Below are 57671 nucleotides of genomic sequence, written 5' to 3' on the forward strand. Positions count from 1 at the left end.
CGGAGTTGTCGACTGAGTCGTAGTGCTGGTCGAGGACTCCGTTGTCAGTGGGGCGCCGGTCGTGGTTGTCACGTCAGTCGTAGTGGGAGCCGTCGTCGACGTTCCTGTCGGTGCACTTGTCGTGGTGGTCTCGGCAGCCGTCGTGGTTGTCGGTGCTACTCCGCGAGCAAGCGGTTCCGTTTCGACGAAAGCCGCTGCCGTATTCCCTGAGTTCCCGCTGCCGCAGACGACGTCATTCGTTGTGGCCTGCCTCAAATTATAGCCACCCCACTCAGTGCCGATTTCGCCGGTGACGCGGTTTACGCTGTAGATTCTCGCCGTGTAATTCCAGTTCGTGTGAATGCCGAGTTCGCCAGCACCTAATTCCACCAGCTGTGATGCACCGATCGCAGCATTGACTCCCGGATCGACGTTCTTTGTATACCGAAGCTCGCTGTTGTCCCTGTAGACCAGCACCCTGTATGTGAATGGAGAGCCCATATGCGGCCAAGTTATCTTGGTCCACCGGAATCCTGCCGATCCGCTGTTGCCGCAACTGATCGACCCAGGCTTGGGGAGGACATTTGAGCTGACCTGCAAAGCACCACTGGTTGCAGTTGAGTTATCCGTGAAAGCCGCTGCGGTGCCACCCACCTGCGTAACACCGATCAGTGCAAATGCTGAAACACCGAGAACCGTAAGCTTTCGGAGCGAGAACGCCGAGCTGTGCCCGCCTGTCCCGCTGCTCGAAGAAACCATCGGAAACTCCATTGTTGCAGCGGCTTCCGTGTCTACGCTGCCGATTCCTCCGCTCGGACCGTCATCCGAATCCTTACGGCGAGAGTTCGGCCGGAACGCAATGATCACCAGTCCGCCGACCAGTGCCCCACCGAGGAAGATCGCTAGTGGGCTGGAAAGCCAGGCAATCGCATAGCCCAAACCGCTTACGCTGAAGAAGATCCGGTCGGCCTCTGTGATGAAGTAGGGCTCCGCGTCAGGCTTGGCGTTTGCGTCGCCTTTGAGAGTCACCGTGACAGAGTTGCCGGCCTGCTGGTCAAGTTCGTACACGCGGTGTGTGATCCGCGTACCCTGGCCGTTAACGACGCTTACGACGTCGCCCACTGCGAGATCAGTGGCGGGCACGGTGTGGGCCAATGCCATTGAGCCAGTGGCGATTTCGGGAGACATCGAACCCGAACGGAAGACGAGCGGCTTGATGCCGAACAGCATCGAGGCCGCGGCGGCGAGAACGCAGATGAGTCCAGCCACCGCCCCTACTGTCAGCGCGAGTTCGCGACCGGCACGTGCCGATCTCGAACTGCCGGGAGTTGTGTGATCAGACATGGTCACCTCAGGCCGTCGTCGCCGCGAACTGGAACGAAACATTCATCGACTTGTTCTGTTGTGCCGAAAGCACTCCCGTATCGAGCGCAACCTTGAAGCACAGAGTCTCAGAACCTGAATTCGCAGCCATCTGGCGTCCCGTGGTGATGATCGGAGTCGCGGCAGTCGTCGACAAGCCGACCGGACCGGCGATAACGGTGGTGCAACTCTGATCGAGAACAGTCACCTTCATGAAGGGGGCGAGCGCGGCCTCGCCTGTTGCGGTTGCTGCCATGGTGTATTTGAACTGTGCCGCGCCAGTGTTCTGCACTGGAAGAGTTGCCGTGACACTGTCGCCGGGCATCATGCCCGTCTTGGTCAACGCGGTGAAGCCGTAAGCAGTCGGATCTCCCGGGTCACCGTTGAGCTTCATCTCGATCGAACCGGTGCTGAATACGCCGGAAGTCGCTGTAGCGTTGTCAGTCCACGCAGCAAGAGTGCCAACGGCACCGAGGCCCAGAACAATTCCCACCGACATGATCGCGCGTGCGCGGCCGCTGGTTGCGCCCCCGACCAGACGTGTACCGAGCGAGGCGGGCGCCTGCTGCTCCTCGTGCTTAGACATGGCTGTGCCTTTCTTGCTGCTCAACTCGAGGCGCCGACGCACTCGGTTCGGAAGGTTGGGAGTCTGCAGACGCAGAACGTCGCCGGGTACGGTCACGGACCGATCCGACGAACATGAACACGGCATAGATCGACAATGCGCCGACGACAACCGTCAGCATCACCGAGCGCATCTGTCCCGTGATGGCGTTGTACACGTATCCGATATACGGCACGCTGTACCACACCTTGCCGCGAATCTGCTCCGGTACAACGGGATTCTGATCTGCTATCGGATTTGCATCGCCTTGCGTGACGAAGGTGAGATCACCGGCGGAGTTGAGTCGCACCATGATGATGCGGTGCGTAACCACGTCGGGCTTCCCGGACTCGATCTGATAGGTGATCGCATCGCCTGCCTGCAATCGGTCAGCGTCCTGCGGTTTCACCACGATGAGGGTGCCGGGTGGATAGGTGGGTTGCATCGAACCGGTCAACACAGTGAAGGGCGTCGACCCCGTCAAACGTGGAACAACGACCGTCGACAACAGAATCGCCAGAACACCCAGCAGCAGAGCCCACGAGACAATATTGCGGATCCACCACCAGGCGCCGGTTCTCTGATCAGAACCCTTCACTGTGTGCGTCATACCGACTCCGCTTCGAACGAGAAATGCACGCTCGTGGAAACACCCGATGCGACGTCAGGACCGACAGTGCCACGCAGGCACAAGATTTCGGTACTGCCAGCAGCAACCGTGCGCCATCCCGAAGCTGTCGGTACCTGAGCGCCGACCATGGGACCGTCGTAGATCGCGGTGCCGGCAGCTGCGCCCTGGGCAGGGCAACCGGCTTCGGTAGTCACTGGCGTTACTACCAACGCGAGCGGAACATCAGCGGAAGACTGCGTGACGTTCTGGATCCGGTAATTGAGTGGAACGCTACCGGAGTTGTGAACTGTCAACGGAGCCTGTGCATATGCGTTGGGGAACATACCGGTGGCGCCCAGAGCAGTGAAGTCGTAACTGCTCTGGCCGCTCCCGGCACTGCCCACCGTCAGGTCGAGGATCCCGGACTGGATCGTGCCACCGGACAGTGTTTCAGCGGCCGTCCACCGCGCGCTGGTCTGTTGCACCGATACGAAGATCAGTCCGATGACCAGCGCGGCGGCAGTTGCCCACCAACGGTAGTGCTTACGCAAGCCTTAGACCTGTTCAAGCTTGACGTTGAAGTTCGCCAAGCTTGCCGTCTGGTCCTGGCTGGCGTTGTTGGCTGTGTTGTCAGGCAACACTGTGCCCTTAGGGAAGTCGAAGGTCACCACAACGTCAACTGTCGTGCCGTCGTTGGCTTCAGTCAGCTGAGTGAGCGGCTGCCCCGCGAGGGTGGTTGAGGTCGTGGTTGTCAGGGCAGTAGCCAACGAGCCGGTAATCGTGGTCGTGTCGGCAATCACTTGAGCCTTGAGATTCTTACCGTCGATACCGACCTTTACCTTGCCTGTGTAGGTGATCTTGTCACCGGGAGAAACGCGATAGCTCGCGATGTCGACATTGGTTTCCGTTGTTGCCCCATTGGTGACGGTCCAACTCGGCAGAGCAGAGGGATCGGCGCTGAGAGTCAGATGACCTGCGGTGATCGTTCCGCCGGTCATCGGTGCGTTTGCGTTCCACGCCGCCATGGTTCCCGCGCCACCGGCGAGGAGAAGTGCTGCTGCACCGGCCGCGACTGCGCCCTTGGTTGCCTTGTTCATGGAGAACACTCTTTTCGTCTGGTCCCCGTGGCGGGGAGCTTGCAGGGTGAGAAAGCTGGTCGGATCCAGTCATGTGCGCCCTGGTACGGGCAGAGGGTTTCGTTCATCCGTGGTCAGTGAGGGGTCGTAGCGGTAAGTGCAGAGCGAGAGCGTGTTGCGGAAAGATTGCGAGCCGTTCTCGCGAACGAGTCATTCCTCTCTCGTGCTGTCGACGTCCGCTTGCGTCGTTTAGATTTTTACCACACGTATCAGGAATTTTTGGCGAAAAGCTGGTCGAATGTCCAGAAGCTTGTTGAAACCTGAACTTGACTACAGAATCGCCTCTCACCTGGATCATTTAAAAGACGCAGCACTTTGTTGCAACCCGTTTGCTGAAGTAACCTTCGCCCGGATGGTCCATACAGTCGGAAATTCACCTGAAACAAGTTCTACAAACTTTTGGTTTGTTTTGGGGATCGTTCGATTGCCTCCGCTTTGAAAGCAGCGACAATCGAGCAACAAACTAAGGCGGAGGCCCTACACCTCGAAGACGGTCTCACCTCCGACAACCGTGCGCAGGACCGACAGTTCATTCAAGTCTGTCGATTCGCTGCGCAGCGGATCTCCGTCGAGCACAACAAAATCCGCCAAAAGTCCCACCGCTATCCGACCTTTGTCCGATGACTCACCGGTGAGACGAGCGGCTGCGCTTGTGTAGCCGGCCAGCGCCTCGGACGCGGAAACCCGTTGCTCCGCACCCAGAACATGACCTTCTCGCGTCACACGATGTACGGCGGTGTTCATCGTGAAGAGCGGGTTCACTGGAGTGACAGGGCAGTCGCAATGCAGCGCGTAGGCAAGCCCCGCCGCCACGACCGACGCCACGGGGCTGATCCGCTCGCCGCGACCCGGTCCGAGAAAACGATCGCGGTGCCGGTCACCCCAGTAGTAGACGTGGTTCACGAAGATCGACGCCACCACCCCGAGCTCGACCATCCGCGCGATCTGATCTTCCCGCAACGTCTGAACGTGCTCGAGTCGATGCGAAACTTCGATGTCCGGGTGCGCCGTCCGTGCCGCTGCAATTGCGTCCAATGCAAAATCGATGGCCTGATCACCGTTGGTATGAATCGCAACCTGTCGGCCGACAGCGTGATGTTCCTCGACGAGTGCCCCGAGCGCACCTGCCGGGATTGCCATTCCGCCGCAGTGGCATCCGCCCAGATCGTGGTACGGCGCGGTCAGCGCAGCGGTGTGCAACTGAATCGACCCGTCCGAAATGAGTTTGACGCCGCCCACACGAACTCGCTCGGTCGGATCGGCGAGTTCACCCAACTGATCGTGAACCCCGTGGCCGAGATAGAGGCGCGCACGCAGCCTCAAGTCACCATCGGCGTCGAGTTGCCGGTACGCCTCGTACATCTCGGCCGTGACGTACATGTCGTGGAAACTCGTCACGCCCACCGACGCCATGACTTCCTGCGCCCGCAGCATCGCGATCTTGGACGCATCCGGGTTCATATCCGGAACAAGTCCGTGCACCAGAGACATTGCCGGAACCTCGCACAGTTCACCGGTGGGTACACCGTCGCTGTCCCGAACGATGACACCACCTTCCGGATCGACCGTGGTGGCATCGATTCCGGCCTTCTCCAGTGCGACCGAGTTGACATAGATCCCGTGAGCAGACAAGTGCCGCACCAGAATCGGATGATCGGTGGAAGCCTTGTCCAGATCAACCGCGGTCAGGCCTCGATCTTCCGCCACGAGGCTGTCGTCGAAGCCCCACGCTTCGATGGGCTCGCCAACTGGTGTGATCGCGGCCCGCGCGGCCAACGCCGTGATCAACTTCTCGATGGTCGGGCACGTATTCGTCGTTGCGTCGACCCCACTGAGCATCAAACCCCACATCATCGGATGAAGGTGCGTCTCGATGAACCCCGGCACAACCACCGCTCCGGCGAGATCGACAACGGAGGTTTCGGAATCGGTCAGCGCCGAGATCTCGGCGTCAGTTCCGAGGGCGACAAATCTGCCGTCCTTGACTGCCACAGCGGTGGCGTTATCGCCGACCGCACCGTCCATGACCCTGATGTCGCCGTTGATGTAGATGTGGTCAGCCGCCGTGGTCATACGCTTGTCTCCATTCGTTTTCCGACAACAGTCGTCGAGGATTTCTTCGCGGGTATCCGCGTCGCCACAACCACTCCGGCCAAAATCATTCCGGCACCCGCAAGTTGGACGAGAGTTGGGGTCTGTGCAAGCAGCACTGCGCCGAACAACAGTGCTGACGCCGATTGCAACACGAGGCTGGCGGCGACTGCACTGGCAGGCAGACGCTGACTGGCGCTGGCTACCAGCAGCCACCCGATCACCTGAGATACCAACGCGAGCAGCACAAGCCAACCTTGAGCTACGAGTGACGGTGTCAGATCCAAAGTTCCACTCACGAGGCCGTATGCACCTGCCGTGAGGGCAGTGGCTCCCGTCGAGACGAACATCGGCAACGCCGTTCTGCCCGCCGCCCGAGTAGCCAGACCCATGAGGAAGATGTAGACCGCGTACGCGCCTGCGGCGATCACGGCAAACGACACTCCGACAGCAGGATTCGACCCGGTGAGCGTTGTGCTCGTCCCGGCTACCAGAGCAACTCCGACGAAGAGCAACGGAAGGCTGGCGACCAGTTCCCGGCCGATCCGTTGGCGCAGGACAACGTAGCCGAGGATTGCGACGAACAGCACCTGCAAATTCAGGATCACAGTCGAAAGACCTGCCCCGATCGAATGAATCGACTCGTGCCAGAGCACCAGATCGATTCCGAGGAACGCGCCGGCAAGTAGAGACTTCACGATCCAGGGCGCCGAGACCGAAGGCCGGGGTGACCGACGACGCTGAACGAGCACGAGCATGCCGAGAGGGATGAGCGCATAGAGGCACCGAAAGAATGCACCCGTCGACGGAGACACTCCTGAGAGTTCGTAGAGCACCGAGGTCAACCCGAGGATGCATGCACCGGTGACGACTACGCGCAGGTCACGACGGCGTAGTTGATCGCCGGACGGCTCGCGTGGCGATACTTCATCACTCATGGTGATAATGTATCACCGGCGCGAAGCCTGTCATACAGGGAAGATGCGTGCATGAGAACTCCGGTTACCCGTGAACGCGTGATCGCTGCCGCAGCCGATCTGGTCGACAGCAAAGGCGCCGACGCTCTGGTACTGAGTCAACTCGCCGAGACCCTCGACGTCCGGCAGTCAGCCCTGTACAAACACGTCGACGGGGTCGACGACGTCCACCATCAACTCAGCCTCCTCGCACGCAACCTTCTCGCCGAACAACTGCGTGCCGCCGCGGTCGGTCTCTCGCGCGACGACGCCGTCATGGCGCTCGCGGACGCATGGCGTGCGTTCGTCCGAGTACACCCCGGGCTCTACGCCATCACCGACCGCTACCCCACTGCTCCGCATCCCGATCTGGTCTCCGCCGTCGGCGAGGTGGTCGACGTCATCAACAAGGTGATCGCGGGATACGGTCTGAGCCCGGATGATTCGGAGCAGGCGGCGTGGTCTCTTCGCAGTGCGCTGCACGGCTTCTGCATCCTCGAATCGGTAGAGGGACAACCGGCCGGCACCGACCCGGATCGGGTGTATCGACGACTGGTCGAACTTCTCTGCGCCGGTATTGCTCGTATGTAGATACCGGCTCCTGTTATCGTCGGATGAAACAACACAGACCAAAAAGGATCAGACATGGTTGGTGAACTCGACATCTCCGGATAAAACCGGGCATGACGGCCACCGGCAGACGCCTCGGAGCGCTGCCGTCGTGGCCATGTTGTCGTTCACTTACCCGACTCTTCGCGGAGCAGCGTTGCCGCGCCCGCACAACACCTGAGGTCTATTCATGTCCGATACCTACATCGTTTGCTCGAATCTGTCTTTTGCCTGGCCGGACGACACTCCGGTCTTCGACGAATTGTCATTCACCGTGCCCGGCGGCCGAACCGGGCTGGTGGCCCAGAACGGCGTCGGGAAAAGCACTCTGCTCAGATTGATCGCCGGCCAGTTGCGGCCGCGCGCCGGCAGTGTGTCCGTCGACGGCGTTCTCGGATACCTTCCGCAGGACCTGCCACTGACGGGCGATCTGACCATTGCCGAGGTCTTGGGCATCGCCCCGACGCTCGCTGCGTTGGACGCAGTCGAATCCGGGGACACACGAGAAGAACACTTCACGACAATCGGGTCCGACTGGGATATCGAGGAACGAACGCGAGCCCAACTCGGTCGACTCGGTTTGGCCGACATGACGTTCGATCGTCGCCTCGACACTCTGAGCGGCGGGCAGGTCGTCTCGCTCGGACTGGCGGCGCAACTCCTGCGACGCCCCGATGTCCTTCTCCTCGACGAACCCACCAACAACCTCGACCTGGACGCGCGCCGCAGGCTTTACGACGTTCTCGACGACTGGAGTGGTTGTCTGTTGGTGGTCAGTCACGATCGAGGACTACTCGACCGCATGGACCGCATCGCCGAACTTCACAGCGGCGAGATCAGCTTCTACGGTGGCAATTTCACCGACTACGAAGCCGCGGCACGCTCGGCTCGCGAAGTGGCGGAGAAGAACATCCGCAACGCCGAGCAAGAGGTCAAGCGCGAGAAGCGCGAACTGCAGCAGGCCCGAGAACGTGCTTCGCGACGCGCAAGTAACGCTGCCCGCAATCTCGGGAACGCGGGCTTGCCCAAGATCTTTGCGGGGACCATGAAGCGCAATGCTCAGGAGTCGGCAGGCAAGGCCAACGAGACACACCTCGCCCGGGTCGACGCGGCAAAGGACCGACTCGACAAAGCGGGCCGCGCTCTTCGAGACGACCAGACGATTTCACTCGAATTGCCTGGCACACATGTACCCGCCGGCCGGACGGTGTTCCTCGGTGAGCGAATGCAATTCGCGTTCGGCGATCATGCGATCTTCGCCGACTCCGGAATCGACCTGGCCATTCGAGGACCGGAGCGTATCGCGTTGACCGGGCCGAACGGCGTCGGAAAGTCGACGTTGCTACGCATCGTCAACGGGGATGTGGCGCCGACTTCCGGTGAGATCACGCGAGCCGACGGTCGAGTGGCATACCTGTCGCAGAGGCTCGACCTACTCGACCCCGCACGCACCGTCGCAGAGAACTTTGCCTTGTCTGCTCCAGGCCTACCGGCACCGGAACGCATGAACATCCTGGCGCGCTTCCTCTTTCGGGGTGCGGGTGCTCATCTTCCCGTCGCTGCACTCTCGGGCGGTGAACGACTGCGGGCTACATTGGCGTGCGTTCTCTTCGCCGATCCGGCCCCGCAGCTGCTTCTTCTCGACGAGCCGACCAACAACCTCGACTTGGTGAGCGTTGCTCAACTCGAAAGTGCCCTGAATGCATATCAGGGGGCGTTCGTGGTGGTCAGCCACGACGAGAGATTCCTGGCCGAGGTCAAGGTCGAACGCTGGCTCAGGCTCTCGGACGGCCGTTTGACCGAGGTCGCCGCACCAGGCGCAGTGGGCTGACACGAGAAGTGAACAGGCGAAAGGCCTTCACACACGATGTGTGTGAAGGCCTTCGTCTGCACTACTGGTCAAGGCGTCCTGGTGTACACCGGATCGTCGAAGGATCGACGTTGCGTCACCCAGTCCGTGGACAGGATGTTCTCGATCACGTCTTCACGGGATTCGTCGAACACGACAATCCGATCGGCGATTCGCCATTCACCGTGGCGCCTTTCGAACCTGTCGACGTAACGGCATTTGATCGTCGCAAGCGTCTGCACCGTATCCGTACCGGAACGCTCTTGCCGCAGAAAGCACAAACAGTACGACTCGCACTGAGCGACATCGCCGTTGACGTCGATCAGTATGTTGGAAATGCAGTGAATCGACGAGTCGATCGTCTTGTGTCTGAGCTTCATGTCTTCGATCAGCCCGTCGACGGTTCCGATGTAACCGCCGTGGTTGTCTATCGCGTCGTCGAAGTAGCAGAGGGCCACGCTGTCGAAATCCTTCCGATCGACGGCCCGAGCGTAGCGATACAGAACTTCGGTGATTTCTTGCTTGTCAGCGAGGGACACGGTCAGGCTCCTGTTCTACCCGATGATCAATCAACCTGCAGTTCAACACCCTTGGTCTCCTTGATGAAGAAGACCGTGACGAGGGTGATCACCGCACAGAAGACGAAGTATCCAGCCGGAGCGAGAGAGTTACCGGTCAAGCTGATGAGATAGGTTGCGATGAAAGGCGCGGTGCCACCGAGGAACATGTTGGTGACGTTGTTACCCAATGCCAGACCGCTGTACCGCACAGATGCTTTCAGCATTTCGACATAGGTCACGTACGAAGCACCGTTGACAACGGAAACGCAGATGAAGAGCACTGACTGACCGACAACCGCCTGCCAGATGCCAGAACCGGCCATCATCATGAACATCGGGATTCCGAGAACCACTGCGGCGGCACTACCGGCGAACAGCACCGGCCGACGCCCGTACTTGTCTGCCATGTATCCCGAGATCGGCAACGTGATGACGCCGAGAACCAGTGCAAGAGAAGTGGAAAGGAAAGCAACGCGTGACGAATGACCGCCGGTGGTCTGCAGGTACGTCGCGGCATACACCGAGGCGATGTAGTAACCGCCGGTGATGAGTGCGCCCAGCAGGATGATCTTGACGACGCTGCCACCGGAGGTGCTGAGCAACTCACGGATGGGAAGCTTCTTGGTCTCACCCTTGTCCTGCAGTTCTTCGAACTGAGGAGTGTCTTCCATCTGGCTGCGGATCCAGATACCGATGCCACCGATCAGCAGGCTGAGCAGGAACGGGATACGCCAAGCCCATTCGAGGATCTGCTCTTGCGAGAACACCGACGTCAGGCCGAGGGCCATGAGCGAAGCTGCCAGCGAACCCAGGTAGGTGCCGGTATTGACCATCGAGGTCTGCGTCGCACGCCACCGTTTGGGAGCGGACTCGGAGACGAACGCGTTGGCGCCGCCGAGTTCACCGCCGGCCGCGAAGCCCTGCAGGCAACGAGCCAGAACCAGGATGGACGTCGCCCACACACCCAACGTGGCGTAAGTCGGCAGCAGGCCCATTCCGGCTGTCGCGAGAACCATCAGGAGGATGGTCCAGGACAGCGCGTTCTTGCGGCCGTACTTGTCGCCGATGTGGCCGAAGAAGATGCCGCCGGGCACGCGTAGGAAGAAGGCCACGGCGAATGCTGCAAAGGTACCGAGCAGTGCTGCGTTCGGGTCATGGGAAACGAAGAACAGCGCGGCGATCGTCGTGGCCATGTATCCGTAGATACCGAAGTCGTAGTACTCGACGACGGTACCGACGATGGCCGCGCGAATTACCTTCGTCGTCGACTGTCGTTCGGTTGCCACGCTGCTGCCCTCGGTGGATTCGGCTCTCGCCATGGTCTCATTCTCTGACATGTTGTTCCCTGCCTGGATTGGATACTGACTGGATTCGGTGCCGCGCAGACGTCGGACGTCAGGAGTGCGCGATGGAATGGACCGGTGCGCTCTCAGCGCTGGTCCTGGTGTAATTCGCCGCATTACGTCCCGCTACGCGGCCCATGGTCAAAGCGTTGGCAACCGCATTGCCGCCGCCCACGTATCTCAGTCCGAGGATTCCGGCGCCGGCCTCACCTGCGGCGTACAGACCCTCGATAGGTACTCCGGTGCTGCCGAGCACGGCCGCATCGGTGTTGATCTCCATTCCCGCATGCGTACAGACGAGCTCTGCCGGAAGGATTTTCGCGGCATAGAACGGAGCTGTCGCAATAGGATCCGGATTGCCGACGGCACCCTTGTTCCGCAACGTGCGATGGCGGAGGAAGTCGTCGTCGTGACCGCTGGGCAGTTGGTCGTTCCATCGACGCAGGGTTTGCGCCAACGTCGCAACCGGAACACCCGTAGCCACTGCGAGGTCTTCGATCGTGTCCGCACGAATCGTGCCACCGGCGGCAACTTCTTCCTCGATGCGTTCGGGATTCCAATCCGCATATCCTGGAGCCAGATTCACGCGAGCGTTCTCGTCGAAGATCATCCAACCGTATCCGCCCTGATGGTCGATGATGCCGGTCGAGACCGCGTACGAGCTGTCCTCGTCCATGAAACGACGGCCGTCCTGGTTGACGTAGATCCGCGACTTCGGCGGAAAGCCGGCCTGCCAGTGGTGGAATCGCTGGAAGTAGACGGTGGGCAGCATCAGACCCCAGCCGTCGCCCGCCAGGGAAGCACCGAGGTCTTCGGCAAAACGAAGATGGTCTCCGCGGCTCCCCTCGGCTGCGACGACGAACAAGGCTTCTCCGGCCTTGTTCGCGTCCGGGAAGTGGCGTTCCACCAAACCCGGATCTTGCGCGAATCCACCGGAGGCAACAACGACGGCGCCCGCAGGCACCTCGATGTCGTCGGCGACAACGCCGACAACCCGACTGTCTTCCTCGATCAGCTTCTGCACCCGTGTTCCGAAGATGACCTCGATCCCGTGCTTACGACGAGCCTTGTCCAGCACCTGAATCAGTCCGTATCCCTGGTCCTTGGGCACGTGGCCGCGCCAGACGTCCTCGACGCCGGCTTGGGCGAGTCCCGGCTGGTGAGCGTTACCCGAGATCGTCGCGGGAATCTCGACGCCGAGTCCGATGAGCCATTCCAGTGTCGGACCGGCGTTTTCGCAGAACGCACGAATCAATCCGGGTGAGAGCATCCACTGGTTGAGGTCCATGTAGTGCTGGAAGAACTTCTCTGCCGAGTCGTCGACGCCGAGGCCGGCCTGCACGCTCGTTCCGGCGGCCGTGAAGATGCCGGCCGACAGCGCGGTGGATCCACCGAGTTCGGTTTCGGATTCGAACAGCAGAACGGATGCGCCTTCTTCAGCTGCCGACACCGCAGCGGCGAGACCTGCTCCGCCGCCACCGATGACAACGACGTCCCAGTGCTCGGTCATGAAAGTTCTCCAGTCTCCGCGATGATGCGGTGGTAAAGACCGTTCGACACCAACCCGCCGTCGACAGTGAGTTCCGTACCGGTGGTGTAGGTCGAACTGTTCGAGAGCAGGAACAGCACTGCTTCGGTGATCTCGTCGAGAGTTCCCATGCGTCCGAAGGGAACCGACTTCAGTGACGCGGCGACGAAGTCGTTCGCGCCGCCGAGCAGCGCCGTACCGACCAGTCCCGGGTGCACCGAGTTGACGCGAATCCCCCACTGCGCGAAGTTACCTGCGGCCGACTTCGACAGACCGGTCAGACCCCACTTGCTCGACGAGTAAGCCGGAGAGAAGTATCCGATCTGACCGGCGATGGACGAGATGTTGACGATCGATCCGCCACCACTCTCGCGCATCAGCGGCGCCACCGCCTTCATACCGTAGAACGGGCCGAAGAGGTTGATCTTCATGGTCAGCTCCCAGATGTCGTTCGGGGTGTCCATGAATTCGAGCCGACGCGAGATGCCGGCGTTGTTGACCAGTCCGCCGAGTTCCCCACGGGTGGTGCGAATTTCGTCGACAACCCGGTCCCAGGCATCGACATCGGTGACGTCGAGAATATGAGCGGACGCCGATCCGCCTGCGGCGACGATGTCGTCGACCACGCCGGATGAATCCGAAACATCGGCAATGCAGACATGCGAACCGCGCGCGGCGAGAGTGCGCGCGTGATGCGCCCCCATCCCGGCAGCACCGCCGGTAACGAGAACGACGCCGGGATATGTCGTGGACTCAGACATGCCGCGAACCACCGTCCACCGCAATGCTGTGCCCGGTGACGTAACGCGCGCTGTCCGAGAGCAGGAACAGCAGCGGGCCGAAGACCTCTTCGGGCGAGCCCAGACGATGCAGTGGTACCGCGTCGAGTGCGTTCGCGAGCGCGATCGGATCTTCCTGGACCCACTTCGTCATCGCCGTGTCGATGTAGCCGGGTGCAATGGAGTTGACCCGAATACCCTTGTCGCCGAACTCCACTGCGAGAGACTCCGTGAGGTGCGCAACGGCAGCTTTCGACGTGCAGTATGCGCCTCTCCCCTTCCGCACACGCAGCGCAGACACCGAAGACATGTTGACGATGGCGCCGCCGGGACCGAGGTGACGTGCCGCCGCCTGAGCACCGTAGAGCACTCCTTCGACATTGACACTCAGCGTTGCGCCGATCTGCTCCGGGGTGATCTCCTCGGCCAGCGCGAACGGGAAGATACCCGCATTGTTGATCCAGAAATCGACCCGGCCGAACTCCTTCAACGCCAACTGCGCAAGCAATTCATGCTCGTCGGGCTTGGTGACGTCGACCCGAGCTCCGACGACGCGACCCGGCTTGTCCGCCAGTGCATTCGATTCGAGGTCCGTGTTGATTCGTGCGGCCGTGGCGAGCATCTGCTCTTCGTTGATGTCGGCGCCGACGACATGTACGCCGCGTGTTGCCAGTCCTTCGGCGAACGTCGCACCCATACCCTGAGCCGCGCCGGTCACCACTGCGACCTTGCCTGCCAACTCCGGGTACACCGCCGACATCTGCGTCACAACGGTACGGCCCGGGTTCGTCTGGTCAGAGCTTTCGGTCATGATGTACTTCTCCTACTGAATATTGTTGTGCAAGAAACATTTCGGTACTTCAAGCTTGTTCGGACGCTCGGGGCGCGTCGTCGCGGGAAACGGTGCGGCGGGCGATCTTCCACTCCTCACCGACCCGAACCACGCGATCTGTGACAGTTGTCATCCGCACCAGTTGCGAGTCTCCGCCGCGAGCGGTGGCAACGATCTGCAGGTACCCGTGCACTGTGAGAGCACTCTCCTCCACCGCCTCGACGACGAGGTTGGTCAGAACGTGGCGATGCACTTCGTCGGCGGCTTCCGCCGCCGCGAAGAAGCGAGCAGCAAAAGCCGCAAGGTCGTCGAAACCGACCACAGGTTCCGGATAACTGGGGGAATGAAACTCACCGCCATCGGTGAATGTCTGCGCCCAATCCTGCTGGCGCCCAGAGTCTATGCAATGACTCTGGTGGCCGTACAGCTGGTGAATTGCGGCAACATCCTCCGTTGCCACGACGCTGTAGTTGCTCATGAAGGTTCTCTCCGAACACGCTGTGCTGCATCCACCCGAAGGTTGTGCAGCTCCGTAAAGTGTGCGATAATCGCACACACTGTGCGATATGTTCAAAGCGTAGGTGGCATACCTCACAAACGTCAAGAAAGGGATTTGATGTCAGAGCTGAGCGAGGAACACCGACCGCGCAAAAGTGCAGTTCAAGTGGACTCCAGCATGTCGAAAACGCTGCACCACGGACTCGAGATCCTGGAACTCCTGACGTCCTATCCGCACGGCTTGTCGGTCACCGATATCGCCGACGGAGTGGGAGTCCACCGAACCGTCGCACATCGGTTGATCCGCACGCTCGAGGCTCATCACCTGTGCCGCAAGGACTCCTTCAAGCGCGTCACTCTCGGCGCCGGCCTGGTCACCCTCGCCGAACCGGTGGAACAGGATTTGCGCACTCTCGCTCGCCCGATACTTCAAGAACTTGCCGAGGCCACCGAGGCGACAGCGCACCTGGTGGTCCGCGAGAGCGATACCGAAGTGCGCGCGCTGATGGTGGTCGAACCGCGCAGCGCCAAGGTTCACGTCGCGTTTCATCCAGGGCAGGTCGATCCGATCGACCGCGGCTCCGCCGGGCTTTCCATCCTTGCCTCACTCCCGCCGACGAACGGGGAACGAGAGGAAGTGACGGCGGCACGCGCACGCGGCTACGCAGTGACCGTCGGCGAGGTCATCCCGTCCGTCCTGGGAATCTCAGCGGTGATCCCCGGCCGACGCCGCGACGCCATCTCCAGCCTCGGAATTTCCGTCTTCGACTCCGAGGACCAAGCAGCGCTGGGCGCCGAGGTCATGGCAGCGGCAAAAACCCTCGGCAGCATGTTGCGCTGATCCGAACACCAGTCGAGCCCCGGGAATACCCGGGGCTCGACTTTGTTGACTCCGAATGAGATAGTTGAACAATCAACTACCTGACATCAGCTTCACGGATACAAGGAGTACGACATGCCTGCTGTGACAGTCGAGAACATCTTGGCCCTGCCCCGTCTCGACGAGCCGGCAGAGTCAGCAGTCGACCGCCCCGTCAAGAGCATCACCACCGCACCGGTCGGATACGAAGGTGAAGGCTTTCCCGTTCACCGCGCCTTCGCCGGCATCGACCTCTCCGCCCTCGATCCCTTCATCCACATGGACCAGATGGGCGAGGTCAACTACGCACCCGGAGAACCCAAGGGCACACCGTGGCACCCGCACCGCGGCTTCGAAACCGTGACCTACATGATCGACGGCATCATGGAGCACCAGGACTCCAACGGTGGCGGTGGCATTATCGGCGGCGGCGACACCCAGTGGATGACCGCGGGTGGCGGCATCCTCCACATCGAAACTCCGCCGGAGCACCTCGTCCTCAGCGGCGGCCTTTTCCACGGCGTCCAACTGTGGGTCAACCTGCCTCGCGACAACAAGATGGCATCTCCGCGGTACCAGGACATCACCGGTAACAAGGTGGCCCTGCTTTCCTCGCCGGACGGCGGAGCCTTGGTACGCGTCATCGCCGGAGACATCGCCGGCCACGCCGGACCCGGATCGACGTACACACCCATCGCGCTCTCCCACACGACTGTGGCCCCGGGTGCGAGCCTGACGCTTCCGTGGAACCCCGAGTTCAACGCGATCGTCTACGTCCTCGCCGGCGAAGGCACGGTCGGGGCCGAGCGTCGGCCCATTCGTGTCGGACAGACAGCTGTCTTCGGACGCGGTGACTCCATCACCGTCGCCGCTTCCGATCGCCAGGATTCACGGACCGAATCTCTCGAGGTATTCATCCTCGGCGGCAAACCGATTCGTGAGCCCATCGCGATGGCCGGGCCGTTCGTCATGAACACCAAGTCCGAGGTCATGCAGGCCTTCGAGGACTTCCAGGCCGGACGCCTGGGATCCATCCCGGCGGCACACGAGACGCTGAGCTGACATGTCGTCGGTAGTCGTCCAGCGAGCTGACGAACGTGCGCATCTCAACTACGGCTGGCTCACGGCGCGTCACAGTTTCCCCTTCGCCGGAAACTTCGATCACGCCGCGTACGCGCACGGACTTCTGTTGGTGAACAACGACGACATCATCGAAGCCGACTACGGTTTCGACACTCATCAGCACCGCGACACCGAGATCGTGACGTGGGTGCTCAGCGGATCTCTGGTTCACCAGGATTCCGCTGGGCACTCCGGAGTCATCCATCGCGGACTCGCGCAGAGAATGAGCGCCGGTACCGGAATCCTGCACTCCGAGCGCAACGATCGCTTCCGGGCCGACGGCTCACGTGTCACCGAGCCCGTTCACCTCGTCCAGATGTGGATACCCCCGGACGAATCCGGAGTGACTCCGAGCTATCAGGAACTCGACATCAACTCCGAACTCGACGGCGGTGGCCTGATCACCCTGGCGTCGGGGATGCCCGCGCATCGCGACCACAGCGCGATCAGCTTGCACAACAAACATGCGGCACTGCATGTTGCTCGCCTCGAGACCGGTGGGTCGGTATCTCTCCCGGATGCGCCGTACGTGCACGGCTTCATCGCCGGTGGCACTGTCGACGTCGAGGGAGTCGGATTGCTCGGTCCGGGAGATTCGTTGCGACTCAAGGATACTGGCGGCCAACGAGTCGAGGGAATCGGCGATGCGGAGATACTCGTGTGGGAGATGCACGCGTCGACGAACTGACGACACCACCGAGTACGCCCAATGTTCGGACTACACAGCAGGTTCGTCGTAGGGTGGATGCCGGTAGTGGCGGATCCCGATTGTGGTGGATCCCGGTGGTACAGAAGGAGGAGCCATGGCATCTGGTCGAGCACAGGCCCCACGGACGACACCGCACATCGATGTGCACCGCTCCGGCGATCGCTTGAAATCCCGCGTCTCCTGGCTGGATTCGAAACATTCGTTCTCGTTCGGACAGCACTACGATCCGGACAACACTCATCACGGATTGCTGCTCGTCAACAACGACGACACCGTACTGGCGGGAACCGGTTTCGACACCCATCCGCACAAGGACATGGAAATCGTGACCTGGGTGCTTCGCGGTTCGCTCGTGCACCAGGATTCCATCGGCCACACCGGCGTCATCTATCCGGGACTCGCCCAGCGCATGAGCGCCGGTACCGGAATCATGCACAGTGAGAAGAACGATTCGTGGCGTATCGGCGGCGAACAGCATTCCGACCCCGTGCATTTCATCCAGATGTGGGTGGTACCGGACGAAGGTGGACTGACCCCCGGTTACGAACAGCTCGAGATCGACGACGAACTGCTGCGCGGCGGTCTGATCCCGGTTGCCTCCGGGATGGAGCGCTACAAGGATCATTCGGCGATTCGCATCAACAACAAGAACGCCGCCATGCATGTCGCACGCATTCTGCCGGGCACCTCCGTGAATCTTCCGGGCGCACGGTTCCTGCACGTCTTCGTCGCGCAGGGCACTGCCGAGATGGAGGGCGTCGGCACTCTGTACGAAGGCGATGCTGTCCGGTTGAGCGATTCGGGTGGCCAGCAGCTGACCTCCGACGCCGGGGCCGAAGTCCTCGTCTGGGAGATGCATTCACGTATCGGTGGTTGAGACCCGGTCTCGGCAGGACTCGGCGCGCTGGAGATACTCGACAGATGAGCATCGACAACTCCGCCGCGCCCGTCAAGAAGCTTGACCCACTCAACACATTGATGGGTGTGCGCGCCGTTTCGGTCGAGCCCGGGGACCTGGCCTTCGCGCAGGCCGTCGGCGAGCGATTCCACGATCACCGTGGCAAGACCGTGCTCGGTTCCATCGGAGTCATGATCGACGGTGCCATGGGTGGCGCGGTGTACTCGGGACTGACCTCGGGCCATCAGTCCGTGCTCGCGCAGGTCACGGTCAGTGCGGGCGCCGACATCCCCGACGTCGCGGACGTCGGTGCCACCGGAACACTCGTGCATCTCGACGACGGCGTCGGACTCGCATCCGGGCAACTTCGCGACGAGAACGGCACCCTTCTGGCAGTGATGGCCGGTCGCGCCATGGTGGTCTCGCGTCCCCCCGTCGTGGGAATCGACGACTACGTGGAGGGCGAGCCGCTGCCCGTCCCGACGCCGGAGAAGACAAGCAACCTGAGCGGGTTGTCCGGGTCCGACGTCGTCGAAGGAATCCGCGACGGCAAACTCGAACGCGGTCCACTCGCCGGACTCCTCGATCTTGCTGTCGTCGACGTGACCCCAGGTTCCGTCGTCGGTGAGTTCGCACCCGTGGCCTGGATGGCCAACCCGTTGGGCGCCGTTCAGGGCGGTGTCCTCATCTCGGCAGTCGACGCCATCACTGGCCTGTCTGCCCAGACCCTGACCCGCGTCGACCAGGACTATCGCGTCCTCGACCACAAGATCGACTTCCTGCGCTCACCCGACATCGGCGGGCCGGTCTTGCGCGCCGAGGCCTCCGTGATTCGTGCCGGGCGCAGGCTCGCGCTGATCGAAACTCGCATCGTCGACGCCGGCGGACAGGTCTATGTGCGGGCCACTTCGAGCATTCAGATGCTCTCCCAGCAAGTTCACAGCGGATAACCAGTTCCGCACCAGGTCGCCCGTCCACCATTGAGACAACAGCCCACACAATGGAGGTACAGCGGCGTGAACAAAGACATCGAAGCGAGCAGGCTGCGCGTGAGCCGTCGGCGGGCTCTCGCCCTCGGCGGAACCATCAGTCTCGGCGGGCTCATCGCAGCGTGCTCCGGCAACAGTGGCACCGCCACGACGACTTCGGCTGCGGCTGCGTCGACGACAACCACTTCCGGCACTTCCGCCGCGGCCACGTCCGGCGACGTGGTCACCGCACTTCTGGCCAAAGCACCGCAGTGTGTCATGAGCAAGGAAGAGACGCAGGGTCCCTACTGGTTCGACGTCGACTCCATTCGCGGCGACATCCGCGAGGACCGTCCGGGCACCACGCTGCAGGTTGCGATGCGCGTGCAGGACAACAGCCAGTGCAACGTCGACGGCAGCATCGGCGCGGTCAGTAACGCCGTCGTCGAGATCTGGCACTGCGACGCCGGCGGCGTGTACTCCGGCTTCGAATCCGGTTCGCTGAGCGCCAACGGCGGCGGCGGTGGCGGAACTCCCCCGGCCCGCGGGATGGGTGAACCTCCGTCAGGTGCACCCGGAGGCGGAATGGGCGAACCACCGTCAGGCGCCCCCGGCGGAATGGGCGGCGGCATGGGAGGGTCCGGTGAGACCTCCGACGGTTCGTACAGCGTCGGCGACACCGAAGCCACCACCACCGACGACGGCACCTACCTGCGCGGCGCCCAGACCACCGATGCAAACGGCATCGCGCAGTTCACCACGATCTTTCCCGGCTGGTACATGGGCCGCACCACCCACATCCACGTCAAGGTTCACATCGACAAGAAGACGGTCCTCACGACGCAGACCTTCTTCGACGAGACCCTTCTCGACGAGGTGTACTCGCAGTCCCCGTACAGCGAGCACACCGGTCGTGAGAACAACACGAACAACGCCAGTGACGGCATCTACGACGACACCGGCCTCATGACCGTCGAAAAGCAGTCGGACGGGTCCTACCTCGCCGTCATCAACCTGGGTATCGACGCCTGAGGTAGGAGCCCGGTCAGCTGCCGACGTATGCCGCGAGGTGCTTTCCGGTGAGGGTGGAGCCGTCGGCGACGAGCTCCTCGGGAGTGCCCTCGAAGACGATCCGACCGCCGTCGTGACCCGCACCAGGGCCGAGGTCGATGACCCAGTCTGCGTGTGCCATCACCGCTTGGTGGTGCTCGATCACGATGACTGACTTACCGGAATCGACCAGTCGATCGAGCAGGCCGAGCAACTGCTCGACGTCGGCCAGGTGCAGTCCGGTGGTCGGCTCGTCGAGGACGTACACGCCGCCCTTCTCACCCAGGTGGGTTGCCAGCTTGATGCGCTGACGCTCACCGCCCGACAGCGTCGTCAACGGCTGGCCGATCGTGAGGTATCCGAGCCCCACGTCGACCAGTCGGACGAGGATCTTGTGCGCAGCGAGGGTCTTGGCCTCACCGTCGCCGAAGAACTCCTCGGCCTCGGCCACCGACATCGTGAGAACCTCGTTGATGTCCTTGCCACCGAATTTGTATTCGAGTACCTCGGCTTGGAAGCGCTTGCCCTCGCACTCCTCGCAGAGAGTGGCAACGCCGGCCATCATCGCCAGGTCGCTGTAGATGACGCCGTTGCCGTTGCACGTCGGGCAGGCGCCCTCGGAGTTGGCACTGAACAGCGCCGGCTTCACGCCGTTGGCCTTCGCGAATGCCTTGCGGATCGGGTCGAGCAGCCCCGTGTACGTCGCCGGGTTGCTCCGACGCGAGCCGCGGATCGCACTCTGATCGACCGACACCACGTCTTCGCGTTTCGCGAGCGAGCCGTGGATCAGCGAACTCTTGCCCGACCCGGCGACACCGGTGACCACGACCAGGACGCCGAGCGGTACGTCGACGTCGACGTCCTGCAGGTTGTGCGCGTTCGCTCCACGAATCTCGATTGCCCCGGTGGACTCCCGCACGGTCTCCTTGATTGCGGCCCGGTCGTCGAAGTGACGGCCGGTGACGGTGTCGCTGGCACGCAAACCGTCGACGGTGCCCTCGAAGCAGACGTTTCCGCCGGCGCTACCCGCACCCGGACCGAGGTCGACGATGTGGTCGGCGATCACGATCGTCTCCGGCTTGTGCTCGACCACGAGCACGGTGTTGCCCTTGTCGCGCAGGCGCAGCAGTAGGTCGTTCATCCTCGCGATGTCGTGCGGATGCAGGCCGGTAGTGGGCTCGTCGAAAACATACGTGATGTCGGTGAGCGAGGAACCCAGGTGACGAATCATCTTGGTGCGCTGAGCTTCACCGCCGGAGAGGGTTCCCGACGGCCGGTCGAGACTGAGGTAGCCGAGTCCGATCTCCACGAACGAGTCGAGCGTTTCACCGAGCGCCGTGAGCAACGGCGCGACCGACGGTTCCTTCAGTCCGCTGACCCATTCCGCGAGATCGCTGATCTGCATCGAGCAGGCGTCGGCGATGTTGACGCCCTTGATCTTCGACGACCGCGCCCCCTCGCTCAGTCGCGTCCCGTCGCATTCGGGGCAGGTGGTGAACGTGATCGCCCGCTCGACGAAAGCCCGGATGTGGGGCTGCATCGCGTCGACGTCCTTGGCCAGGAACGACTTCTGAATCTGCGGAATCAGACCCGTGTACGTCAGGTTGATGCCTTCGACCTTGATCTTGGTCGGCTCTTTGTAGAGCAGATCGTTCAGTTCCTTCTTGGTGTACTTCTTGATCGGCTTGTCGGGATCGAAGAAGCCGCAGCCGCGATAGATCCGGCCGTACCAACCCTCCATGCTGTAACCGGGCACCGTGATCGCACTCTCGTTGAGCGACTTGGTGTCGTCGTACAACGCGGTCAGATCGAAATCGTTGACCGCCCCTCGTCCCTCACACCGCGGACACATGCCGCCGGTGATCTTGAAGCTCCGACGCTCTTTCGTCTGACGTCCGCCGCGTTCCATCGTGACCGCGCCTGCTCCGGAGATCGAGGCCACGTTGAACGAAAACGCCTGAGGCGAACCGATGTGAGGCTTTCCGAGACGGCTGAACAGGATGCGGAGCATCGCGTTGGCGTCGGTGGCGGTTCCGACGGTCGAGCGCGGGTCGACTCCCATCCGCTGCTGATCGACGATGATCGCGGTGGTCAGGCCGTCGAGAACATCGACGTCCGGCCGCGCGAGCGTCGGCATGAATCCTTGAACGAAAGCGCTGTAGGTCTCGTTGATCATCCGCTGCGATTCCGCGGCGATCGTACTGAACACCAGCGAACTCTTCCCCGAACCGGAGACGCCGGTGAATACCGTCAGCCTCCGCTTCGGGATCTCGACACTGATGTCTTCGAGGTTGTTCACCCGCGCGCCTTGCACGCGGATCAAATCGTGGCTGTCTGCGGTGTGCAAGGCAGTCATCGTGTCTCCATCTGTCAGTCGATCGCCGACGGTCTCAGCGCAGTTGACGGGCTCAGCGCAGTTCTTGAATACGGATCAGGTTTCCCGCTGGGTCCCGGACGGCGCAATCGCGAACGCCGTACGGCTGCTCGGTCGGTTCCTGGACGACGTCGATGTCGCCGGCCTGAAGCCGCTCGAACGTGTCGTCCAGATCTTTGGTGGCCAGGAGAAGTCCGCCGTAGGTGCCCTTGGCCATCATCTCGATGATGGTGCGGCGCTCCTCGTCGGTGATTCCGGGATCGACGGCCGGCGGATGCAGCACGATGGAGGTGCCGGGCTGGCCGGGCGGCCCCACCGTGATCCAACGCATCCCGTCGTAGCCGACGTCGTTGCGAACCTCGAAGCCGAGCGTGTCGCGATAGAAGTTCAGGGCGGCTTCAGGGTCGTCCTGCGGAAGGAAACTCGAGTGAATGGTGATGTCCATGGCGATCACGTTAATTGCGGCTGCGCGGTCTGCGCTTCTCGATTCCTGATCGGTCTGGTGACTTGTTTGGACACGCAGGACGGCATTCCTGCCGTCGACTGCTCGGCCTCGCGCCGATAGACACTGGGCGGAACCCCCACCAATTCGGTGAACTTGCTGCTGAAAGTGCCGAGAGAGCTGCAACCGACCTCGAAGCAGACGTCCGTGACACTGAGGTCTCCGCGCCGCAGTAACGCCATCGCTCGCTCGATTCGCCTGGTCATCAGGTAGGCGTACGGCGGTTCTCCGTATGCCTGACGGAATTGGCGACTGAGATGCCCCGCAGACATGTTCACTCCCCGCGCGAGCGCCTCCACGTCCAGAGGCCGCGCGTACTCTCGGTCGATACGGTCTCGCACACGTCGTAGTCGCGCGAGGTCCTGCAGGTGCGGATCTGCGGCAGGTCTGCTGGTCACGTATTCGATCGTGCCATGCCATACCGACGTTGCCCAGCACAAGAGATGAACTCGGCGTGGAGCGATCGCGCACACACCGAGCAGTTCGTCATGATCGTGTAAGGATGGAGAAATGACCACGGCTCATAGCTCAGGCATCGACCTCACCCACCTCGACGGCGACACACGGGCGCAGGACGATCTGTTCGTCCACGTCAACGGAAAATGGCTCGCCGAATACGAGATTCCGGCAGACCGCGCAGTCGACGGGGCCTTCCGGACGCTCTACGACAAGGCCGAAGAAGACGTACAGACCATCATCACCGAAGCCGCGGAGTCCAACTCGGCCGCCGGTACCGATGCACAGCGCATCGGCGACCTGTACTCGAGTTTCATGGACGCCGACGCCGTGGAGGCCGCAGGCCTCGGCCCCATCGACGACGAGCTCGACGCCGTCGCCGATGCGCCGGACCGGTCGTCGCTGGCCACCGTGATCGGACGCCACCAGCGCGTCGGCGTCGGCGGTGCCATCTCGCATTACGTCGACACCGATGCCAAGAACTCCGAGCGGTACCTGATCCACTTCAGCCAGTCGGGAATCAGCCTCCCCGACGAGTCGTACTACCGCGAGGACAACTACGCGGAGATCCGCGAGAAGTACGTCGCGCACATCGACAAGATGTTCACCCTCGCCGGCGTCGGCTACGACGCCCAGCGTGTGTTCGAGCTCGAGAAGAAGATCGCGGCCGGGCATTGGGACGTCGTCAAGCGTCGTGACGCAGATTTGAGTTACAACCTGGTGGGCTTCGAGGAACTGACCGAGCAGAACCCCGGTTTGGACTGGGCGGCATGGCTGTCCGGTCTCGGCGCCGATTCGGAGAAGTTCGCCGAGATCGTGGTCCGCCAGCCCGATTTCCTGCACACCTTCACCGCACTCTGGGCGTCGGAGTCACTGGACGATTGGAAGGCATGGGCGGCGTGGAAGGTGCTTCATGCCCGCTCCCCTTACCTGCATTCGGCCCTGGTCGACGAGACCTTCGCTTTCTACGGCACCACGCTCTCGGGAACCGAAGAGAACCGTGAGCGCTGGAAGCGCGGGGTAAGCCTGGTCCAGGATCTGCTCGGCGAGGCCGTCGGCAAGCTCTACGTCGATCGACACTTCCCCGCAGAGGCGAAGACCCGCATGCTGGAACTGGTCGCAAACCTGCAGGAGGCGTACCGCCGCAACATCTCCGACCTCGAGTGGATGAGCCCGCAGACTCGTGAGGCTGCATTGGCCAAGCTCGAGAAGTTCACCCCGAAGATCGGTTACCCCGACAAGTGGCGCGACTACGCCGGACTCGAGATCTCGGCAACCGACCTGGTGGGCAACTACCGTCGCGGATACGCCGCCGAGTACGACCGTGACCTGGCCAAGCTGGGCGGCCCCGTCGACCGTGACGAGTGGTTCATGACGCCGCAGACCGTCAACGCCTACTACAACCCGGGCATGAACGAAATCGTCTTCCCCGCAGCCATTCTCCAGCCGCCGTTCTTCGACGCGGCAGCCGACGACGCTGCCAACTACGGCGGCATCGGCGCCGTCATCGGCCACGAGATCGGTCACGGATTCGACGATCAGGGCGCCAAGTACGACGGCGACGGCAACATGGTCGACTGGTGGACCGACGAGGACCGCAGCGAATTCGGCAAGCGCACAAAGGCTCTCATCGAGCAGTACAACGAGTTCGAGCCCAAGGAACTGCCGGGCCACCACGTCAACGGCGAGTTCACGATCGGCGAGAACATCGGCGACCTCGGCGGGCTGTCGATCGCGATCGCGGCGTACAAGATCGCGACCGAAGGTACCGAACCTCCGGTCATCGACGGACTCACCGGCTTGCAGCGCGTGTTCTTCGGGTGGGCGCAGGTATGGCGCACGAAGGCCCGTGAGGCCGAAGCGCTTCGCCGTCTGGCCGTCGACCCGCACTCGCCGCCGGAGTTCCGGTGCAACGGCGTCGTCCGCAACCTCGACACGTTCCACGAGGAGTTCGACGTCAAGCCCGGGGACGCACTGTATTTGGAGCCGGAGAAGCGTGTGAAGATCTGGTAGCAGGGGCAAGCCCCTGTGCGCGCTCGAGGACCCCCTGGACTCCCTGAGCGCGCACGGGGCCGAAGGCCTACCGGGCGTACATGATCACCCCGACGCCGACCAGACAGATCAGCGCACCGGCGATGTCGAAACGATCCGGGCGGAATCCGTCCATCACCACCGCCCACAGCAGTGAACCTGCGACGAAGATCCCGCCGTACGCGGCGAGGATGCGCCCGAAGTTCGCATCGGGTTGCATGGTGGCGACCAGACCGTAGAGGCCGAGCGAGATGACGCCGAGCCCCACCCAGATCCATCCCTTGTGCTCGCGAATTCCCTGCCACACCAACCACGCGCCCCCGATTTCGAGCAGCGCGGCGAGTACGAACAGCAACAGCGAACGTGCGACGGTCATGCCGCACACAGTATCGCTACAGACGTACTCCGGTCTCCGCGGAAAAGAAGTACACCTCGCCGGCCTTGGGCAGCAGATGAAGCGACTCCCCCGGTGCCACCGACATCTTCCGGTCGACGCGAATGACGATTCGACCGGATCGGCTCTGCCACTGCGAATCCGGGGCACCCTTTGCATAGACGAACGATTCGGCTCCCAACTCTTCGAGCAGATCGGCATCCACGGCCAGCGAGCCCTTTCGCCACGCTCCCACCAGATCCCACGATTCCGGGCGCACTCCCACGACGACCCGCTCCCGCTCGGACGCCCCGGTGGGCAGCGGAATCCGCAGATCACCGAGCACTGCGACGGTTCCCTCGACCGGCGCTTCGATCAGGTTCATGCCGGGCGATCCGATGAAGGCGGCCACAAAGGTGTTGACGGGGTTGTCGTAGAGTTCGCGCGGCTTCGCCACCTGCTGCAAGCGACCGTCCAGCATCACCGCCACTCGGTCCCCCATCGTCATCGCCTCGACCTGATCGTGGGTGACGTAGACCGTCGTGGTGCCGAGTCGACGCTGTAGGGCGGCGATCTGCGACCGTGTGCTGACGCGCAGTTTGGCGTCCAGATTACTGAGTGGTTCGTCCATGCAGAACACCTTGGGATGGCGAACGATGGCTCTACCCATGGCAACTCGCTGACGTTGCCCGCCCGACAGCTTTGCCGGTTTCCGTCCGAGCAAGGGTTCGAGTTCGAGCATCCGCGCGGCCTCGAGTACCCGCTCCCGGCGCTCCGTCTTTCCCACTCCGGCATTCTGGAGCGCGAAGCCCATGTTCTGCTCGACGGTCATGTTCGGGTACAGCGCGTAACTCTGAAACACCATGGCGACGTCACGTGCTCGCGGAGCGAGGTGCGTGACGTCCGTGCCGCCGATCTCGATCCGACCGTCCGACGCGGACTCGAGACCGGCGAGCATTCGCAGGCTGGTGGACTTACCGCAACCGGAAGGTCCTACGAGTACCAGGAACTCACCGTCGGCGATGTCGAGGTCGAGACGGTCGACTGCCGGTCGATCAGTTCCTTCGTAGCGGTGCGTGACTCCCGCGAATTGCACGTTGGCCATGAGTGTTCTCTCCTACTACTTCGGCAGCTTGGGGGTGATCTGCCGGTCGATGATCTGCTGCAACTGCGTGGCAACGCCGGCGAATGTCGATGCGACGTCGGCCTTCTGGAGAGCGATCTGCTCGAGTCCGGTGCCGATGATCTGATCCCCACCCGGGACGAACACGCGTGCGTAGTCCTGCGAGCGCGTACGCGAGAGCTGATCCACAGCGGTACGGGAGTTGGGGTTCGCGTCGAGGAACGCCTTCATGCTCGGCTCCGAGGTTGCCGACTTGCGGACCGGCATGTAGCCGACGTTCTGCGAGAAGTACGCCGTGTTCTCACCATTGGTGATGAAGTCGATGAACTTGAGCGCGTTCTTCTTGCGCTGATCGGAGATCTTGGACGGGATGGCAAGCCCGGCACCGCCGGTGGGGCAACCGGGAGTTCCGTCCACTGCCGGGAGGAAAGCGGTGCCGAAGTCGAAGTTGGCAGTCTTCTTGATGCCGGACAGATCGCCCGTCGACGCGATGGTCGACGCCAGAATGCCGGTACCGAATTCGTTTGCGATGTCAGTGGAGACCGCGGCGTACTTCTTGTCGTGAATCATGCTGGAGAGGAACTGCCCTGCGGCAATGGTCTTCTCGTTGTCGAGCTGCAGATTCCACTGGTCGGAGTACGAGCCGCCGAACGTCCAGATTGGGCCTTCGTAGGTCCAGCCGAGGTAATCCTTCGCGTTGCCCCACCCGTGTGCCAACTTGCCGTTGCCCACGACCTTCTGCAGCTCGGGTCCCCACTCGTCGAACTCTTGCCATGTCGCCGGCCCACGGTCGGGAAGACCTGCCTGCGACCAGACCGCCTTGTTGTAGTAGAACAACGGCGTCGACCGCGCGTAGGGAAGCGCATAGTGCTTGCCCTGGAACAGGTAGTCGGCGAGCAGTGAATCGACGTAGTCGGCCGAGTCGACGCCCACCTCGGAGAAGAGTCCGTCAAGCGGCTCGATTGCCCCGGCCAGTGCATAGTTGAACCACCAGACGTCCGACAGCACAACCACATCGGGCACATCTCCACCGGATAGGGCAGCGTTGAACTTCTGTGCCACCTCTTCGTAGTTCTTGCCGCCGTCCACCAAGTTGACCTTCAGGTCCGGGTACTTGGTCTGGAAGCGGTTGATCAGTTCCTTCTCCACGTCGGTGGACTTACCCGGGTGGTTCGACCAGAAGGTGATGGTGTTGGAATCACCCGACGCACCGGATGTTCCCGCAGCATCAGCGCTCGACCCGCCGGATCCCGCGCACGCGGTCAGTGCGGCTCCGGCGGCAATTGCACCGCCGAGGCTCAAGAATCCGCGCCTGTTCATGTTTGCCATTACTGCTCCTCGAGAAAGAAATGTGACGGGAAAGCTGTCAGCCCTTGACCGCACCGGAGGTGAGGCCCTTGATCATGTGTCGTTGCAGCAGAAGGAAAATCACCAGGATCGGTAGCATCGTCAGCACCGTTCCTGCCATGACCGGACCCCAGTTGGTAAGTCCGTCGTTGTTCTGCAGTTGGGTCAATCCGATCGGCAGCGGCGCTACCGAGGAATCGTCGGACATGAGGAACGGCCACAGGTACTCGTTCCATTCGTTGACCACCGTGATGATGCCGAACGCCACCATCGTGGGTCCGGAAACGGGGAGCACCACGCGCCAGAGCAACCGCCAGTGGCCGGCTCCGTCCATCCGCGCCGCCTCGACGATCTCCGAAGGGATCGAGAGGAAGTGGTTGCGCATGAGGAACGTACCGAAGGCTACACCCGCGAGCGGAACTATGATGCCCTGGAACGTGTTACGCCAGCCCCACTCTGCCACGAGTGCGTAGTTCGAGATCACGGTGATCTGGTTCGGAACCATCAATGCGGCGATGATGCCGAGAAAGACGAAGTTCTTCCCCGGGAAGCGCAGGAACACCAACCCATAGGCGCTGAGAGTCCCCAGAACGAACTTCGCCGCCGACAGAATCGTCGTGATCACTATCGAGTTCCGCAAGAACATCCAGAACGGGACCGATGTGGTTGCTTCCGAATAGTTTTCGGGATGCAGCGACGACGGCCACCACGTTGCCGGTTGCGTGTAGATCTCCGGGCGCTCCTTGAACGAGGTCATCACAATCCAGTAGAGCGGCAGGACGATGATGACCAACGCGATCACCATTGCCGCATAGCCGAGGATCTTCACGCCGACCTCACGCCGGTCCACGTTCTTGCGGTCCGGGCCGGGCCGAACGACGGAAGTCGGAGCAGCGCTTTTCTTTTCCTCTACCGCTGTCATTTCTCTTCTCCCCGATCCATGGCACGAACCTGGTAGACGGTGATGATCAGCAGGATCAGGAACATGATGGTGGCAACCGTCGCACCGTAGCCCGCCCGGAAGTTTCGGAACGTCTCGTTGTACACCTGGTAGACCATCGTTGTCGTCCCTGTACCCAGCGGGCCACCTCGGGTCATGACGTTGATGATGTCGAAGACCTGGAGTGAGTTGAGCATGACGGTGATGGAGAGGAAGAACGTCGTCGGGCGCAACTGAGGTAGGAGCACCCGGCGGAACTTGGTCCACGGCTTGGCGCCGTCGATTTCGGCAGCTTCGTTCAGCTCCTGCCGAACTCCTTGCAGTGCAGCGAGATAGATGACAAACGTGTACCCGAGGTTCTTCCACATGTATGTCACCGTCACCATGAACAGCGCCCAGTGGGGATCCTGATAGAAGTCGGGCGATTGGAGTCCGACACGGTGCAGGAGATCCTGGATCAGGCCGAAGTTGGGGTCGAAGACGAACTGAAACGCGACACCGATCGCTGCACCGGAGATCACGAACGGCGCGAAGATGGCCGACCGGACCAGGTTTCGCCCGACGAGCTTGCGATCGAGCAGCATGGCCAACGCCAAACCGATGACCATCGAACCCACCACTGTGACCAATGTGAATACCACTGTGTTGGTGACGATCTGCCAGGTGTCGCTTCGTCCGAACCACTCGCGGTAATTGCTCAGCCCGATGAACGTCGCCTTCGGGTCCGCAATGTTCCAGTCGAAGAACGAAAGTCGGATGTTGTCCACCAGCGGGCGATAGGTGAACAAGATCAGCAACGCGAGATTGGGACCTACCAAGAGCGCGAACAGCGCGTAATCACGCCATGGTCTGCCCCACAGACCTGGCTTGCCTGATGTGGGCAGCGTTCTTTCCGGACTCGATCTCACTGAGGCAGTCTGACCGCCCGCAACGAATGAATGGTGAACGTACAAGACACTCGAGCTGAACGCGACACGAAAAAGGCCCTGCGCGAATACTTCTCGCGCAGGGCCTTCCTCGTCGATGTCTAGCGGTTCCAGTCGCCCAATCCGTCGGCGCCGCTGAGGACTCCACCTGCGGTGTTCTGCACGATCACCGGGTCACCCTTGCCTGCGTTCTCGAAGAACCACTTGGCGTCCTCGGTGCTGACATTGAGGCAGCCGTGGCTGACGTTGGTGAAACCTTGTTGCGCAACCGACCACGGAGCTGCATGGACGAAGATGCCACTGTAGGAAATTCGCGTCGCGTACTCGACGTAGGTGCGGTAACCCTCGGGAGAATCGATCGGAACGCCGTACGTGGACGAATCCATGTACATGTCGCGCAACTGCTCGCCGACGATGTACGTGCCGTTCGGTGTTTCGTGGCCCGGCTTGCCGAACGACGTCGGCATGGTGCGCACGACCTCGCCGTTGCGGGTGACCGTGACCTGCTTGGTGTTGTCGTCCGCGACCGTGACGAGCGCATCACCGATGTTGAACGTGGAGTGCGAATCACCGGCGTCGACGGTCACGGAGATGTTCGCCGGCCAGAACTGTGTCGGCTTCCAACGGACCTGGCTGTCGTTGATCCAGTAGAAGCTGCCCTCGACCGGCGGATCGGTGGTCACGCGAATAGCGCGTTCGGCCGTCGCACGGTCGCCGACGGCCTCGTTGAATCGAATGATGATCGGTTGCGCGATACCGACGGTCTCGCCCGCGGACGGATTGAGCGACGGAGCGGAGAAGTTGGGGACGCCGATGGGCGCCTGGATCGGCGTACCCGGGATGCCCGGAACCGGAATTGCCGGGTCGAGGTACGGAACGCCGGGGATCACGGGCAACGGGATGTCGGGTCCACCGGGAAAGAGCGGAACAGCCGCGGAGGGTCCGGCCAGAGCGAGGCCGGCGGCCACTGCTCCGACGATTGCCACGGCAACCCGTGACGTCCGACGACCCTGTTTGCTGCCCATGTCACTACCTTCGCTCGACTGACCACGTACTCACGTGGATCGTGCGCGGCCGGCATCGATACCCGCCTGGTACCGATGCCGATGCACCATTCGGACGCACCCGCTCGGAGCACACCTACACACCCGAGCACGCCGAAGAGAGCAAACCGCACATTTCCATAGTCATTAACACACAAAAGCGGCAATCGAGCAATTCGGATGTTCGCCCAAACGTTGCTATCCCTCGCTCCGGGCAGCCGCCAACATGGATTCGATGGAGATGAGTTTGGTTCGCGGCCGTCCGGTTGCGGCACCGGATGCGCGTTCTGCCTTGTCGATCCGCTGCCAACCTTGATAGTCCACCTGATCCGGCGACCGGTCTGCCAACAAAACCTGCAACTTGTCGGCATCCTCGGTCGGGGTGGCGAGGCGCCCACCAGCGAAGTCGTCGAAGATCATCGACACGGTCTCGGCGGAGCAGTACTTGTTGGTGCCGATCACGCCAGTCGGTCCGCGCTTGATCCAACCCGCGACGTAGACACCCGGGATCGGCGTGCCGGTCTCGGTGTCGATTACTCTGCCGTTCTCGTTGGGGATCACGCCGCGAGCGTCGTCGAAGGGCAAGTCGGCCATCGGTGTGCCGCGGTATCCGACCGACCGAAGCACCAGTGAAGTGTCGATCGTCTCCTCGGTTTCGGTAGGCCGGGCGGAGAGCTGACCGGTCGGCGTTGCCACCAATTCGTTTTTCACGATCCGCACCTGTGAGACTGCACCGTCGCCGAGGACCTCGACGGGAGAGGTGAGGAACCGGAGAACGATCCGCTTGCGAGAAGGATCTGCGGTACGCGAAGCAAATTCCTGCGCCTGCTTGACCTTGAGCAGGACGGACGGCTCGGCGGCATCGCTGTCCACGAACGCCTGACTGGCCTCGTCGAGTTCGGCTTCGATCGGGTCGACGACTACGTCCACGTTCGCCATCTGTCCGAGCGCCAACAGTTCGGGATTGGTGTACGCGGCCTGCGCCGGCCCACGACGCCCGAGAATGACCACCTCACGAATCTTGCTGTTCCGCAGCGCTTCCAATGCGTGCTCGGCGAGGTCCGTCTTCGCAAGCTGGTCAGGGTCGGTCACCAGGATGCGTGCGACGTCGAGTGCGACGTTGCCGTTTCCGACGATCACCGCTCGCTCGCCGGACAGATCGAAAGTCCGATCGGCATATCCCGGGTGGCCGTTGTACCAGGCGACGAACTCGGTGGCGGCGTGACTTCCCGGCAGATCCTCGCCCGGGATCTCGAGCTTGCGATCCCCGGCAGCGCCCACCGCGTAGATCACTGCGTGGTGATGGTCCAAGAGTTCCGAATGCGAGATGTGGGTGCCCACCTCGACGTTGAAGTGGCAGCGCACAGTCTTCTTCGCGACGACGGCGCGGAACTGATCGGTGACCCCCTTGGTTCCGGGATGGTCTGGCGCCACGCCGGCGCGCACCAAACCGTAGGGAGTGGGAAGTCGATCGAACATGTCGACCTCGACGCGAGGCTTGCCGGTCAGTTCCATCGCCGCGTAGCAGGCGGCCGGGCCGGAGCCGACGATCGCCACTTTCAGCGTTCCCAGTTCGGGATCGATCTTGGCCATCGTGATCGGCTCGGGCCAATCCGGGCCCATCGGATGCTTCTCGAAGTACGACGCATTCATCTGCAGGTACGGCGCGTCGTCCTCGTCGAGTTCGTTGTCCGGGAAGATCGCCTCGACCGGGCATTCGTCCACACACGCACCACAATCGATGCAGGTGTCGGGATCGATGTAGAGCATTTCGGTGGTCGCGAACGGGGCTTCGTCCGGTGTCGGGTGAATGCAATTGACCGGACACACGTCAACACACGAGGCGTCGTTGCAGCACGGCTGCGTGATCACATACGCCATGACATTCCCCTATCCCTGAAACACGAAGCTCGAACTGGTTCCCAGACTATAACGTGTTCCAATTTGGCGCGAGAATCGTTTTCAGATCACCCCATTGCGCTTCAGCAGCCACACCGCCTGCACGGTGGCGTGACCTCGCCATTCCAACGCCGCGACGGGCGAATAGCTGTCGAAATCCACCGCCCAACCGCCGTCGCCATGTTGTCGCGCAGCGAGCGCAGACAGTTCGGACTCGATCACTGATGCGTCGAACAACGCGCGGGTCGGGCCGCCGGGAAGCGGTGAGAAATCGAGGGGCCGCATGAATTCGCCCTCGGCTCCCCCGTCCACGTGAACCAAGCCGTCAGCCGGGATACGCGAACCAAGAGTGCTCACCAACGACGACGCTTCGGGACTGTTCCGGTGAACCGCGTCGAGAAACTGCAAGGCAAAGGCGAGCTCGAGGGCATGCAGAGAATCGGCCCCGTCGATCGCGTCGAGGCAATATCGAACGGCAGAGGCGAACCACGGATGTTCGGCGACGGCCTCGTCGAATTCGGCAACGCGAGCCGCTGCAGCACACACGATGCTGGTGATCTGCAACGACGGCGCCAACGGATCCGCATCCACCCAGAAGGGCGCACAACCGGCCGGGTCGGCGATCGGGAAGGCGAACGGCAAACCGCCGTCTGCCAGCGAATTGGTCTGCAACCAGTCGCACAGCTCGATGGCTCTGGGCGTCGGCGTTCCGATGTCGGCAAAGGCTTCGAAGGCGTGCAGCGCGCCGCCAGGTTGGCTCGATGCCGAGCGAAGATCCGGTTCGAGTCCCCAGCCGTACCCACCGTCCGGGTTGCGATAACTGTCCACAGCCGCCAATGCCGCGGTCCGGTCACCCTGTCCGAGAATCAAATTCAGTCGATGCCGATCGAGAGTTCTGGCATGTCCCGCCATGAACCCGACGGCCGCCCTGAGATCAACACTCATGAACGACGACTCAAGATTCGTCGCCGTCGAGCCGGAAGCCGACCTTCAACGTGACCTGGAAATGCGCCACGGCGCCGTTCTCGATGTGACCGCGAGTTTCCACCACCTCGAACCATTCGAGGTTGCGCACCGTCTCGTTCGCCCGGGCGATGGCGGTGCGAATTGCCGCGTCACTGCTCTCGGTGGACGAGCCGACGATCTCGGTCACCCGGTACACGTTGCTGCTCATGGCATTCCCTTCGTGTCAGATTCGACGAACCAACTCCTGCGCCTCGGCGCCGAGCCTCGCAAGGCGAAGATCACCGAGAGCTGTCACAGCACTACCCAACCTGTTGGTGGTGAAACCGAGCGAGAGTCCGCTGGACAGGTCCGCATACGCGCCTGAACCGCCGACTCCGTAGTGGCCTATCGCATTCCGCGGCTGCCGCCGCGCGGCAATGATCGGCGGGTGGTAACCGAGAGTCCAGTTGGGCCGCACCGCCAGCACGTAATCCCGATCGCGAGTCTGGATGGTCGACATCTGGTCGATGGTCGATTCCTTCAGGAACCGCTTCCCGTCGATCACGCCGCCGTTCGCGATGGCGCCGTACATCTTCGCGAGAGCACGCGCGCTGAACACTCCGTTCCAGCCCGGCATGACGGCGTCGTGGACAGCCGGGTTGCGCACCATGACGTCGAAACCGTCCGGCATCGCGGCCTCCGCGAGTCCGCGAGTCGGACCGACGTGTGAGAGCACGGTCGACGCGAAGGCCCAGTTCAAGCCGGCAGGGTTGATATGTGGGAACAGCTTTGCGATCCGTGGACGCTCGGTTTCGGGTACGCGGTACCAGAATTCGTCGACTCCGAGGGGCTTCGCTATCTCCGCTTGTACGACGTCGACGAACGGCTGACCGGACACCCTGGCCACAAGTTCGGCTACCAACCAGCCGTAGGTCACAGCGTGATAGCCGGGGCCTCGAAGCCGACGCGGATCCGGTTTCTCGGCAGCCAGGGCGGCAACGACCGCGTCGTAGTCCATCAGGTCGAGAGGATGCGGCATCAAGCCGCGAACTCGGTGAAGGCCCGCGCGATGTGACATCAGTTCGCGGACGGTGATCTTGTCCTTGCCGGCCGCCGCGAATTCAGGCCAGTACCGAGCAACCGGAGCGTCGTAGTCGATCAACCCACGTTCGGCGAGTCGGTGAACGACGGTGCTGGCGACGCCTTTGCCGGTCGAGAACGACAGCGACACCGTGTCGTGGTCCCAGCGCCGATCACGATCGGCATTGCCGGCCCAGATGTCGAGAACTTTCTCGCCTCCCAGGTACACGACCAGCGCGCCGCCGCCTTGTTGCGGTTGGCGATACATCGCGAAGAAGCGGTCGGCCAAGGGAAGGAATCGCCGGTCCACGTACAGCTCGGTGCGCGAAGGCACCTCCACCCGGGCGAGCGAACCCCGTCGTGCACTGGGAGTCATCGCGTCCTCCGATCCCCGCTGATCAAGTTGCCCGGTCACCCGATCGGTGGCAGGAGCTTGACACCATTGTGACCACTGTCACGCAAGAGGCTCAGGGCCGGGGTGCCCTCACGGGGTGACCCACGTCGAAGTGCCGTCGCTGAAACATCCCTGACCTGTGGCGATATTGAAAACAAGGGTGGGACCACCTGAGCAGATCGCCCCGACGTCCGCGTCACCCACCGCCGCTCTGCCGCCAGGTCCGCTGAGCACCACGGCAAAGGGTGAGGAGTCGGTGCGACCGAGTGCGAGCGAACCCGGGCCGTACGCGACCGCGGCAAGTAACCCACCGCGCGACTCCGCCGCAGCAACGCCGCCGAAGAGGCCGAGGCCTGCCGACCTGCCGCCGTCTCGAGAATCCGCGACGCCGACGCCGTCGCCCTCGACGTGTGAAATCGCGTAACTGGAGGGATCTGCCACCGCTCGGCATGCGGATGACCCGTCGACGATCGTCTGATCTTGCCCGCGCGCCGAACAATCCAACGTCGCGGCTGACGCTGTTCCGCTACCGAGTGACAATCCGAAGGCGGCAAGAATCACACCGCCCGCCGCTAAGCTTGCTGCTCGCATTTTCCGGCGATCCATATCCAACCCCCACAGTGCATTCGACGTGACCGTACATTCGACGTCTGATCGAATTACCCGATATGTCCGCCTCTGACGCTACCCGTCTTTGTTCTTCCGATCGCGGTCCTTGCTCGGTTGAACACGTTTGGGTTCACCGGGCATTTTGGGATAGTTCGGCGGGTACGGCAGATCGCCCAGTCCTGCCGCCAGATCCTTCTCCCACATCTCCAACAGAACATCGAGGGCAAAGGCCTTGTCGTGCATGGCTTCCATCGGATCACCACGATCGGCGAGCAAGCCGGGAACCGTGGCGATGGTGCAGTCGTCTGGATGCACGTCGCGCAGTTCGTCCCAGGTCACCGGCGTCGACACAGTTGCGATCGGCGTCTTACGAGCGGAATACGCCGCCGCGATCGTCCGGTCACGGGCATTCTGATTGAAGTCGATGAAGATCCGTTCACCCCGCTCTTCCTTCCACCACGCGGTTGTGGCGCGATCGGCACTACGACGCTCGACTTCACGAGCAAGGGCGATACCCGCGTGACGGACCTCGACAAAATCCCAGCGCGCCTCGAGCGGGATGTAGACGTGAAGGCCTCGGCCACCGGACGTCTTGGGAAATCCTTCCAATCCCAACTCAGCGAGCAGAGGGCGAAGGACCTCGTCCGCGATGGCAACGGCCTCGTCGAACCCGGTCCCCGGTTGCGGATCGAGATCGATGCGCAGTTCGTCCGGGTGGTCGGTGTCCGGGCACCGCACGGCCCAGGGATGAAACGTGACAGTCCCGAGATTGGCGGCCCACACGATGTTCGCAGCACTTCGCACTCGAAGGACGTCGGCCTTGCGACCCGACGGGAACGTGACCTCGCAGGATTCGACGTGCTCGGGCCGTTTTGCCGGCAGCCGCTTCTGGTAAACCTCTTCGCCCTCGATGCCGTCGGGGAATCGCTGAAGATGCGTGGGCCGATCTTGGAGCGCCCGCAACGCTGCACCCTGCAGCGCCACCGTTCGGTAGTACTCGACAAGATGCCGTTTGGTTCCGCCGTCCTCACCCAACTGCGGATAGTAGATCTTGTCCGGGCTCGACAATCGGACCGCGATCCCGTCGACGTCCAGTTCAGCTGCCGGGCTCGCCATCACTTACCGCCTGCAAGAACATCCGCGAAGTCGTATCGCACCGGAACCTCCAACTGATCGAATGTGCATTCGTCGGGCACCCTGTCCGGACGCCAGCGCAGGAATCGTGCAGCGTGCCGAAAGCGTTCCCCTTCCATCTGGTCGTACGCCACTTCGAGCACCCGCTCAGGACGAAGCGGAATCCAGGAGCGGTCTGCGGCCGATCTCCACCGGCTGGCCTCTCCCTCGGCTACAACGTCGTCCCCGAGGCGCAAAGGTTCGAGTTCGGCCAACAACTCGATCCGCCGCGCCGCGGTGAAAGCAGAAGCGCCACCGACCATCTTCAATTCGGAACCGTCGTACAGACCAAGAAGCATCGACCCGATACCTGGCTGACTCTTGTGGGGACGGTAGCCCAGCAGTACGACATCCGCGGTCCTGGCGTGTTTCACCTTGATCATCTCGCGCTTGTTCGGCAGGTACGGTCCCGCCAGCTTCTTGGCGACAACCCCGTCGAGACCCGCGCCTTCGAAGGTTTCGAACCAGGCCATTGCTTCGGCGCTGTCGGCCGTCGCTGCCGTGACGTGGCAACTCGGCCCGCCACCGACGCAATCGAGGAGCAACGCACGTCGAACCCCGAAGTCCTCGATCGAGACGTCGCGATCCCCGAGCGCCAGTAAATCGAACCCGACAAATTGCGCGGGCGTCTGTTCCGACAACAATGCGACGCGGCTCGCGGCGGGGTGAATCCGCTCGGAGAGCGCTTCCCAACTCAGGCGCGTCACACCGTCGATCTCACGGGGAACCACCAGTTCTCCGTCCACCACACATTTTTCGGGCAATTCAGACTTGACGGCTTCCACCGCTTCGGGAAAGTACCGCGCCAGGTCCTTTCCTCCTCGCGATCCGAGCACCACTTCGTCACCGTCACGAAAGATGATTGCTCGAAATCCGTCCCATTTCGGCTCGTACGACCACGTCGGGTCACCGGACTCGGGCTGAGGCGGCACAGTGGCCGCAGCCTTCGCGAGCATCGGGGCGAGCGGCGGCATCAGGGGTAGCTCCACCTACCCATACTGACAGTCCGGTTGGCAATTCGACTACCGATGTATTGGAATAGGTCCCGAACAATCCACGAACCAACAGAACTATCCAAGAATCAACAAAGGGGTCCTTATGTCCGGAATCGTCCGGCGACTTTGCACTGCGGTGATCGCAACTTCTGCAATCGCCGCCTTCACCGTCGGTTGCGGTTCCGACATCGAGCCGAAAGCCATTGCGGAATCATCTTCCTCGGTTGCCGATTCGACCACTACCTCCGCAGCCCCGACCACCTCGAAGATCACCGGCCAGGAGGGTTCGGACGACGGCGGCGACGTCGACATCGACGTGTCGATCGGTGATTGCGTCAAACTCGGCGGTACCACGACGGCCGCGGAAATCGACAACGCGGACTGCGGTAGCAAGGATTCCAACTACAAGGTGGTCGCCAAGGTTCCCACCTCTGATCTGTGTGCCTCCGATGTCGACTCGTACTACTACGAGACCCTCGCGGGTGACGAGCAGGGCGCTGTCTGTCTCGACGTCGACTGGGTAGTCGGCGGATGCATGGATCTCGGCAGCGGAATGGACGAGCCCGCCCGCATCGAATGCTCGGATACCAGCGGCACCAACGTCGTCGAGGTCGTCGAAATTCTGCAGAACTCCACGTCGATCGACGAATGCGGTTCGGGGGCAGACTCGGGATTCGAGCACCCGGAACGTAAGTTCACGGTCTGCGTCGCAACGCTCTGATTCGAGCGCCCTCCCGAAAAACACCTGTGCGCCTTGACAACCGATCTCGGTTGGCAAGGCGCACAGCGCTTTCTACAGCCGGCGCTTTCTACAGCCAGCCCCGACGCTTGAAGATCGTGTAGAGACTTCCACAGGTCAGGAACATCATCGAGAGTGCAAACGGATAGCCCAAGTGCCAGTGCAGCTCCGGCATGTCGTCGAAGTTCATCCCGTACACGGTTCCGATGAGCGTCGGCGCGAAGAGAATTGCCGCCCACGCCGAGACCTTCTTGATCTCCTCGTTCTGCGCGTAGCTTGCCTGCGTCAGATTGCGCATCTCCTCGTTCTGGTTCTGCGACACCAGAGTTGCGTTCACCGTGAGGATGTTTCCGAGCAACTGACGAAAGCCGTCGGCCCGCTCCACCACAGTCGTCGCATGGTCGGTGACGTCGCGCAGGTATCGCTGGAGTTCCTCGTCCGTGTGGTACTTGTCGAACCCTGCCGACAACCCACGCAGCATTCCCAGCAGCGGACGCGTCGCCCGCTGGAATTCGATCACCTCACGGGTCAGTTCGTAGATGCGACGCGAAACTCCGGGATCGCCACTGAATACTTCGGTTTCGATCTCGTCGATGTCGTTCTGCAGTCCGGCCACCACCGGGGCGTACCCGTCGACGACTGCGTCGAGAATGGCATAGAGAACGGCCTCGGTACCCAACCGCAACAGGTCAGGATCGTTCTCCATGCGAGTCCGCACCGCCGACAGATCCGGCGATTCACTGTGACGGACGGTCAGAATGAAGTTCGGACCACAGAAGATGTGCAACTCGCCGAATTCGACCCGCTCGGTCTCGTCGCGGTACCGCGCAGCACGCAGCACCACGAACAGTGTCTTGCCGTAGCGCTCGAGCTTGGGGCGCTGGTGCGCGACGATCGCATCCTCGACCGCCAGTTCGTGGAGGTCGAAATGTTGTGCAGCGGCATACAACTGGGCGTCGTCGGGCCGGTACATGCCGATCCACGCCATCGACTGCGAATCCGGAAGGCATGACAGTGCTTCCGCCAGCGTGGACGGTGACGCTATCCGCTCGCCGTCGCGGTACACGCCGCTGTTGACGACGGTCGATTCGACGGGCGCCACCGCCTCGGGCGGGGCAGCCTTGACGACGGTGCGCGCGGCACGCGAGTGTCCGGGATGTGAGTCACCGAGCCCCGCGGAACGACGCGGCAGTACCGAACGTGAACGACGAAATTCGCGCATGCTGAACAGCTTTCGAGGGAAGAGTGAACGACGACGCTTGCTTCACAGCAAAGCCGAAGCCGATGAACACACGATGAAGCTGCAGCAAAATACCGGATCAACCCGGGCGGCTACAGCTTCAGTTGGTACTCGGAGGTTGGCCACGCATTACAGCCACACCTCCTCTTCCCTGAATTCCTACGCAAGTCCGCGCACGACGCCAACATGCTACCCCGACTGTCAGAGCGGGACAAACCGAACGACAAGCCGCAGGACAGCACGAACCGGTCGGAGGAAACCCGCTCGACGAATGCAGCTTTCAGTCAGTTCGCAGCGCGCAATCCGCCGATCAACAGTTCGACGATCTGGTCCGCCAACGACTCCGTCTCCGCCAAAGTCTGCCCTTCACGCCTTCGGTACCAGAGGTCGATGCCGTTGAGACTGCTGAGGAGGACTTTTGCCGCCATTCGAGGTGAGCCCGCACGAATGGAACCATCCGCGACACCTTCGGTCATCACGTCGACGAACAGATTCTCGTAATCGAGTCGCAGCGAATTCAGTTCCACGAGGACTTGCTGTTGTCTCGGTTTGAGCGCGGAGTTCATCTGGCCCCGGACGCCTTGGTGGATCGTGTGGTGGTACCCGAGATGTGTCATGAGATTGACCAGGTGGGCGTGCGACATCGCTTCGAGACGCGCGAGGCCGCTTTCTGCCCCGCCCATCCGAGACTCGACCTCAGCGCGGAGCAGGCTCATCCCGCGCTCGTAGATTGCCAGGTAGATGTCGAACTTCGAACGAAAGTGGTAGTAGACAAGACCTTTGGTGGCGCCGATTCGATCGGCCAGTAAATCTACAGTCGTGGCCGCGTAACCGTCTTCGGCAAAGGCGTCGGCGGCGCTGGTGATGATCGCGGATCGCACGTCCGGAAGATCACTACTCATTCGACTTCCACTCCTCACACTGCCTGCCGGCCCTTGACTGTTTCCACGCCATCGCATAGTAATACTGAGTAGTATCCCAGATCAGAGAGGTTTTCCAATGTCGTTGGATTTTTCCGGCAAGGTAGCGATCATCACGGGCGCAGGCGGCGGACTCGGCCGTTCACACGCATTGGCCCTCGCCGCACGCGGCGCACGCGTCGTCGTCAACGACATGGGTGGCTCGGTCAACGGCAGTGGCGGCGCTGATACCGCAGCAGCCAAAGTAGTGGCGGAAATCGTCGAGCTGGGCGGCGAGGCCATCGCGGACCACTGCGACATCACCGACGTCGACGCCGTTGCCGCCATGGTCGCGACGGCCGTGGACAAGTGGGGCCGCGTGGACATCCTGATCAACAACGCCGGAATCCTGCGCGACAAGTCGTTCATCAAGGCCGAGCTCGACGACTTCCGCAAAGTCATCGACGTGCATCTGATGGGTTCCGTCATCTGTTCCAAGGCAGTCTGGCCGCACATGGTCGAACAGAACTACGGACGCATCCTCATGACTACGTCAGCATCGGGAATTTACGGCAACTTCGGCCAGGCGAACTACGGCGCCGCGAAGTCCGGCGTCGTCGGCCTGATGAACGTTCTCGCCATCGAGGGCGAACGCAAGGGCATCCGCGTCAACTCGCTGGCCCCGACCGCCGCGACCCGCATGACCGAAGACCTCCTCGACGAGAAGACTCTCGCTCTGCTTGCACCCGAATCGATTTCACCCGGCGCACTGTTCATGGTCTCCGATGACGCACCGACGAAGACCATCCTCAGCGCCGGCGCCGGCGTCTTCGCGATCGCTCGCATGGAAGAGTCGCAGGGCGTCTACATCCCCGAAGGCGCACTCTCGCCCGAGGTCGTCGCCGAACGGTGGTCCGAGATCAGTGACATGACCGATTCCGTCCAGGTGCCCGCGGCGTTCGATCAGACCCGCCGGTTCGTCGAGAAGGCCGTGGCGGAGCAGCCCAGCAACTGAGCAGGGCAACCAGACAACTGATCGACCCCGCTCCCCCTAAGGTGTGGTGGTGACCACACCTACGGGAGTATCGATCGTCGACATCGTCGACAGACTGGGAATGACGTTCCTCAGCGGTGGCGACACCGTCGACGGCGCCCGCACTGTCAGCCGCGTGACCCTGCACGAAGGGTCCGAAGCTACCCAGGACAGCGCGGGCGCCGTCGTACTCGGCGCAGGTCTCGCAGGTTCGGCCGATATCGCAACGGCGGTAAGAGAATACGGCTCGGCAGGTGCGGTAGCGCTGATCGTCAAAGAGCCCCTGGACTTCGACGGCCTCGTCGAGAAAGCGGTGGCCGACACCGACGTCGCACTCCTCGGAATGGTCAAGGATGCAAGCTGGCTGCAAAGCGCGTCGTTGATCAACGAGATCCTCGAATCCGGCAACAACGGGGACCGCACGTCGGCCGCCGACGCCGACCTGTTCGATCTTGCCAACTCGATCGCTCAGGTATTGAACGGCCCGGTCACCATCGAGAATCAGTCGAGCCGGATCCTCGCGTTCTCGGCGGATCAAGCCTTCGGCGACGAGGCACGTAAGCAGAGTGTCCTCGGACATCAAGTGCCGCAGCACTATTCCGATCGGCTCAGGTCAATGGGGTATTTCAACAAGATCTACGGCTCTACCCTGCCGGTATTTCTACCGGGTATCGGGCCGGGCATCAGGCCCCGCGTCGGCATGCGAATACATGCGGCATCGCAGATCCTCGGTTCGATCTGGGTGATCTTGGACGAGGAGCCGAACGAATTACAGGTCAAAACGCTCGTCGAGGCTGCGGGCGTGGCCGCCATGAGTTTGCTTCGCGCCAAACTGGCCGCGGATTCGGCACGACGACTGAGGTTGGGCGAGGTGATCACGTTACTGAGTGGCGGCACTTCAGCGAAGGAAGCGGCCGAGCGACTGGGCTACGGCCGTTCGAAAGCAAACGTGCTTGCGGCCGGCTTCCGTAGCGGCGCCGGTGCATCGTTGGAGGCCGAAGCCGACGTCGATCAACTGGCCCTGACACTCAATACCTATCTCGACCAAGTATTTCCGCTGTCGGTGGCGGCAGCGATCGGCGGCACCGTCTACGCCGTCATCCCACACACCCGGCACCAGACCGACGACGACTACGTGCGTCGGATCGCGTCGGAGTTTGCAGACCGTTCCCGTTCGGAAAAGTCGGTGGTCATCGGAATCGGTGCGACAGTGGCCGACGTGATGACGCTGGAGAAGTCACGCGACGAAGCCGACCGAGCGCTTCGCGTTCTGAGGTCGACGTGGAATTCCTCGGGCCGGACCGTCGCGCGCGCCGACGACGTGCAGATCAATTCCCTACTTCTGCGCCTCTCCGACGCCCTGGCGGACGAGAACGAGACCGCATCGGGTCCGCTCGCGGTACTGCGTGAGTACGACCGCAGTCACGACATCAACCTTGTCGACACGCTCCGCGCCTGGCTCGACACGTTCGGCGACATTCCGGCTGCTGCGTCCTTGGTTCACATCCACGTCAACACGTTCCGGTACCGCCTCAAGAAGCTTGCCGGGATTGCCGGCATCGATCTCGATGATCCGGAAACTCGATTCAGCCTGATGCTCCAGCTTCGTCTCTTCCATCCGACAATGTTGTAGCGATCTACCAAGTCTCACGAAACATTCGTAAATCCGGACGATGTTCTCGTTCTTTTGTTGGGTGAAGATTCAAGCAATCGTCTTTTGCTCCTGACCCGACAGACCTCGCGTCACTCGGGCGGGACCACACCTTCCGGAGGCACCATGAAACAACGGTCCTACGCACTACTGGCCGCGGCAACCGGCACTGTCCTTGCCCTGACCGCATGCTCGTCGGGTGGATCATCAGGTTCGGGTGGGGGTGAGCCGCTCACCGACGGCACCTTCAAGTTTGCACTCGTGGCCGACCCCGGCGCTCTGAATCCGCTGATGACTGCCGCTTCACCGGCACACGCACTGGCACGTCTGAGCTACGACTATCTGCTCAACCCAGATCCCGATACCGGCGTCACCAAGCCGTGGCTCGCCGAAAAATGGGAAGAGACAACTACTTCCGCGTCGTTCACCATTCGCGACGGCGTCACCTGTACCGACGGATCCGCCCTGACTGCTCAGACTGTCGCAGACACCGTCAACTTCATCACGAACGCCGCAAACAAATCCGCTCTCCGCGGGGTGTACGCACCGGCAACTGCAACTGCCAACGCCGACCTGGCAACACGGACAGTGACTGTTACGACTCCGGAGCCCTCGCCCTTCCTGCTCCTCAATCTGGCGCGGATTCCGATCATGTGCGAGGCAGGGTTGAAGGATCCGACGGCGGCAAACAAGACGACCTTCGGATCGGGCATGTTCCAGATGACCGAGGCAGTCGCCAACGATCATTACTCCTACGTTCGGCGCGACGGATACAACTGGGGACCTGACGACACCACCTCCGACACTGCCGGAGTGCCCAAGAATGTCGTCGCGTCCATCGTGACCAATACGAGTACGTCTGCGAATCAGCTGTTGTCCGGTGATCTGAATGCCGCCGCCGTCTCCGGCGCCGATCAGGACCGATTGAATGCCGCGAACCTGAACACGGTCAAGCAGCCGGCTCCGGCAGGCGAGATGTTCTTCAATCACAGCCCGGGTAATCCGACCAGCGATCCGGCCGTGCGCAAAGCCCTTGTCCAGGCGCTCAATCTCGACGACCTCGCCGAGATCTTCACCGCCGGCCGCGGAACCCGGTCTACCACGATGGTGTCCATCGAACCGAGGGCCTGCATCTACGACTCTGTCGCCGGAAACCTGCCGGCCTTCGATCCCAGCGCAGCCGCAGAAACTCTCGAATCAGCGGGCTGGAAAATCGGTGCCGACGGTAAGCGCAGCAAGGACGGCACACCGCTCCGACTTCGGATGGTCTACGAAACGTTCGGTGACTCGACCGATGCTGCCGCCGACGTCGCACTCAACGCTTGGAACAATCTGGGCGCAACTGTCGAACTCACCAGCGGAGACTCGAACAAGATCCTCGATGTAGCACTCAGCGGCAAGGACAACACCGCGTGGGATGTTGCGTGGGAGCCGATCAACGTCGCGCTGCCCAGCATGCTCGTACCCTTCCTCTCCGGTCCGGTGCCAGCTGCGGGACTCAATTTCTCGTCGATCTCCAACCCGGCCTACGACGCAGCCGTCGCCAAGGCTTCGGGACTGACCGGCGAGGATGCTTGTGCCGCTTGGGCAGACGCCGAATCAGAGATCATCAAAGCAAACTCCGCGGTACCTTTTGCCGACAAGATCACGACTCTCTACTTCAACAATGCGGGTCTCGCATTCGGCCGTAATTTCACCGGTTCGGCCCTGCGCCTGTACCAGTAGACCGCCGGTAGCGACCGGGGAAATCGTCGTGTTTCGCCGGTCGCTGTCGGTATACGGACAGGTATTCACTGATCCTGACGGTTTTCGTGGGAGCGGACGAAAATCGACCCGATTTTCGTGAGGATCGACAGAGATGCGCGTCACGTCATGCGCCAAGATTTAGCAGTCAACACTCAACCGCGCCCTCACGTTTTTCGCTCGGGCCCCTGCTCCATCACGGAGGCACCATGAAACACCGCTTCTATCCAACACTTGCGGCAGCCGCAGGGCTCACGCTTGTGTTGTCTGCTTGTGGCTCGGGAGGCACGTCCTCGGGCGCCAGTGGCGGTGAACCGGCCACCGACGGGACCTTCCGTTTCGCCCTGCAGGCCGATCCGGGTGCTCTCAACCCGATCATGTCGGCCGCCTCGGCGACCGCCGAGTTGTCGCGTTTGGCGTACGACTACCTGATCTACCAGGATCCCGATACCAGTGAAGTCGGACCGTGGTTGGCGGAGAAGTGGGAGGAGACCCCGACCTCGGCGTCCTTCACCATCCGTGACGGGGTGACCTGTACCGACGGATCGACGCTGACACCGCAGACCGTCGCGGACAACATCAACTTCGTGGCCAACCCGGACAACGGTTCACAGTTGCGCGGGTCCTCCGTGCCGACCGGCGCCACTGCGACTGCCGATCCTGCAACGCGCACTGTCACGGTGACCACTCCGGCGCCGAGCCCGTTCCTTCTTCTCAACGTCGGTCGCCTGCCGATCCTGTGCGAGGCCGGATTGAAAGATCCGACAGCGTCGAACAAGAAGTCGCTCGGCACCGGCATGTTCGAAGTCACCGAAGTTGCCGCCAACGACCACTACACGTTCCAGCGTCGCGAGGGCTACAACTGGGGCCCCGACGGCACGACCTCCGACACCCCGGGCGTCCCCAAGACGGTCGTCGCCGCCATGTCGCCGAACGTGAGCACCGCCACAAATCAGCTGCTCTCGGGTGAACTCAACGCAGCTCCGATCGCCGGTCCGGACAAGGACCGCGTCGCGGCAGCCAATCTGGACTCCGTCGGTCGGCCTCTGCCGGCAGGCCAGATGTAGTTCAACCAGATCGCGAGTAATCCCACCAGCGATCCCGCAGTGCGCAAGGCCCTGATCCAAGCGGTCGATCTCGACGACCTCACTCAGGTCATCACCGCCGGACACGGGGTCCGGGCAACCAGCCTCGTCGCCGTCGAACCGCGCGCCTGCGTTTACGACTCTGTCGCAGGCAACATTCCGGACTTCGACCTCACTGCCGCCAAGGCAACACTGGACGGCGCTGGTTGGACCGCCGGCGCTGACGGCAAGCGAAGCAAGGATGGCAAGCCGCTCAATCTCCGCCTCGTGTACGACGGCACCGACGATCCGCGCAACGCGGCGGCCGAACTTGCTCAGTCGGCGTGGTCCGAACTCGGCGCAAACGTCGAGGTGACCGGGGGCGACTCGAACAAGATCATCGACGTCATTCTGAGCGGCAAGGACAACTCTGCCTGGGACATCGCCTGGGTCCAGGTCAACTCCTCGCTGCCCAGCACCTTCACTGCGTACTTTGCCGGGCCGGTTCCCGCAGCAGGCAAGAACTTCGGATCGGTCAGCAACCCCGCCTACGAAGCAGCAGCCACCAAGGCTTCCGGTCTGACCGGTAGCGACGCTTGTGACGCCTGGGCCGACGCCGAGTCGGAGCTCACCAAGACGATCGCGGCCGTGCCCTTCGCAGACTCCGTCATGAACGTGTACTTCAACAAGGCCGGACTCTCATTCGGCAAGTCGCTCAACGGTTCTGCGCTGCGTCTCTACCAGTAGGCCGTCCGCCCACTCTGAAATATCTTCCCGCCCCAGCATCCCGCCCTCCGGAAAGACAGCCCATGAGTCAAACTATTGAAGCCGCGAAACCAGAAGCGGCGCCTCAGGCTCGAGCAAAGTGGCTCGAGTCCGACAGCTGGCCCGCATATCTTCTGCGTCGTTTCGGCACCTTCGTGATTTCACTCTGGGCGCTGGTGACTGCGGCGTTCCTGATGCTCCAACTGATTCCGGGAGACCCGGTTCGGTTGGCACTGGGAATGAACGCACCGGTCGAACTGGTCGAGACAACGAGGTCTCAGCTCGGTTACGACCTTCCCTTGTGGCAGCAGTACTTCCGATTCGTCGGCGGGTTGCTGAGCGGGAATCCCGGTGACTCGATCACCTTGAGGACTCCGGTCTTCGAGGTGATCGCGTCCCGCCTACCGGCAACACTCGAACTGGCTGTACTCACAGTCGTCACGGTGCTGCTAGTGGGCATTCCGATCGGCCTCATCTTCGCTGCACTGACCCGCAACGGTCGACGACGCGGAGTCGAGATCGGTTACACCGCAACGTCGGGCACCATCGCCGTGATCCCCGAGTTCATGTTCGGTACGGCGCTGGTCTACCTCTTTGCCGTCACGTTCCCTGTTCTGCCCGTCGCCGGCCGAGGTGGACCGGAAAGCTACATCCTCCCGGTCGCGGCCATGTCGATCGGTGCCATCGCCTCGATGTCGCGCATCGTCCGTGCAGAGGCGCTCGGCGTGTTGGACATGGACTACATCCGTACGGCGCGCGCCAAGCGAATGCCCGTGGCACGAATCTACTTCCGTCATGCAATGCCCAACCTCATGACGTCGACGCTGACGCTCGCCGGACTCCTCCTGGGTGGTCTGATTGCCGGCACCGTGCTCATCGAGAGCATCTTCGCCTGGCCCGGCATGGGCATGGCGCTGGTCAAGTCCATCACCGAGAAGGACTACCCGCTCGCCCAGACACTGGTCGTGATCTACGGCGCCATCGTCCTTCTCATCAATTTCATCGTCGACGTGGTGCTCGCTCTCATCGACCCACGATCCACAATTCGGGAGAACTGAGTTGAGCACCTCACCTACGGCCCCCACTGCCGCCCCCAAGACGCCCCCGCGACGACACTGGATCGTCGGAACGTTCCGCACCCCATTGGGAATCCTGGCCCTCACCTTCCTGACCGCTCTGATCGCCCTCGTCATCTTCGGACCGATGATCTGGGGTGACGCCGCTGTCGCAGCCAACCCGAAGGCACTCTCTCAGGGACCGAGTTCCGAGCACATCTTCGGCACCGACGCCGGCGGGCGTGACGTCTTCGCCCGCACGATGACCGCCGCGAGACTGTCGGTGCTCATGGCTCTCGGAGCCGTCGCACTCGGTGTCACAATTGGCCTGATACTCGGTACGCTCCCGACGCTCGCTCCCCGCTGGGTCGGACGAATGGTCGTGGCATTCCTCAACTTCGCCATCGCATTCCCCGGACTGCTCCTCGCGATCTTCCTGTTGGTCGTTCTCGGACAGGGTGCTGGCAGCGCGGTGATCGCCATCGGTCTCGCCCTGGCCTCGCCGTTCGCGAGGTTGACGTACGCACTGGCTTCGTCGGTCAACGGACGCGACTTCATCGACGCAGCACGCATCCTCGGGGTTACCAAGCCGGGGCTGCTGTTCCGCCACATTCTCCCCAATATCCGTGAACCACTCATCGTCAATGCCAGCATCGCTGTCGGCAGCGGCCTCGTGGTCTTCGCCGGACTCTCGTTCCTCGGCTTGGGCATTCAGCCGCCTGCATTCGACTGGGGCCGGATGCTCAACGAAGGTCTGTCGAAGATCTTCGTCAACCCGGCCACCGCACTCGCCCCCGGCATCGCCGTCGTGCTCGCCGGCTTGACCTTCACGCTGCTCGGCGAGGCCATTGCTCGCGGCGCGGGAGTTCGCAGCCCGATCAGCAGTCGCCTGCCGAAGTGGAAGCCGATCAACCGGAAAACTGCCCAGGCCGATTCGGCGCCCACCGACGAAGACGCGGTACTGACCGTCCGCAACATGTCCGTCGCAGTCCCCGCGGGTGACGACTGGCGTCGCCCCGTCGACAACATCAGTTTTACAGTTCACCGCGGCGAAACCGTGGGCATCGTCGGTGAATCCGGGTCCGGAAAGTCACTGAGTTGCATGGCAATCGCGCAGCTGACCGACCACCCCACCGTGGTCGACGCCGGGCTCATCGAGTTCGACGGCACCGTGCTGATGAAGGACGGCAAGCGGCCGGACGACGCGGCTTCGCGCAAGGTTGCCCGCCAACTCGGCACACGTATGGCGATGGTGTTCCAGGATCCGATGTCGTCCATGAATCCGTCTCTCAAGGTCGGATACCAGGTCGCCGAGATCGGTTGGCTCCACGAAGGTATGAGCAAGGCCGACGCGAAGAAGGCGGCAGTCGAGCGACTGAACGCCGTCAAGATCCCCGACGCGCCCAGGCGTGCGAAGCAGTACCCCCACGAGTTCTCCGGCGGTATGCGTCAGCGCGCGATGATCGCCATGGGTCTGATGGGTAAGCCCGCTCTGATCATCGCGGACGAACCCACCACTGCGCTCGACGTGACCGTTCAGCGTGAGGTCCTCGGGCTGCTCCACGAGGTTCGCGAAGAAACCGGCGCCGCAATCCTTCTCATCTCGCACGACATGGCCGTCATCACCGGCATGTGCACCCGTGTCCTGGTCATGTTTGCCGGCGAAATCGTCGAAGACATCGCAGTAGACGATCTGATTGCCGGCCGTGCAAAGCATCCGTACACCCGCGCGCTGATCGCCGCGGTCCCCACCATGAGCACCGATCGCGACAAGCCGCTTGCCACCGTCGACGAAGCCTGGCAGGTGGAGAGCCTCGACGCCGAGGAGAGCACCGCCGACATCGAGTTGGAAGAACTGTTGGCTGTTGCAGAGGAGATCCGATGAGCAGACTCGAATTCCGTGACGTCAACGTCCACCTCGGTAGCGGTTCGAAAAAATTCCACGCCGTCAAGAACATCAATCTCGACATCCCCTCCGGATCGGTGGTCGGTCTCGTCGGTGAATCGGGTTCCGGAAAGTCGACACTGGCGCGAGCAACTGTCGGCCTGGCCGAGCCCAGTTCCGGCCAGATCCTTCTCGACGGTGTGGACGTCGCTCACGCCCGCGGCGCGACGGCTCGTCTGCGCCACCGGATCCAGATGGTCTTCCAAGATCCGTACTCGTGCCTCGACCCGCGAATGACCATCGGCCAGTCACTCGCCGAGGCGCTGCGGTCCACCGAGCGTCGTGACAAAGCTCGGCGCAGCCGCGGCGACCGCGCTGCCGAGGTCGCTCGACTCCTCACCACCGTCCAACTGCCGGTGGAGAAGGCGCACGAATACCCATCGTCGTTGTCGGGTGGTCAGCGCCAACGCGTTGCCCTCGCGCGGGCTTTGGCAGCCGCACCGGCAGTTCTGCTTGCCGACGAAATCACCTCCGCTCTGGACGTGTCCGTGCAGGGCGCGGTTCTGAATCTGTTGGTGGATCTGCAGAAGCAGCTTGGTCTGACGGTTCTGTTCGTCAGTCACAACCTGGCGGTGATCCGCTACGTCTGTGACCACGTCGCAGTCATGCTCGGCGGCGAGATCGTCGAGCACGGGCCGGTTCTCGACGTGATCGATTCGCCGAAGGAGCCGTACACGGCAAAGCTGTTGTCCGCGATCCCGACATTCGGGGAGCCGATGTTCCAATGACAACGCCGACCACTCTCGACTCCCCCGCTGCCGTAGCCCGTGCCGAAGAACGTCGTTCGGCGAGAATCCAGGATTACGCGTCCGTGGTTACACCGACCAGCATCGCCGTATCGGCGTCGGGACGCATTGCATACGTACGTACCGAATCGAATCCGGCTGCGGATACCAACGAGCACTCGATCTGGTTGGCTTCCCCGCAACTACAGCTCACCGCGGGACCTGCCGACACCTCGCCGGCTTGGCATCCCGTTTCGACGCTGTTGGTCTTCGTTCGGCCGGATTCCTCGGGCACACCACAACTGTGGAAGGTCGACGCCACCGGGGGCCCGGCAACACAGCTGACCACCACGGCGCAGCTCCCGCTCGGCGCGGGGGCACCGGTGTTCTCTCCCGACGGCGCTCGGATCGCCTTCAGCGCCCCCGTCGACCGCACTGCCGCCGGATCGTCATGCCTCTTGGTGGCGAAGCGCCTCAACTACAAGGTCGACGGATCCGGTGTCCGGGGCAGCGTTCGGGCGCACCTGTTCGAGTTCGACCTGGTCGCCGGCTCGCTACGGCAGCTGACGGACGGCGATTGGGACGCTTCGTATCCCGCGTACAGTCCCGACGGCACCGAACTTGCTTTCACCGCGGCGATGGACGGCGACGCCGATCTGACGCGGGCGAGTTCCGCCTGGACCGTATCGCTGACTGATCTCGCCTCCGCTCCGCGGATGTTGGGGCACGCACGCGGCATCGCAGGACCACTTGCATGGACACCTGCCGGCGACGCGGTCGTAGCCGTCGGTTGGCACACACCGATCATTCACAACAACGAACTTCTTGTCCTGCACCGCGACCAGCGAGTGGAAGACCGCAGCCTGACGTCCGGACTCGACCGAAACGTCATGCCGGGCGGGACCGGTTATCCCGGTGGCGCACCGAGTTTCACCGCCGACGGCGACATCGTCTTCTGCATCCGCAACCACGGCTCCACCGAACTGCACAAGGTCGATTTCGGATCAGGCTCCGTCTCACCACTTCTCACCGGCGAGCAGACAGTGGTCTCAGGCCTTGCCCTGACGTCCGGGCGAGCCGTCGTCGCGCTGGCAACGGCGACATCCTTCGGCGAGGTCGCCGTCATCGACCTCGAGACTCGTGCAGTCGAAACGGTCACCGAATTGAACACGGAACTGACAACTTCCGTCGCGTTTCCAGTCGCCTCCGAGCGTTGGTTCGACATCAGCGACGGCACCCGTGTTCAGGGTTGGATCCTGCGCGACCCGAACGTCACGGGCGCCGGTCCGCTGGTTCTGGACGTCCACGGCGGACCACACAATGCCTGGACCGGAACGCCCACCGTGATGCACGCATACCACGCGGAACTGGTCGCGCTGGGATTCACGGTCTTGATGATCAATCCGCGCGGAAGTGACGGCTACGGAAACGACTTCTTCGACGGTGTGCGGGACGGCTGGGGTGAGGCGGATCGTGCCGACCTGCTCGAACCGGTCGAAACCCTTGTCGCCGAGGGGATGGCCGATCCGAAGCAACTGGTACTCACGGGCTACAGCTACGGCGGATTCATGACGTGCGCCCTGACGTCCGTCACCGATCGGTTTGCCGTCGCAGTCGCCGGTGGTCTCGTTTGCGACATCGCGAACACAGCCGGCCCCTCGGACGAGGGCATCTTGCTGCAGACGGTCGAATTCGACCCGCAGTCATCTCGGGTACGGGAACTTTCGCCGCTGGGGCGAGTCTCCCAGGTGACGACACCGACGCTGATCCTTCATGGCGGCAGCGACGTCCGTTGCCCGGTCAACCAGGCCGAACAGTGGTTCGGTGGACTGCGTTTGGCCGGCACCCCGACCGAGTTGGTGGTTTTCCCGGACGCGTCACATGCCTTCGTGTTGACGGGTCGGCCGTCCCACCGACTGGAGTACAGCACTCGTCTCGTCGACTGGATCGAACGGCACCTCTCCCCCAAGCCCGCACTGACCACGGTCGATCCCGACTACTGGCAGTACCGACTCGACACCCTGAGTGCGAAGTACGGGGTGCCCGGCGCCTCGCTGGGAATTCTGACCACAACCCGCAGCGGATTCGACCGCACCGTGATCACGTCCGGTGTCGTCAGTACCCGCACCGGCGTCGCGGCTACGCCCGACACGCTGTTCCAGATGGGTTCGATCAGCAAGGTCTGGACGGCCACCCTGATCATGCAGCTCGTCGAAGAAGGATTGCTGGATCTCGACTCACCTGTCCGGAACATCTTGCCGGACTTCGCAGTTGCCGACGCGGTAGCCACCGAAACGGTCACGACTCGCCACCTGTTGACTCACACCAGTGGCATCGACGGTGACGTTTTCATCGACGGCGGGCGCGGCGACGACTGCGTCGAGCGATACGTCGCATCACTGAAATCAACGGTGCAGCTCTTCGCCCCCGGCACCGATTGGTCGTACTGCAACACCGGCTTCGTGATCGCCGGACGAATCATCGAGGTTCTCCGAGGTAAGAGTTGGGACGCGGTTCTGCGCGAGCGGATCATCGAACCGCTCGGCCTGACCAAAACCACGACCCTGCCTGAGGAGACGGCACTGCACCGCGCTGCAGTCGGGCACGTCGCCGGTGCCGCAGTCGGGCACGTCGGCGGCGCCGACAATCTCGAGCAGACACCACAGTTCCTCATCCCCCGCTCGATGGGCCCCGCCGGCCTCATCAACAGCACGGCCGAAGATCTACTCCTGTTCGCTCAGGACTCGATGCGCGAGGACCCGGTTCTCCTTCGGCGTTCCACTCATCTGGCGATGCTCGAGGAGCGCCGCCAGATCGGTGACGTGTCGTCAGCGGACATCATGGGAACCACGTGGCTGCTGCACAATTGGGGCGGTGTACTGGCTCATGGCCACAATGGCGGAACTCTCGGCCAGCAGTCGTTCTTGCGAGTGGTGCCGTCGTGCGGTCTAGCCGTGGTCCTGATGGCCAACGGTGGAGCAATGGACGCTCTCTCCGGCGATCTTCTGGCTGAAGTAATCGGTTCCATAGGCGGCGTCAGTGTGACACCGGCATTCTCGCCTGGTGACCCCCACACCCGCGTCACGTCCTCACCTGAAGAACTCGATGCGCTGTGCGGCCTGTACCGCGATGCCGCAGCCGATTTCGTCTTGGAAAGGACCGGCGGTTCCCTGACCGCCCGCCGCACCGATCACATCGACCCTTCGGTCACCGCCGAAAGCGCAGAGTCCGTCTCTCTCAGCCTGATCGAAGTTCACCCTGGAGTGTTCGGGACCCGACTCCCTCAATCAGCGGGTTGGATCCGGATCACGTTCTCCGACAACGGGAGTACACAATTGCTACACGTCGGAAGCCGCGCGTATCCGCGAGTGAACAACCGATGACCATTCTCCGCGATCTGGCCGAGCGCCAACTTCCTCAGATCCTCGAGGACGCCATCGCGCTCATCGAAGTCGAGTCGCCGTCACACGATCTCGAAGCTGTTGCCCGCAGCGCGAAGTGGACGTCAGACCTTGTCCACGAACGACTCGGCGTGACACCGGAGTCGATAGTGACGGAAGGCCGTACCCATCTGGTGACCCGTTTCGGCAGCTCACCGACGCGGCTGATGCTGCTCGGTCATCATGACACCGTGTGGCCGATCGGCACCCTGACACGCCTGCCCGCAGCCGTCACCGACGGAGCGCTCCGAGGTCCGGGCGGACTCGACATGAAACTTGGTGTCGTTCAGGCAATCCACGCCCTCGCTATCGTCCGGGAGCTGCACGGCGACGATGCACTCGACGGAATCACACTCCTCGTGACCGGTGACGAAGAAATCGGTTCACCCACGTCGCGGTCCCTCATCGAGGAACTTGCGGCAGGCGCGGTACTGGTTCTCGAGGCCGGCGGTGACGGTGGCGAACTGAAGACTGTCCGCAAGGGAGTGTCGCTGTATCGGATCCATGTTGCCGGTCGCGCCGCCCACGCCGGGCTGGAGCCGGAAAAAGGCATCAACGCTGCAGTAGAACTGGCTCGTCTCGTGATCGCGATCAACGACTTGTCCTCGCCGGCACAGGCAACCACCGTCACCCCGACTGTCATTTCAGCCGGAACCACAACCAACACCGTTCCGGCAGAAGCCTTCGTCGACGTGGACGTGCGCGCAACCAGCGCCGCCGAGCAGGAGCGCGTCGATGCGAATATCCGAGCCCTGCAGGCAATCCACCCCGAAGCCGTAGTCACGGTCTCGGGTGGTGTCAACCGTCCACCTCTCGAAGGGACGATGTCCGCACCGTTGCTGGCGTTGGCGGAACGCGTTGCGCTCGAGCATGATCTGACTCCGCCCGTCGGCCTCGCCGTAGGCGGAGCCTCGGACGGAAACTTCACTGCCGGTATCGGTATCCCCACGCTCGACGGCCTCGGTGGCGTCGGCGGCGGTGCACACGCCGAGACCGAGCATGCGCTCGTGTCCGCAATCGCTCCGAGGACGGCGTTGGTTGCGGGCCTTATTCGTTCGATCACGTCTGAAGGGGGCCCTCGTGTCGAAAAGCAAAGCGGTTGAGTTTCGAGAACTGGTCGATACCCGCGAAATAGCCGATCTATCCGCCGTTTTCGACGAGATCTGGGCTACCAGTCCCGGACCGGCTCATTTCGGCACTGCGATGTTGGTTGCGCTTCACCACGGTGGTCACTACGTGGTGGGAGCCTTTTCCGAAGGCGAAATGATCGGTGGTTGCGTCGGATTCTTCGTCGAGCCTCTCGGCGAGGTTCTGCACTCACACATCGCCGGAGTACTACCGGGACACGCAGGCAAGGGAATCGGCCGCGCCCTCAAGCATCATCAGCGAGACTGGTGCATCGAGCGCGGCGTCAAGACGATCCGGTGGACCTTCGATCCACTGGTCGCACGAAATGCCTATTTCAACATTCAGCGTCTCGGAGCCGAACCGGCCGAATACAACCCGGATTTCTACGGGTCGATGGCAGACGGAATCAATGCAGGCGACGCCAGCGATCGTATGCTCGTCAGTTGGGACCTCGACGTCGGTGGATCTCCGAGTTCTACTGTGGCCGTGAATGATACATTCAAGGTGCTTCAACCCACCGAAGACGGTACGCCTCGAATGCTCCCGATCCCACCCGACTGCGTCGATATCGCAGTCGGAATACCCAGAGACATCGAGCATCTGAGAACAGTCGACCGCGCCTCTGCCTTTGCCTGGCGACACGCGCTTCGCGAGTACCTCGAACCACTGATCGCCTCGAAGGAATGGCAATCGACCGGCTTCGACCCCAGCGGCTATTACATGTTCACGAAAATCTGCGAGACAACCGGAGAAGAGCAAGTCCATGCACATTGAGTCCGTCGAATTGCGCGAACTGCGCATCCCTCTCGTCTCCCCCTTCACCACGTCATTCAGCACCCAGCTCGAGCGCAACACCCTCGTCCTGAAAGTGAGCGGCACCACCGACGGCCCCAACGGTCCGGTGGAGACCGTCGGCTGGGGCGAGTGCGGCTCGCTCAGCGATCCGTACTACAACTCCGAATACACCGCTGGTGCGCGGGCGATGCTTCGCGAGTATCTTGTTCCGACGCTACGTAAGTCGCAGTCGGATCAACCGCTCACCGCCGAGACGGTCGGCAGCGTACTTCACCACATCGTGGGTCACCAGATGTCGAAGTCGGCTATCGAAATGGCAATTCTCGATGCTGAATTGCGCGCTCGCGGACAGTCTTTCGCTCGGTACCTCGGTGCCACTCGCACGCGAGTTCCCTCGGGAGTGTCCGTCGGCATCCAGGACAGCATCCCTCAACTGCTCGAGACCGTCGGCAACTATCTGTCGCAGGGTTACGTGCGAATCAAGCTGAAGATCAAGCCGGGCTGGGACATCGCTCCCGTGGCTGCGGTGCGCAAGGAGTTCGGCTACGACGTTCCTCTGCAGGTCGACGCGAACGCCGCGTACACCCTCGTCGACGCGCAGTTGCTCCGTCGCCTGGACGAATTCGCACTGCTCCTCATCGAACAGCCGCTGGCCGAGGACGATTTGGTGCAGCACGCCAAGCTCGCCCAGTCCCTTTCGACTCCGATCTGCCTCGACGAGTCGGTCGAGTCGGCCAAGGATGCGGCGGATGCCATCACGCTCGGTGCCGCTTCGGTCATCAACATCAAGCCGAGCCGTGTCGGTGGATATCTGGAAGCCAAGCGCATCCACGATCTCGCCTCGGCACACGGTATTGCGGTGTGGTGCGGCGGAATGCTCGAGACCGGAATCGGCCG

51 protein-coding genes and 1 pseudogene (2 of these 52 running past the window's edge) are annotated in these 57671 nt (G+C 62.3%); 21 read left to right on the forward strand and 31 right to left on the reverse strand.

Features of this window, described 5'->3' with window-relative positions:
• From ACBG85_RS23450 to ACBG85_RS23480, 7 genes are all read right to left on the reverse strand, one after another.
• Positions 1-1323, reverse strand: the 5' portion of a protein-coding gene (locus tag ACBG85_RS23450; protein ID WP_285182062.1) for a signal peptidase I. 339 nt of this gene lie to the left of the window's left edge; 1323 of the gene's 1662 nt are visible here — the first part of the coding sequence; its start codon is at positions 1321-1323; the stop codon falls past the left edge of the window.
• 7 nt (positions 1324-1330) lie between these two features.
• On the reverse strand, positions 1331-1927 hold the full coding sequence (locus tag ACBG85_RS23455) for a SipW-dependent-type signal peptide-containing protein (protein WP_372025088.1): 597 nt from the start codon (positions 1925-1927) through the stop codon (positions 1331-1333).
• Positions 1920-2555 (reverse strand): signal peptidase I, encoded by a 636-nt coding sequence (locus ACBG85_RS23460; RefSeq protein WP_285182064.1) that lies wholly within the window; start codon positions 2553-2555, stop codon positions 1920-1922. The genes ACBG85_RS23455 and ACBG85_RS23460 overlap by 8 nt, the downstream gene beginning before the upstream one ends.
• The gene (locus ACBG85_RS23465; RefSeq protein ID WP_007731434.1) at positions 2552-3106 is read right to left on the reverse strand and encodes a hypothetical protein; all 555 of its coding nucleotides are present in this window, start codon (positions 3104-3106) and stop codon (positions 2552-2554) included. The genes ACBG85_RS23460 and ACBG85_RS23465 overlap by 4 nt, the downstream gene beginning before the upstream one ends.
• Positions 3107-3109: 3 nt before the next feature.
• Positions 3110-3652: an alternate-type signal peptide domain-containing protein gene (locus ACBG85_RS23470; protein ID WP_311093909.1), complete on the reverse strand. Its 543-nt coding sequence runs from the start codon at positions 3650-3652 to the stop codon at positions 3110-3112.
• A gap of 516 nt (positions 3653-4168) precedes the next feature.
• Positions 4169-5764 carry an amidohydrolase gene (locus ACBG85_RS23475; protein ID WP_372025090.1) on the reverse strand — a complete coding sequence of 532 codons (1596 nt, stop codon included), beginning with the start codon at positions 5762-5764 and terminating at the stop codon, positions 4169-4171.
• Entirely contained in the window at positions 5761-6720 is a 960-nt protein-coding gene (locus ACBG85_RS23480; protein WP_030535190.1) for a DMT family transporter, read from the reverse strand. Before ACBG85_RS23480 ends, ACBG85_RS23475 begins: the two co-directional genes overlap by 4 nt.
• Before the next feature lie 51 nt (positions 6721-6771).
• Between ACBG85_RS23480 and ACBG85_RS23485 the strand changes: the two genes are divergently transcribed.
• Together ACBG85_RS23485 and ACBG85_RS23490 are read left to right on the forward strand one after the other, a co-directional pair.
• Complete coding sequence (locus ACBG85_RS23485) at positions 6772-7329, forward strand: TetR/AcrR family transcriptional regulator (RefSeq protein WP_003940110.1); 558 nt, start codon at positions 6772-6774, stop codon at positions 7327-7329.
• A gap of 208 nt (positions 7330-7537) precedes the next feature.
• The gene (locus ACBG85_RS23490) at positions 7538-9178 is read left to right on the forward strand and encodes an ABC-F family ATP-binding cassette domain-containing protein (RefSeq protein WP_030535189.1); all 1641 of its coding nucleotides are present in this window, start codon (positions 7538-7540) and stop codon (positions 9176-9178) included.
• A 68-nt stretch (positions 9179-9246) separates the two neighbouring features.
• On the opposite strand, the gene ACBG85_RS23495 is transcribed toward ACBG85_RS23490, so the two are convergent.
• The 6 genes from ACBG85_RS23495 to ACBG85_RS23520 form a co-directional block, all read right to left on the reverse strand.
• On the reverse strand, positions 9247-9735 hold the full coding sequence (locus tag ACBG85_RS23495; RefSeq protein ID WP_030535188.1) for a nuclear transport factor 2 family protein: 489 nt from the start codon (positions 9733-9735) through the stop codon (positions 9247-9249).
• Between the two features lie 26 nt (positions 9736-9761).
• Positions 9762-11075 carry an MFS transporter gene (locus ACBG85_RS23500; protein WP_007731424.1) on the reverse strand — a complete coding sequence of 438 codons (1314 nt, stop codon included), beginning with the start codon at positions 11073-11075 and terminating at the stop codon, positions 9762-9764.
• 76 nt (positions 11076-11151) lie between these two features.
• Positions 11152-12609 carry an FAD-dependent oxidoreductase gene (locus tag ACBG85_RS23505; RefSeq protein WP_065455222.1) on the reverse strand — a complete coding sequence of 486 codons (1458 nt, stop codon included), beginning with the start codon at positions 12607-12609 and terminating at the stop codon, positions 11152-11154.
• Positions 12606-13388, reverse strand: a complete 783-nt coding sequence (locus tag ACBG85_RS23510; protein WP_039973229.1) for an SDR family NAD(P)-dependent oxidoreductase — start codon at positions 13386-13388, stop codon at positions 12606-12608. The genes ACBG85_RS23505 and ACBG85_RS23510 overlap by 4 nt, the downstream gene beginning before the upstream one ends.
• A complete protein-coding gene (locus ACBG85_RS23515) occupies positions 13381-14217 on the reverse strand; it encodes an SDR family NAD(P)-dependent oxidoreductase (RefSeq protein WP_007731420.1) in 837 nt (278 codons plus the stop codon). Before ACBG85_RS23515 ends, ACBG85_RS23510 begins: the two co-directional genes overlap by 8 nt.
• A 49-nt stretch (positions 14218-14266) precedes the next feature.
• Positions 14267-14716, reverse strand: coding sequence for a nuclear transport factor 2 family protein (locus ACBG85_RS23520; protein WP_065455221.1), 450 nt, complete (start codon positions 14714-14716; stop codon positions 14267-14269).
• Between the two features lie 138 nt (positions 14717-14854).
• Here ACBG85_RS23520 and ACBG85_RS23525 point away from each other — a divergent pair, with 138 nt between their 5' ends.
• From ACBG85_RS23525 to ACBG85_RS23550, 6 genes are all read left to right on the forward strand, one after another.
• Positions 14855-15577: an IclR family transcriptional regulator gene (locus tag ACBG85_RS23525; RefSeq protein ID WP_058037709.1), complete on the forward strand. Its 723-nt coding sequence runs from the start codon at positions 14855-14857 to the stop codon at positions 15575-15577.
• Positions 15578-15691: 114 nt separating this feature from the next.
• Complete coding sequence (locus ACBG85_RS23530) at positions 15692-16657, forward strand: pirin family protein (RefSeq protein ID WP_007731415.1); 966 nt, start codon at positions 15692-15694, stop codon at positions 16655-16657.
• A gap of 1 nt (position 16658) precedes the next feature.
• Positions 16659-17405, forward strand: coding sequence for a pirin family protein (locus tag ACBG85_RS23535; RefSeq protein ID WP_003939960.1), 747 nt, complete (start codon positions 16659-16661; stop codon positions 17403-17405).
• A gap of 115 nt (positions 17406-17520) precedes the next feature.
• Positions 17521-18303 (forward strand): pirin-like bicupin family protein, encoded by a 783-nt coding sequence (locus ACBG85_RS23540; protein ID WP_003940511.1) that lies wholly within the window; start codon positions 17521-17523, stop codon positions 18301-18303.
• 44 nt (positions 18304-18347) lie between these two features.
• Positions 18348-19274 (forward strand): PaaI family thioesterase, encoded by a 927-nt coding sequence (locus tag ACBG85_RS23545; protein ID WP_054827906.1) that lies wholly within the window; start codon positions 18348-18350, stop codon positions 19272-19274.
• A gap of 66 nt (positions 19275-19340) precedes the next feature.
• Entirely contained in the window at positions 19341-20324 is a 984-nt protein-coding gene (locus ACBG85_RS23550; protein WP_372025095.1) for a protocatechuate dioxygenase, read from the forward strand.
• A gap of 13 nt (positions 20325-20337) precedes the next feature.
• Here the strand turns inward: ACBG85_RS23550 and ACBG85_RS23555 are convergent, their stop codons facing one another.
• The 3 genes from ACBG85_RS23555 to ACBG85_RS23565 are packed head-to-tail and all read right to left on the reverse strand — an operon-like array spanning position 20338 to position 23616.
• Positions 20338-22698 (reverse strand): ATP-binding cassette domain-containing protein, encoded by a 2361-nt coding sequence (locus ACBG85_RS23555; protein ID WP_372025096.1) that lies wholly within the window; start codon positions 22696-22698, stop codon positions 20338-20340.
• Positions 22699-22750: 52 nt separating this feature from the next.
• On the reverse strand, positions 22751-23161 hold the full coding sequence (locus tag ACBG85_RS23560) for a VOC family protein (protein ID WP_003940539.1): 411 nt from the start codon (positions 23159-23161) through the stop codon (positions 22751-22753).
• A gap of 5 nt (positions 23162-23166) precedes the next feature.
• Positions 23167-23616, reverse strand: a complete 450-nt coding sequence (locus ACBG85_RS23565; protein WP_030535180.1) for a helix-turn-helix transcriptional regulator — start codon at positions 23614-23616, stop codon at positions 23167-23169.
• A gap of 112 nt (positions 23617-23728) precedes the next feature.
• Between ACBG85_RS23565 and ACBG85_RS23570 the strand changes: the two genes are divergently transcribed.
• Positions 23729-25687 carry a M13 family metallopeptidase gene (locus tag ACBG85_RS23570; RefSeq protein ID WP_372025098.1) on the forward strand — a complete coding sequence of 653 codons (1959 nt, stop codon included), beginning with the start codon at positions 23729-23731 and terminating at the stop codon, positions 25685-25687.
• A 67-nt stretch (positions 25688-25754) separates the two neighbouring features.
• On the opposite strand, the gene ACBG85_RS23575 is transcribed toward ACBG85_RS23570, so the two are convergent.
• The 13 genes from ACBG85_RS23575 to ACBG85_RS23635 all read right to left on the reverse strand — a co-directional run bounded on the left by ACBG85_RS23575 (position 25755) and on the right by ACBG85_RS23635 (position 38546).
• The gene (locus tag ACBG85_RS23575) at positions 25755-26081 is read right to left on the reverse strand and encodes a YnfA family protein (RefSeq protein WP_003940244.1); all 327 of its coding nucleotides are present in this window, start codon (positions 26079-26081) and stop codon (positions 25755-25757) included.
• A gap of 16 nt (positions 26082-26097) precedes the next feature.
• Entirely contained in the window at positions 26098-27183 is a 1086-nt protein-coding gene (locus tag ACBG85_RS23580; RefSeq protein WP_007731405.1) for an ABC transporter ATP-binding protein, read from the reverse strand.
• A 15-nt stretch (positions 27184-27198) separates the two neighbouring features.
• On the reverse strand, positions 27199-28530 hold the full coding sequence (locus tag ACBG85_RS23585) for an ABC transporter substrate-binding protein (protein ID WP_003940485.1): 1332 nt from the start codon (positions 28528-28530) through the stop codon (positions 27199-27201).
• A gap of 37 nt (positions 28531-28567) precedes the next feature.
• Positions 28568-29470 carry a carbohydrate ABC transporter permease gene (locus ACBG85_RS23590; RefSeq protein ID WP_003939837.1) on the reverse strand — a complete coding sequence of 301 codons (903 nt, stop codon included), beginning with the start codon at positions 29468-29470 and terminating at the stop codon, positions 28568-28570.
• A complete protein-coding gene (locus ACBG85_RS23595; RefSeq protein WP_003940557.1) occupies positions 29467-30441 on the reverse strand; it encodes a carbohydrate ABC transporter permease in 975 nt (324 codons plus the stop codon). Before ACBG85_RS23595 ends, ACBG85_RS23590 begins: the two co-directional genes overlap by 4 nt.
• A gap of 74 nt (positions 30442-30515) precedes the next feature.
• Positions 30516-31439, reverse strand: a complete 924-nt coding sequence (locus ACBG85_RS23600) for an Ig-like domain-containing protein (protein WP_007731397.1) — start codon at positions 31437-31439, stop codon at positions 30516-30518.
• Positions 31440-31655: 216 nt separating this feature from the next.
• Positions 31656-33338, reverse strand: a complete 1683-nt coding sequence (locus ACBG85_RS23605; protein ID WP_007731395.1) for an FAD-dependent oxidoreductase — start codon at positions 33336-33338, stop codon at positions 31656-31658.
• An 81-nt stretch (positions 33339-33419) separates the two neighbouring features.
• Positions 33420-34301, reverse strand: coding sequence for a hypothetical protein (locus ACBG85_RS23610; protein WP_372025102.1), 882 nt, complete (start codon positions 34299-34301; stop codon positions 33420-33422).
• A 10-nt stretch (positions 34302-34311) separates the two neighbouring features.
• Positions 34312-34530, reverse strand: coding sequence for a dodecin (locus tag ACBG85_RS23615; RefSeq protein ID WP_003939815.1), 219 nt, complete (start codon positions 34528-34530; stop codon positions 34312-34314).
• Positions 34531-34545: 15 nt separating this feature from the next.
• Complete coding sequence (locus tag ACBG85_RS23620; RefSeq protein WP_372025104.1) at positions 34546-35757, reverse strand: serine hydrolase domain-containing protein; 1212 nt, start codon at positions 35755-35757, stop codon at positions 34546-34548.
• A 108-nt stretch (positions 35758-35865) separates the two neighbouring features.
• A complete protein-coding gene (locus ACBG85_RS23625) occupies positions 35866-36381 on the reverse strand; it encodes a DUF6764 family protein (protein WP_039973227.1) in 516 nt (171 codons plus the stop codon).
• A 78-nt stretch (positions 36382-36459) separates the two neighbouring features.
• Positions 36460-37500 carry a non-homologous end-joining DNA ligase gene (gene ligD / locus ACBG85_RS23630; protein WP_161120070.1) on the reverse strand — a complete coding sequence of 347 codons (1041 nt, stop codon included), beginning with the start codon at positions 37498-37500 and terminating at the stop codon, positions 36460-36462.
• Entirely contained in the window at positions 37500-38546 is a 1047-nt protein-coding gene (locus tag ACBG85_RS23635; protein ID WP_039973226.1) for an ATP-dependent DNA ligase, read from the reverse strand. Before ACBG85_RS23635 ends, ligD begins: the two co-directional genes overlap by 1 nt.
• 109 nt (positions 38547-38655) lie before the next feature.
• Between ACBG85_RS23635 and ACBG85_RS23640 the strand changes: the two genes are divergently transcribed.
• Positions 38656-39273, forward strand: a complete 618-nt coding sequence (locus ACBG85_RS23640) for a hypothetical protein (protein WP_007731384.1) — start codon at positions 38656-38658, stop codon at positions 39271-39273.
• Between the two features lie 88 nt (positions 39274-39361).
• Here the strand turns inward: ACBG85_RS23640 and ACBG85_RS23645 are convergent, their stop codons facing one another.
• On the reverse strand, positions 39362-40513 hold the full coding sequence (locus tag ACBG85_RS23645; RefSeq protein WP_007731382.1) for a magnesium and cobalt transport protein CorA: 1152 nt from the start codon (positions 40511-40513) through the stop codon (positions 39362-39364).
• 302 nt (positions 40514-40815) lie between these two features.
• The gene (locus tag ACBG85_RS23650; protein WP_007731377.1) at positions 40816-41433 is read right to left on the reverse strand and encodes a TetR/AcrR family transcriptional regulator; all 618 of its coding nucleotides are present in this window, start codon (positions 41431-41433) and stop codon (positions 40816-40818) included.
• Positions 41434-41530: 97 nt separating this feature from the next.
• Here ACBG85_RS23650 and ACBG85_RS23655 point away from each other — a divergent pair, with 97 nt between their 5' ends.
• The 11 genes and pseudogenes from ACBG85_RS23655 to menC all read left to right on the forward strand — a co-directional run.
• Positions 41531-42445 carry an SDR family NAD(P)-dependent oxidoreductase gene (locus ACBG85_RS23655; RefSeq protein WP_007731375.1) on the forward strand — a complete coding sequence of 305 codons (915 nt, stop codon included), beginning with the start codon at positions 41531-41533 and terminating at the stop codon, positions 42443-42445.
• A 49-nt stretch (positions 42446-42494) separates the two neighbouring features.
• Complete coding sequence (locus tag ACBG85_RS23660; RefSeq protein WP_007731373.1) at positions 42495-44096, forward strand: CdaR family transcriptional regulator; 1602 nt, start codon at positions 42495-42497, stop codon at positions 44094-44096.
• 144 nt (positions 44097-44240) lie between these two features.
• A complete protein-coding gene (locus ACBG85_RS23665) occupies positions 44241-45839 on the forward strand; it encodes an ABC transporter substrate-binding protein (RefSeq protein WP_003940579.1) in 1599 nt (532 codons plus the stop codon).
• 395 nt (positions 45840-46234) lie between these two features.
• A pseudogene (locus ACBG85_RS23670) lies at positions 46235-47668 on the forward strand (ABC transporter substrate-binding protein).
• A 62-nt stretch (positions 47669-47730) separates the two neighbouring features.
• A complete protein-coding gene (locus ACBG85_RS23675; RefSeq protein WP_003940249.1) occupies positions 47731-48744 on the forward strand; it encodes an ABC transporter permease in 1014 nt (337 codons plus the stop codon).
• Position 48745: 1 nt separating this feature from the next.
• Positions 48746-50626, forward strand: a complete 1881-nt coding sequence (locus ACBG85_RS23680) for a dipeptide/oligopeptide/nickel ABC transporter permease/ATP-binding protein (protein ID WP_225320135.1) — start codon at positions 48746-48748, stop codon at positions 50624-50626.
• Complete coding sequence (locus ACBG85_RS23685) at positions 50623-51414, forward strand: ABC transporter ATP-binding protein (protein ID WP_003940215.1); 792 nt, start codon at positions 50623-50625, stop codon at positions 51412-51414. Before ACBG85_RS23680 ends, ACBG85_RS23685 begins: the two co-directional genes overlap by 4 nt.
• Positions 51411-54794 (forward strand): serine hydrolase, encoded by a 3384-nt coding sequence (locus tag ACBG85_RS23690; RefSeq protein ID WP_372025109.1) that lies wholly within the window; start codon positions 51411-51413, stop codon positions 54792-54794. Before ACBG85_RS23685 ends, ACBG85_RS23690 begins: the two co-directional genes overlap by 4 nt.
• The gene (locus tag ACBG85_RS23695) at positions 54791-55954 is read left to right on the forward strand and encodes a M20/M25/M40 family metallo-hydrolase (protein WP_003939777.1); all 1164 of its coding nucleotides are present in this window, start codon (positions 54791-54793) and stop codon (positions 55952-55954) included. Before ACBG85_RS23690 ends, ACBG85_RS23695 begins: the two co-directional genes overlap by 4 nt.
• Positions 55932-56753: a GNAT family N-acetyltransferase gene (locus ACBG85_RS23700; RefSeq protein ID WP_030535170.1), complete on the forward strand. Its 822-nt coding sequence runs from the start codon at positions 55932-55934 to the stop codon at positions 56751-56753. Before ACBG85_RS23695 ends, ACBG85_RS23700 begins: the two co-directional genes overlap by 23 nt.
• Positions 56743-57671, forward strand: partial view of an o-succinylbenzoate synthase gene (gene menC / locus ACBG85_RS23705; protein ID WP_003940422.1) — the 5' portion only. Its footprint extends 205 nt past the window's final position; the window shows 929 of its 1134 coding nt (coding positions 1-929); it begins with the start codon at positions 56743-56745; its stop codon lies off the right edge, out of view. Before ACBG85_RS23700 ends, menC begins: the two co-directional genes overlap by 11 nt.

This window comes from Rhodococcus sp. NyZ502 (assembly GCF_041464245.1).
Taxonomy (GTDB): Bacteria; Actinomycetota; Actinomycetes; order Mycobacteriales; family Mycobacteriaceae; genus Rhodococcus_F; species Rhodococcus_F qingshengii.

Coding starts and splice junctions, on each gene's coding strand:
- ACBG85_RS23650 (WP_007731377.1), bottom strand. CDS start 41,433: ATGAGTAGTGATCTTCCGGACGTGCGATCCGCGATCATCACCAGCGCC.
- ACBG85_RS23675 (WP_003940249.1), top strand. CDS start 47,731: ATGAGTCAAACTATTGAAGCCGCGAAACCAGAAGCGGCGCCTCAGGCT.
- ACBG85_RS23645 (WP_007731382.1), bottom strand. CDS start 40,513: ATGCGCGAATTTCGTCGTTCACGTTCGGTACTGCCGCGTCGTTCCGCG.
- ACBG85_RS23520 (WP_065455221.1), bottom strand. CDS start 14,716: ATGAGCAACTACAGCGTCGTGGCAACGGAGGATGTTGCCGCAATTCAC.
- ACBG85_RS23615 (WP_003939815.1), bottom strand. CDS start 34,530: ATGAGCAGCAACGTGTACCGGGTGACCGAGATCGTCGGCTCGTCCACC.
- ACBG85_RS23695 (WP_003939777.1), top strand. CDS start 54,791: ATGACCATTCTCCGCGATCTGGCCGAGCGCCAACTTCCTCAGATCCTC.
- ACBG85_RS23490 (WP_030535189.1), top strand. CDS start 7,538: ATGTCCGATACCTACATCGTTTGCTCGAATCTGTCTTTTGCCTGGCCG.
- ACBG85_RS23580 (WP_007731405.1), bottom strand. CDS start 27,183: ATGGCCAACGTGCAATTCGCGGGAGTCACGCACCGCTACGAAGGAACT.
- ACBG85_RS23590 (WP_003939837.1), bottom strand. CDS start 29,470: ATGACAGCGGTAGAGGAAAAGAAAAGCGCTGCTCCGACTTCCGTCGTT.
- ACBG85_RS23605 (WP_007731395.1), bottom strand. CDS start 33,338: ATGGCGTATGTGATCACGCAGCCGTGCTGCAACGACGCCTCGTGTGTT.
- ACBG85_RS23460 (WP_285182064.1), bottom strand. CDS start 2,555: ATGACGCACACAGTGAAGGGTTCTGATCAGAGAACCGGCGCCTGGTGG.
- ACBG85_RS23535 (WP_003939960.1), top strand. CDS start 16,659: ATGTCGTCGGTAGTCGTCCAGCGAGCTGACGAACGTGCGCATCTCAAC.
- ligD (WP_161120070.1), bottom strand. CDS start 37,500: ATGGCGAGCCCGGCAGCTGAACTGGACGTCGACGGGATCGCGGTCCGA.
- ACBG85_RS23610 (WP_372025102.1), bottom strand. CDS start 34,301: ATGAGTGTTGATCTCAGGGCGGCCGTCGGGTTCATGGCGGGACATGCC.
- ACBG85_RS23585 (WP_003940485.1), bottom strand. CDS start 28,530: ATGGCAAACATGAACAGGCGCGGATTCTTGAGCCTCGGCGGTGCAATT.
- ACBG85_RS23510 (WP_039973229.1), bottom strand. CDS start 13,388: ATGTCTGAGTCCACGACATATCCCGGCGTCGTTCTCGTTACCGGCGGT.
- ACBG85_RS23515 (WP_007731420.1), bottom strand. CDS start 14,217: ATGACCGAAAGCTCTGACCAGACGAACCCGGGCCGTACCGTTGTGACG.
- ACBG85_RS23555 (WP_372025096.1), bottom strand. CDS start 22,698: ATGACTGCCTTGCACACCGCAGACAGCCACGATTTGATCCGCGTGCAA.
- ACBG85_RS23545 (WP_054827906.1), top strand. CDS start 18,348: ATGAGCATCGACAACTCCGCCGCGCCCGTCAAGAAGCTTGACCCACTC.
- ACBG85_RS23485 (WP_003940110.1), top strand. CDS start 6,772: ATGAGAACTCCGGTTACCCGTGAACGCGTGATCGCTGCCGCAGCCGAT.
- ACBG85_RS23625 (WP_039973227.1), bottom strand. CDS start 36,381: ATGGATCGCCGGAAAATGCGAGCAGCAAGCTTAGCGGCGGGCGGTGTG.
- ACBG85_RS23560 (WP_003940539.1), bottom strand. CDS start 23,161: ATGGACATCACCATTCACTCGAGTTTCCTTCCGCAGGACGACCCTGAA.
- ACBG85_RS23475 (WP_372025090.1), bottom strand. CDS start 5,764: ATGACCACGGCGGCTGACCACATCTACATCAACGGCGACATCAGGGTC.
- ACBG85_RS23525 (WP_058037709.1), top strand. CDS start 14,855: ATGTCAGAGCTGAGCGAGGAACACCGACCGCGCAAAAGTGCAGTTCAA.
- ACBG85_RS23655 (WP_007731375.1), top strand. CDS start 41,531: ATGTCGTTGGATTTTTCCGGCAAGGTAGCGATCATCACGGGCGCAGGC.
- ACBG85_RS23575 (WP_003940244.1), bottom strand. CDS start 26,081: ATGACCGTCGCACGTTCGCTGTTGCTGTTCGTACTCGCCGCGCTGCTC.
- ACBG85_RS23505 (WP_065455222.1), bottom strand. CDS start 12,609: ATGACCGAGCACTGGGACGTCGTTGTCATCGGTGGCGGCGGAGCAGGT.
- ACBG85_RS23640 (WP_007731384.1), top strand. CDS start 38,656: ATGTCCGGAATCGTCCGGCGACTTTGCACTGCGGTGATCGCAACTTCT.
- ACBG85_RS23665 (WP_003940579.1), top strand. CDS start 44,241: ATGAAACAACGGTCCTACGCACTACTGGCCGCGGCAACCGGCACTGTC.
- ACBG85_RS23500 (WP_007731424.1), bottom strand. CDS start 11,075: ATGGCGAGAGCCGAATCCACCGAGGGCAGCAGCGTGGCAACCGAACGA.
- ACBG85_RS23600 (WP_007731397.1), bottom strand. CDS start 31,439: ATGGGCAGCAAACAGGGTCGTCGGACGTCACGGGTTGCCGTGGCAATC.
- ACBG85_RS23540 (WP_003940511.1), top strand. CDS start 17,521: ATGGCATCTGGTCGAGCACAGGCCCCACGGACGACACCGCACATCGAT.
- ACBG85_RS23480 (WP_030535190.1), bottom strand. CDS start 6,720: ATGAGTGATGAAGTATCGCCACGCGAGCCGTCCGGCGATCAACTACGC.
- ACBG85_RS23530 (WP_007731415.1), top strand. CDS start 15,692: ATGCCTGCTGTGACAGTCGAGAACATCTTGGCCCTGCCCCGTCTCGAC.
- ACBG85_RS23685 (WP_003940215.1), top strand. CDS start 50,623: ATGAGCAGACTCGAATTCCGTGACGTCAACGTCCACCTCGGTAGCGGT.
- ACBG85_RS23620 (WP_372025104.1), bottom strand. CDS start 35,757: ATGACTCCCAGTGCACGACGGGGTTCGCTCGCCCGGGTGGAGGTGCCT.
- ACBG85_RS23455 (WP_372025088.1), bottom strand. CDS start 1,927: ATGTCTAAGCACGAGGAGCAGCAGGCGCCCGCCTCGCTCGGTACACGT.
- ACBG85_RS23690 (WP_372025109.1), top strand. CDS start 51,411: ATGACAACGCCGACCACTCTCGACTCCCCCGCTGCCGTAGCCCGTGCC.
- ACBG85_RS23570 (WP_372025098.1), top strand. CDS start 23,729: ATGACCACGGCTCATAGCTCAGGCATCGACCTCACCCACCTCGACGGC.
- ACBG85_RS23470 (WP_311093909.1), bottom strand. CDS start 3,652: ATGAACAAGGCAACCAAGGGCGCAGTCGCGGCCGGTGCAGCAGCACTT.